Genomic DNA, 48,706 nt, shown 5'->3' on the forward strand with positions numbered 1-48,706 from the left:
TTGCTGTTGCGCTTACAGAATATAGCGCGACAGGTCCTCATCCTGGGCCAGCTCGCCCAGGTGGCCGTTGACGTAGGCGGCGTCGATCACGATCGGCTTGTCGCTGTGCTCGCTGGCGAGGTCCGCGGCGTCGAAGGAGACTTCCTCCAGCAGGCGTTCGAGCAGCGTGTGCAGGCGGCGGGCGCCGATGTTCTCGGTCTTCTCGTTGACCTGCCAGGCGATCTCCGCCAGGCGCTGGATGCCGTCGTCGGCGAAGGCGATGTCCAGGCCCTCGGTCTTCAGCAGCGCGGTGTACTGTTCGGTGAGCGAGGCGTGCGGTTCCTTGAGGATGCGCTGGAAGTCGCCCGGGGTCAGGGCCTTGAGCTCGACGCGGATCGGCAGGCGGCCCTGCAGTTCCGGCACCAGGTCGCTGGGCTTGGACAGGTGGAAGGCGCCCGAGGCGATGAACAGGATGTGGTCGGTCTTGACCATGCCCAGCTTGGTGTTGACGGTGCAGCCCTCGATCAGCGGCAGCAGGTCGCGCTGCACACCCTCGCGGGAGACGTCGGCGCCGCCGACGTTACCGCGCTTGGCGATCTTGTCGATCTCGTCGATGAAGACGATGCCGTTCTGCTCCACGGCTTCCAGGGCGCGGGCCTTGAGGTCTTCCTCGTTGACCAGGCGCTGGGCCTCTTCGTCGCGGATCAGCTTCATGGCCTCGGCGACCTTCAGCTTGCGGCTCTTGCGCTTGCCCTTGCCCATGTTGGAGAACAGGTTCTGCAACTGGCTGGTCATCTCCTCCATGCCGGGCGGCGCCATGATTTCCACGCCGGCCGGGACGTCGGCCACTTCGATGTCGATTTCCTTGTCGTCCAGCTGGCCTTCGCGCAGGCGCTTGCGGAACAGCTGGCGGGTGTTGGAGTCCTCGCGCGCTGGCTCGTCGCCGAAGCCCGCGGTGCGCGCCGGCGGCAGCAGGGCGTCGAGGATGCGTTCCTCGGCGGCGTCTTCGGCGCGGTATTTGACCTTCTGCACTTCCTGCTCGCGGAGCATCTTGATCGCGGCGTCGGCCAGGTCGCGGATGATCGACTCGACATCGCGGCCGACGTAGCCGACCTCGGTGAACTTGGTCGCTTCCACCTTGAGGAACGGGGCGTTGGCCAGCTTCGCCAGGCGCCGGGCGATCTCGGTCTTGCCGACGCCGGTCGGACCGATCATCAGGATGTTCTTCGGCGTCACCTCGGCGCGCAGCTCGGCCGGCAACTGCATGCGCCGCCAGCGGTTGCGCAGGGCGATGGCGACGGCGCGCTTGGCGTCGTCCTGGCCGATGATGTGGCGGTTGAGTTCGTGGACGATCTCGCGGGGAGTCATGGACATTTGTTCGGCTACTCCGGAGCGACAGGGCCTCAGACGGCGCTGTCGAGCTCCTCGATGGTGAGGTTCTGGTTGGTGAACACGCAGATGGAACCGGCGATGTTCAGCGCCGTTTCGGCGATCTCGCGGGCGGACATGCCGTCATCGGCCTTCTGCAGCAGGGCCATGGCCGCGGCCTGGGCGAAGCCGCCGCCGGAGCCCATGGCGATCAGGCCGTGCTCGGGTTCGACCACGTCGCCGTTGCCGGTGATGATCAGCGAGGCGTCCTTGTTGGCCACCGCCAGCATGGCTTCCAGGCGGCTCAGGGAACGGTCGGTGCGCCAGTCCTTGGCCAGCTCGACGGCGGCGCGGACCAGGTGCCCCTGGTGCTTCTCGAGCTGCTGCTCGAAGCGTTCGAAGAGGGTGAAGGCGTCGGCGGTGGCGCCGGCGAAGCCGGCCAGCACCTGGCCGTGGTAGAGGCGGCGGACCTTCTTCGCGTTGCCTTTCATGACGGTGTTGCCAAGGGAAACCTGGCCGTCGCCGCCCATGACGACTTTGCCGTTGCGGCGGACAGAAACGATAGTGGTCAAGGGGGAGTTCTCCACACAGCGGGGCGTTGATGCCCGAATGCGGAGTCATATGGGGATGAAGGATGCGGCCTTCAAGCCGGGGCGACGGACGCGCCTGCGCCGGGTTGCCCGGAGGCGATTGCGCGGGCCCGCGCCTGGCGGGCCCGCGCGGGGTTTCAGCGGGTCTGGCGCTGCTGTAACAGCAGGTTGCTGAAGCCGTTGGCCGACAGTTGTTTCTGCGCCGCCGAGACCTGGGCGCGGTCGCTGTAGGGGCCGACCATCACCCGGTACCAGGTTTCGTCGCGCACCGCGCCGGATTCCACCCGCGCGCTCTGCCCGAGCAGGATCACCTGGGCGCGCACGCGGTCGGCGTCGGACTGCTTGCGGAACGAGCCGGCCTGCAGGAAGAACTGCGTGGCGGCCACCGCCGGCGGGGCGATCGGCTTGGCGGCCGGCGCGGGCGCGGTGGTCGGCGTCGCCGCCTTGGCCGCGGCGGCCGGTGGCTGCGCCTGGGTCGCTGGCGGCGTGGCCGGCTTGACCACCGCCGGCGGTGGCGGGGTCTGGCCATTGAGCGCCGCCTGGGCGCGGGCGGTGTCGATCTTCGCCGCTTCCTCCGGGGTGCTGACCACGGTTGGCGTCTGCGGCTTCTCCGGCACGGCCTCCGGCGGCACCACCACTTCCGAGCCCGGCAGCAGGGTGTAGAAGTCGTACTTGGGCTTCACCGCCACCGCCGAGGGCTGTTGCGCCGGCGTGGCCGGCTTGGCGCCCTGGGCGATGCCCGGTTTCTGCTGTTCCGGCTTCTCCCGGCGCACTTCGTTGCGGCCCGGTTCCAGCTTCATCAGGAACATGATGAAGCCGCCGATGGCCAGGCCGGCGACCAGCCAGGCCCAGCCGGGGACCGAGGTCTTCTTGGCCGGGGCCTGGTAGCGGCTGGCGCCGCGCTTGGGAGCGGGTTTCTTCTTCGCCATGGAGGGTTACATGCGTTCCAGGGTTTCCAGGCCCAGCAGTTCCAGGCCCTGCTTGAGGGTACGGCCGGTGAGGGCGGCCAGTTTCAGACGGCTTTCCTGTTGCTCCGGGGTCTGCGCGGCGAGGATCGGGCAGTGCTCGTAGAAGCTGGAGAACAGCCCGGCCAGTTCGTACAGGTAGGCGCAGAGGATATGCGGCACGCCCTTGAGCCCGACATTGTTGAGCAGGTCGCCGAACTGCGCCAGCTGCGCGGCCAGGGCCTGCTCCTGCGGGGCTTCCAGGACGATCTTGCCGCCGACCTCGTCATAGCCCTTGCCCAGCTTGCGGAACACGCTGGCCACGCGGGTGTAGGCGTACAGCAGGTAGGGCGCGGTGTTGCCCTCGAAGCTGAGCATCTGCTCGAAGTTGAAGCTGTAGTCGCTGGTGCGGTGCTTCGACAGGTCGGCGTACTTCACCGCGCCGATGCCCACGGCGTGGGCGATCTGGCGCAGCTCGGCGTCGCCCAGTTCGGGGTTCTTGGCCTTCACCAGGGCGTAGGCGCGTTCCTCGGCTTCATCGAGCAGGTCGATGAGCTTCACGGTGCCGCCGTCGCGGGTCTTGAACGGCTTGCCGTCGGCGCCGTTCATGGTGCCGAAGCCCATGTGCTCCAGGTCCATGCTGGCCGGCACGAAGCCGGCGCGGCGGGCCACTTCGAACACCTGCTGGAAGTGCAGGGCCTGGCGCTGGTCGACGAAGTACAGCACGCGGTCGGCGTGCAGCTTGGCATGCCGGTAGCGCATCGCGGCGAGGTCGGTGGTGGCGTACAGGTAGCCGCCGCCGGCCTTCTGCACGATCACCGGCAGCGGGTTGCCCTCGGCGTTCTTGAACTCGTCGAGGAAGACGCACAGGGCGCCGTTGTCCTCGGTCAGCAGGCCCTTGGCCTTGAGCGCGTCGACCACGTTGGCGAGGTCGTCGTTGTAGGCGCTCTCGCCCATGACGTCGGCCATGGTCAGCTTCACGCCGAGCTGGTCGTAGACCTTCTGGCAGTGCGACAGGGAGATTTCGTTGAAGCGGGTCCACAGGCGCAGGCACTCGGGGTCGCCGGCCTGCAGCTTGACCACCAGCTCGCGGGCGCGGTCGGCGAACTCGGCGGACTCGTCGAAGCGCTTCTTCGCCGCGCGGTAGAAGACTTCCAGGTCGTGCAGTTCGGCCTGGGCGTCGACCGGTTGTTCTTCCAGGTAGGCCAGCAGCATGCCGAACTGGGTGCCCCAGTCGCCGACGTGGTTCTGCCGGATCACGGTGTCGCCGAGGAACTCCAGGACGCGGGCCACGGCGTCGCCGATGATGGTCGAGCGCAGGTGGCCGACGTGCATTTCCTTGGCCAGGTTCGGCGACGACAGGTCGATCACCACGCGCTGTGCGGCGCCGGCCTTGTGCACGCCCAGGTGGGCGTCGGCCAGCGCGGCTTCCAGGCTGGAGGCGAGCCAGGCCTGGTCCTGGAAGAAGTTGAGGAAGCCGGGGCCGGCGATGTCGACCTTGGCCACCTGCGGGTTGGCCGGCAGCGCGGCGACCAGCTTGGTCGCCAGGTCGCGCGGCTTCATGCCGGCGGGCTTGGCCAGCATCATCGCGATGTTGCTGGCGTAGTCGCCGTGGCTGCGATCCTTGGTGGTCTCGACCTGGATGTCCGGGGTCAGCCCGGCAGGCAGGGTGCCGTCCTCGACGAGGCTGGCGAGGGCGTGCTGGATCAGCTGGCGGATGGTGTCTTTCATGGCTTTTCTCCGTGCTCGCGCGCGACTCGGGGCGGCGACCGCATATCTGGCTCAGAACCGCGCATTATCAGGGTCTGAAGGAAAAGCTACAAGCAAGCCGCCGCAGCCGCCTTGACTTCGACCAAGGCTGGCGTCGATTGAGGCGTTCAGAACAGGTCGATTGGGTCGACGTCCAGCGACCAGCGCACCTGGCGCCCGCTAGGCATCGTTTCGAGGATCGGCAGCCAGCACGATAGCAGGCGGTGCAGCGGCACCCGCGCGCTGCTCATCAGCAGCAGCTGGGCGCGGAAGCGGCCGGCGCGGCGTTCCATCGGCGCCGGCACCGGGCCGAGCAGCTCGACGTCGCTGCCCAGCTGCGCCTGCAGGCGCTCGGCCTCGGCGCAGGCTTCGTCGAGGAAGCCTTCGGCCTGGCCCGGCTTGTGCGCCTCGGCGCGCAGCAGGGCCAGGTGGCAGAACGGCGGCAGGCCGGCGGCGCGGCGTTCCGAGAGGGCCTGCTCGGCGAAGGCGAAGTAACCCTGCTCGGTCAGCTGCACCAGCAGCGGGTGCTCGGCCAGGTGGGTCTGGATCAGCACCTTGCCCGGCTCCTCGGCGCGCCCGGCGCGGCCGGCGACCTGGACGATCTGCTGGGCCATGCGCTCGCTGGCGCGGAAGTCGGCGGAGAACAGCCCGCCGTCGGCGTCGAGGATCGCCACCAGGGTCACCCGTGGGAAGTGGTGGCCCTTGGCGAGCATCTGGGTGCCGACCAGGATGCACGGCTCACCCTTGTTGATGGTGGCGAACAGGTCGCGCATGGCGTGCTTGCGCGAGGTGCTGTCGCGGTCGATGCGCAGCACCGGGTAGTCGGGGAAGAGGATGCGCAGGCGCTCCTCGGCGCGCTCGGTGCCGGCGCCGACCGGGCGCAGGTCCAGCTGGTTGCACTTGGGGCACTGGCGCGGCGGGCGCTCGCGGTGGTCGCAATGGTGGCAGCGCAGCTCGCCGGAGCCCTGGTGCAGGGTCATGCGCGCGTCGCAGCGCGGGCACTGGCTGATCCAGCCGCAGTCGTGGCACAGCAGGGTCGGGGCGAAGCCGCGGCGGTTCAGGTACACCAGCACCTGCTGGCCGGCGCCGAGGGTCTCGCCGATGGCGCGTTGCAGCGGCATCGACAGGCCGGCGTCCAGCGGCAGGCTCTTCACGTCCAGGCGCTGGAACTTCGGGGCCTGGGCGCCGCCGGCGCGCTGGGTCAGGCGCAGCAGGCCGTAGCGGCCGCTGGCGGCGTTGTGCAGGCTTTCCAGCGAGGGCGTGGCCGAGCCGAGCAGGATCGGCACCTTCTCCATGCGCGCCCGCACCAGGGCCAGGTCGCGGGCGTGGTAGCGCAGGCCCTCCTGCTGCTTATAGGAAGCGTCGTGCTCCTCGTCGATGATGATCAGCCCCGGGTTCTTCAGCGGGGTGAACAGCGCCGAGCGGGTGCCGATGACGATGTCCGCCTCGCCGTCGCGGGCCGCCAGCCAGGCGTCCAGGCGTTCGCGGTCGGTCAGCGCCGAGTGCAGCAGGGCGATGCGCGCGTTGAAGCGGCGCTCGAAGCGGCTCAGGGTCTGCGGGCCGAGGTTGATCTCGGGGATCAGCACCAGAGCCTGCTTGCCGGCTTCCAGGGCCTCGCGGATCAGCTGCAGGTAGACCTCGGTCTTGCCGCTGCCGGTGACCCCGGCCAGCAGGTAGCTGTGGAAGCCGCCGAAGCCGGCGCGCACCGCTTCGCAGGCGGCGCGTTGTTCGGGGTTGAGCGGCAGCTCGGCCTGCGCCAGCCAGCCGCCGTGGTGTTCCAGCGGCGCGTGGCGGCGGTTTTCCTGGCGCGCCAGGCCCTTTTCCACCAGCAGGTCGAGGCTGTCCTTGTTGATGTCCAGCTGGCCGAGCAGTTCGTGGAGCACGCCGTGCGGGTGCTGTTGCAGCGTCTGCAGGGCCTGGCGCTGGCGCGGCGCGCGGGCCAGGCGCGGGTCGTCGAGGCGCGCGTCGGCGGCGGCGAGCCAGAAGCGCTGCACCCGCGTCTCGGCCGGTTCGCCCTGGCGCAGCAGGTTGGGCAGCGCCCAGGACAGCGTGTCGCCGAGGCTGTGCTGGTAGTACTGCGCGGTCCAGCGGCACAGCTCCAGCAGGTGCGCCGGCATCGGCGGCTGGCGGTCGAGCACCTCCAGCGCCGGGCGCAGCTTGTCCTCGGGCACTTCCGAGGTGTCCGCCAGTTCCACCAGCATGCCGACGATCTCGCGGCGCCCGAAGGGTACGCGCAGGCGCACGCCGGGCTGCAGCTGCCGGGGGTCGACCCCGCGTGGCGGCAGGTAGTCGAACAGGCGGCGCAGCGGCGAGGGCAGGGCGAGGCGCAGGATGCTGGCTTGGGACACGCTGGGGGCTTTCCGGGGCGTCGGGGAGCGGCGATCTTAGCATGCGCCGAGCGACGGTCGGTCGTGGCGCCGACTTGCGTTGATTCGCGTCTCTGGTATGATCCACGCCCTTAATTTGCGTGCGGTGCCCGGTAAATAGATCCCGCCTGCGGTCCTCGATGACCGTGGCTCGGCTTCTGACAGAGACTGGGTGGCGGCACACCAACCAGAGGAAGACATCATGAAACCGGAAATCCATCCCGCGTACGAAGAAATCGAAGCCACCTGCAGCTGCGGCAACGTGATCAAGACTCGTTCGACCCTGTGCAAAGGCATCCACCTGGACGTCTGCTCCGAGTGCCACCCGTTCTACACCGGCAAGCAGAAAGTTCTGGACACCGGCGGCCGTATCGATCGCTTCAACCAGCGCTTCGCCATGTTCGGTGGCAAGAAGTAAGAGCGATTTCCGGAAAAGCCCCGATGGCCTTTCCCGATTTGCTGAAAAAGGCGCCCCTGTGGGGCGCCTTTTTTGTGCTCGCGATTTGCCTGGGCGGGCCGGCCCGGGCCGCGTCCTGCCCGGCGCCCGACGACGCGGCCAGGGTGCGCGTGGCGCGGGTGGTGGATGGCGACACGCTGAAGCTGAGCGACGGGCGCAGCGTCCGCCTGATCGGGGTCAACGCGCCGGAGCTGGCGCACAACGGGCGCAGCACCGAAGCCTTCGCCGAAGCCGCGCGGCAGCGCCTGCAGGCCCTGGTGGCGGCCAACGACGGTGAATTAGGGTTGCAGCTCGGACGCCAGGCCAAGGACCATTACGGTCGTACCCTGGCGCACCTGTACGACCGCCAGGGGCGCAATATAGAGGCGCAACTGCTCGCCGATGGCCTGGGCTACCTGGTGGCGGTGGCGCCGAACACCGAGCTGACCGCCTGCCAGCAGGCCGCCGAGCGCGAGGCCCGCGCGGCCAGCCGTGGCCTGTGGAAGCGCTCGCCGGTGCAGGACGCGCAGTCCCTGCGCGAAAGCGGTTTCGCGGTGATTCGCGGGCGGGTCGCCGAGGTGCAGCGCAATCGCGGCGGCCTGTGGCTGGAGATGGACGGTTCGCTGGTGCTGCGAATCGAGCCTAGGCTTTTGAAAGCGTTCGATAAGCGCACGTTGGATGAGCTGCCCGGACGCACCCTGGAGGCGCGCGGCTGGGTCATCGATCGCGCCGCGCGCGGCGCCGTGAAACCGGGGCAGGCGCGCTGGCTGCTGCCCCTCACCGACCCGGCCATGCTGGAGCTGTTGCCATGACCACGACAAGGACGCTGTTGCTCACCTGCCTGTTCGCCCTGAGCGGCGCGCTGGGCGGCTGCGCGGTCAATCCCGCCACCGGCGAGACCGACTTCGTCACCATGAGCGAGCAGGATGAGCTCGCCCTCGGCCGTCAGGCCAGCCAGGCCGCCGCCAAGCAGTACCCGCGCTACGCCGACGAGAAGCTCCAGGCCTACGTGCAACAGGTTGGCGAGCGGGTCGCCCGCGCCGGCGACCGGCCCACCCTGCAGTACCACTTCACGGTGGTCGACACCGGCGATATCAACGCCTTCGCCTTGCCCGGCGGCTACATCTACATCCACCGCGGGCTGATGGCCTACCTCAATTCCGAGGCTGAGCTGGCCGCCGTGCTCGGCCACGAAGTCGGCCACGTCACCGCTCGCCACAGCGTGCGCCAGCAGAGCCAGGCCAGCGCCTGGAACGTGCTCGGCGCGGCGGTGGCGCTGGGCACCGGGGTCAGCGCCGCCGGCGACCTGACCAACGTCCTCGGCACCGCCGTGGTGCGCGGCTACGGCCGCGACATGGAGCTGCAGGCCGACGGCCTTGGGGCCAAGTACCTGGCTCGCGCCGGCTACGACCCGAAGGCGATGATCCAGGTCGTGCGGGTGCTGAAGAACCAGGAGGACTACGCCCGCCAGGTCGCACAGGCCAAGGGCGAGGCGGTGCAGCCGGTGGGCTACCACGGGCTGTTCGACACCCACCCGGACAACGACCGGCGCCTGCAGGAGGTGCTCGGCCCGGCCCAGGCGCTGGCCACCGGGCAGCAGGAGGTTGGCCGCGAGCGCTACCTCAAGGCCATCGACGGCCTGCCCTTCGGCGACTCCGCCGAGGCCGGCATCCGTCGCGGACAGAGCTTCTACCACGCCGAGCTGGGCTTCACCCTCAGCTACCCGCCGGGCTGGAGCCTGCTCAACCAGCCCAGCGCGCTGGTCGGCTACCCCCAGGACCAGCAAGCCCTGCTGGGCATGAAACTGGTGCCGCGCGATGCCCAGCTGACCCCGCTGGAGTACCTGCGCAAGGGCGCCGGCGGACGCCTGGCCGAGGAGCAGGAACTGAACCAGGCCGGGCTGCAGGGCGCCACCGGTGTGGTGCCGGGCACGCCCGCGCGGCGTGTGGCGGTGATCTACAAGGACCAGGGCGCCTACCTGTTCGTGGGTGCGGTCAAGGGTCGCGCTTCCCTGGAAAGCCGCGACGCCGATTTCCTCGGCGTGATCCGCAGCTTCCGCCCGCTGCGCGCCGACGAACGGAAGCTGGCCGAACCCCGGCGTCTGCAGTTGGTCCAGGTGAAGGCCGGGCAGAGTGTGGAACAGCTGGCAAAGGGTGGAAACGAGCCGGAATCTGACGCGATTTCTCGTATACGATTACTCAATGATTTGTATCCAACTGGTCAGCCAAAACCCGGCGACTTGTTGAAAATCGTGCGTTAGCAGCATTGACAGCGGGGCCCTGGGGCTATCTTGGCAGGCGCATTCTTCCCGCGTATGCTCGGTCGCCCGTCTGTCCAACAAGCAATAAAGCGGAAGTGCCAAAAATGTCTGATCTCAAGACCGCTGCCCTCGAATATCACGCGCAACCCCGCCCCGGGAAACTCAGCGTCGAGCTGACCAAGCCGACCGTCACCGCCCGCGACCTGTCGCTGGCCTACAGCCCGGGCGTGGCTGAGCCGGTCCGTGAGATCGCGCGTGACGCCGAACTGGCCTACAAGTACACCGGCAAGGGCAACCTGGTCGCGGTGATTTCCGACGGCACCGCCATTCTCGGCCTGGGCAACCTCGGCCCGCTGGCCTCCAAGCCGGTCATGGAAGGCAAGGGCGTGCTGTTCAAGCGCTTCGCCGGTGTCGACGTGTTCGACATCGAAGTCGACGCCGAGAGCCCGCAGGCCTTCATCGACACCGTCAAGCGCATTTCCATCACCTTCGGCGGCATCAACCTTGAAGACATCAAGGCGCCGGAGTGCTTCGAGATCGAGCGCGCGCTGATCGAACAGTGCGACATCCCGGTGTTCCACGATGACCAGCACGGCACTGCCATCGTCACCGCCGCCGGCATGCTCAACGCCCTGGAAATCGCTGGCAAGCAGCTCGAGACGGCGAAGATCGTCTGCCTGGGCGCCGGCGCCGCCGCCATCTCCTGCATGAAGCTGCTGGTGAGCATGGGCGCCAAGGTCGAGAACATCTACATGATCGACCGCCAGGGCGTGATCCACGCCGGCCGCAGCGACCTGAACCAGTACAAGGCGGTGTTCGCCACCGAGACCGACAAGCGCACCCTGGCCGACGCCCTGGAAGGCGCCGACGTGTTCGTCGGCCTGTCCGGCGCGAACCTGCTGAGCGCCGACGACCTCAAGCGCATGGCGCCGAACCCGATCGTCTTCGCCTGCTCCAACCCGGACCCGGAAATCAAGCCGGAGCTGGCCCACGCCACCCGCAACGACGTGATCATGGCCACCGGCCGTTCGGACTACCCGAACCAGGTGAACAACGTGCTCGGCTTCCCCTTCATCTTCCGCGGTGCCCTGGACGTTCGCGCCACCCGCATCAACGAAGAGATGAAGATCGCCGCCGCCCTGGCCCTGCGCGACCTGGCCAAGGAGCCGGTGCCCAAGGACGTGTGCGACGCCTACGGCGTGTCCTCCCTGGAATTCGGCCGTGAGTACATCATCCCGAAACCCATGGACAAGCGCCTGATCACCGTGGTCTCCGACGCCGTGGCGAAAGCCGCCATCGAGACCGGCGTGGCCACCCTGCCGTACCCGAAACACTATCCGCTGCAATCGGTGGAAGACGTGTTCAAGGGCTGATCCCGGCCGCTCGTTTCGGCCCCGGGCCGAAGCCAGGAAACGCCGTTTCTCCGTGAGGGGAAACGGCGTTTTTCATTGTCGGCTCGTCGATACGTGGCCCCAGGGAAGCACGGATGTAGGAGCGGCGCAGGAGCGGACTCCGCCCGCGATCGGCTTCGCGGGCCAGGGGCTATGCTGTAAAAAGGCGCCGTTCCTCCATTCGCCGCGACGCCGCTCGGCCACGGGCCGGGGAGGCGTGCCATGGTCACGCTGCTTCGCCGTTGCGCTCTGTTCCTGCTGCTGGTCGCGGCCGGGGCCACGGCGGGCCCGCCGGCGGTGGTGCTGAGCGTGGACGGGGCCATCGGCCCGGCGACTTCCGACTATGTTCTGCGCGGCCTGCAGCGCGCGGCGGACGAGGGCGCGCCCTTGCTGGTGCTGCGCCTGGACACGCCGGGCGGCCTGGACAGCGCCATGCGCGACATCGTCAAGGCGATCCTGCAAAGCCCGATCCCGGTGATCGGCTACGTCGCCCCCGGCGGCGCCCGCGCGGCCAGCGCCGGCACCTACATCCTCTATGCCTGCCATGTCGCGGTCATGGCGCCGGGCACCAACCTGGGCGCGGCCACGCCGGTGCAACTCGGTGGCGCGCCGCAGCCCGCCGCCGACAAGGGCAAGGCGAAGGGCGGCGAAGACGACACTCTCAAGCGCAAGCAGGTCAACGACGCGGCGGCCTACATCCGCGGCCTGGCGCAGCTGCGCGGGCGCAACGCCGAATGGGCCGAGCGGGCGGTGCGCGAGGCGGTCAGCCTGTCCGCCGAAGAAGCCGTGAAGCAGAAGGTGGTCGACCTCCAGGCCGGCGACCTTGACCAACTGCTGCGCGCCATCGACGGGCGCCGGGTGCAGGTGGCCGGGCAGCCGTCGCAGCTGCACAGCGCCGGGCTGGCCTGGGTCGAGCGTGGCGCCGACTGGCGCACCCGCCTGCTGGCGGTGATCACCGACCCTAGCGTGGCGCTGATATTGCTGATGATCGGTGTCTACGGGCTGATCTTCGAGTTCGCCAACCCCGGGCTGGCGCTGCCCGGCGTGCTCGGCGGTATCTGCCTGCTGCTCGGGCTCTACGCGCTGCAACTGCTGCCGGTGAACTTCGCCGGGGTGGCGCTGATCGTCCTCGGCCTGGCCTTCATGGCCGCCGAGGCCTTCGTGCCGGCCTACGGCAGCCTGGGCATCGGCGGCATCGCCGCCTTCGTGATCGGCGGGCTGATCCTGATGGATACCGACGCGCCGGGCTTCGGCATCCCCCTCGGGCTGATTCTCGGCGTGGCCACCCTGAGCGCGGCATTCATCGTGCTGGTGCTGGGCGTTGCGCTGAAGAGCCGGCGGCGCCAGGTGGTCAGCGGCGCCGCCGGCCTGGTGGGCAGCCGCGCCCTGGTCGAGCGGGTGGCCGGCGAGGATGCGCACGCCGGCTGGGTACAACTGCAGGGCGAACGCTGGCAAGTGCGCTCGCCCGGAATCCTGCGCGCCGGCCAGCGGGTGAAGGTGCTGGCGCGCGACGGCCTGCGCCTGGAGGTGGCGGCCGACGACGAACCGGGAGGTGACTGATGGGCATTCCCTTCGGACTGCTGGTGGCGCTGGTACTGCTGCTGGTACTGGTGCTCGGCGCCTTGCGCATCCTGCGCGAATACGAGCGCGGCGTGGTGTTCCAGCTCGGCCGCTTCTGGAAGGTCAAGGGGCCGGGGCTGGTGCTGGTGATCCCGGTGGTGCAGCAGATGGTCCGCGTCGACCTGCGCACCGTGGTGCTCGACGTGCCGCCGCAGGACGTGATCTCCCGCGACAACGTGTCGGTGAAGGTCAACGCGGTGGTGTACTTCCGCGTGCTCGAGCCGCAGAAGGCGATCATCCAGGTGGAGAACTTCCTCGCCGCCACCAGCCAGCTGGCCCAGACCACCCTGCGCGCGGTGCTCGGCAAGCACGAGCTGGACGAGATGCTGGCCGAGCGCGAGCGGCTGAACCTGGACATCCAGAAGGTGCTCGACGCGCAGACCGACGCCTGGGGCATCAAGGTGGCCAACGTCGAGATCAAGCACGTCGACCTCAACGAGTCGATGGTCCGCGCCATCGCCCGCCAGGCCGAAGCCGAGCGCGAGCGGCGGGCCAAGGTGATCCACGCCGAGGGCGAGCTGCAGGCCTCGGAGAAGCTGATGCAGGCCGCCGAGATGCTCGCCCGCCAGCCCGGCGCCATGCAACTGCGCTACATGCAGACATTGGGCAGCATCGCCGGCGACAAGAACTCCACCATCGTTTTTCCGATGCCCATCGACCTGCTCAAGGGACTGCTGGAAACCAACGGACAGCGTAAGAATTGACTGAAGGCAGGGTGTGTGGCGGCGAGGCGTCTACCCTGTAGGTTTCTCAAGCTTTGGTTACCGTCCGGTTGCGGACGGGCTGGGGGAAACCATGAACTATCACGCCCTGGTCGTGGCGACGCTGCTGTCGTCCGCCTTTTTCGCCGGCTGCGCTGGCGCTCCGCAGATGAGTTGGTCGCGGGTGGGCGATTCTGCCCAACGCGCGGTGGTCGACCCCGGCACCTGGGCGCCAGTGGCCGGCGCCGCGGTGATCGCCGCCGGCAACTGGGACCACAAGTGGCAGAAGTCCGCGGCGAACCACGAGTGGTTCTTCGGCGGCGACGCCAACCAGGCCGCCGACCGCATGCTCAACATCAGCACCGCGGTGAGCGTGGCCACCGCGCTGGTGGCGTCGCCCAAGGGCCTGGACAATGAGGAGACGTGGAGCTGGCGCGGGCGCAACCTGGCGCTGCTGACGGTCGACCGCTATGCGGTGACCGGCCTGGTGGAGGAGTGGAAGGAAATCTCCGGGCGCGATCGTCCGGACGGCATTCCCGACGATTCCTTCCCGTCCAAGCACACCGCGGTGACCGCTACCCACAACCAGTTCACCCGGCGCAACCTGGACTACATCGACATGGACCCGACCCTGCGCTTCACCGCCAAGGCCGGGCTCTATACAGTGGACGGGCTGACCGCGCTGTCGCGCGTCGAGGGCTCCAAGCACTACCCGACCGATACGCTGGTGGGTATGGCGGTGGGTAACTTCGTCGCCAACTTCACCTACAATCTGTTCCTTGAGGGATCGCCTGAGAGCGCCTACACCTTCGGCGTGATGCCGGAAGACGGTGGGATGAGCCTGCGCGTGGCGATGCTGTTCTGACCGTTCCCGCCCGCCGTGGCGAAACGGCGTCGGCTGTCCTGCGAGTATCGGCACAAGGAGATTCATGCTGCTGCGCGCCCTGTTGTTGATGCTGCTCCTGCCGTTCGCCGCCCGGGCCGAGGAGCCGCTGAACCTGGTGGCCGACCGCTGGCCGCCCTACGCCGACGCGCAGATGCCCGGCCGTGGTCTGGCGGTGCATTTCGTCAGCACCGCGCTGACACGCGCCGGTTACGCCATCCACTACGCCGAGGTGCCTTGGCCGCGCGCCCTGCACGGGGTGCAGAATGGCGAGTACGACGTGCTGGTGGATTCCTGGTTCAGCCCCGAGCGCGAGGAATTCGGCCACTACTCCGAACCCTACCTGGTCAACCGCCTGCGCTTCCTCAAGCGCAAGGGCTCGCCCATCGCCTTCAACCGCCTGAGTGACCTCTATCCGTACCAGATCGCCGTGGTCCGCGGTTACAGCTACACCCCCGAGTTCAACGAGGACCGCCGCCTGCACCGGGTGCCGGTGCTGTCCTTCCCCAACGCCGCGATGATGGTGGTGGCCGGCCGCGTGGAGCTGACCCTGGAAGACGAGTGGACCGCCCGCTACATCCTCGACCACGACCTCAGGAACGACCGCGACAAGCTGGAGTTCCTGCCCCAGCCGCTGGCCGAGAACCCGCTGCACATCCTGGTCAGCCGGGCCAATCCGCATCACGACCAGATCATCGAGGACTTCAACCGCGAGCTGCGGCTGATGCGCGAGGACGGCAGCTACGACGCCTTCATGAACCTGCGCCGGCCCTGAGCCTCAGGCCAGCTCTTCCTGCTCGGCGCCGATCTCCTTCTTCAGCAGGTGCGCGGCCAGGCTGCGCAGCGGCGCCAGTTCGCGGCAGATCAGCGCCAGCTGGGTCTGCACCAGGCGCTGCGGGTCTTCCAGTTCCTCCGGCACCTGCTCCAGGCGCTTGGCCAGGTCTTCCTCGGCGTCGCTGTGGACGGCCACCGCGCGGCGTTCGGCGAGGTGCGCGGCGATCTCGTCGAGGCTGGCGGTGAGGCCTTCGGCGGCTTCGCCGATGAGCGCGTTGGCCGGCGACTCCGGCAGCCGGTCGCGGTGCGCGCCGAGGGCCGACAGGTAGCTGAGCAGGGTGTGCGAGAGCACCAGGAAGCGGAACCCCAGCTCGGCGTCCTTGCGGAAGTGGCCGGGCTCCAGAAGCATGTTCGACAGGGTGGTGGAGAGGGTCGCGTCGGCGTTGTGCGCGTTGCGCCGCGCGGTGCGGTAGGCCAGGTCGTCGCGCTTGCCGCTGGCGTACTGCTGCATGATTTCGCGCAGGTAGCGGGCGTTGCAGGCCAGGGTGCTGCCGACCAGGCTGTGCAGCCTGCGGCCCTGCCAGTCGGGCAGCACCAGGAACACCGCGAGGCCGGCGATGAAGGCGCCGAGCAGGGTGTCGAACAGGCGTGGCAGGATCAGCCCGTAGCCGTTGCCGACCTGGTTGAAGCACAGCAGCACCAGCAGGGTGATGGCGGCGGTGGCCAGGGTGTAGCGGGTGCTGCGGGTGGCGAAGAACACCACCCCGGCGACCACCGCCAGCAGCGACTGCAGCAGCGGGCTGGGGAACAGGTCGATCAGCGCCCAGCCGGCCACCAGGCCGACCAGGGTGCCGAGGATGCGCTGCACCAGGCGGATGCGCGTGGCGCCGTAGTTGGGTTGGCAGACGAACACCGTGGTCAGCAGGATCCAGTAGCCCTGGGTCGGGTGGATCAGGTGCAGCACGCCGTAGCCGGCCACCAGGGTCAGGCCCAGGCGCAGCGCGTGGCGGAACAGCAGCGAGGTCGGCGTGAGCTGCAGGCGGATGCGCTCGAAGGCGTCGCGCAGCGAACGTGGCGAGCGGTCGAGCAGGGCGCTGTCCTGTTCCTCGGCGAGGGCGTCGGGGTTGCTCGCGCCGCTGAGCTTGAGGTCGAGGCTGGCGAGGTTGGCGGCGAGGGCGCCGAGCGAGCGCAGCAGCGAGCGCCAGGCCGGGTTGCCTTGCTGGCGCAGGTGTTCCAGCGAGGCCTGGAGGTCGGCCAGGGCCAGTTCGCTGTCGTTGTAGTCGAACGGCTGGCGCAGGCGGATGGCCCGCGCCAGGGCCTGGCAGGCCTTGCCCTGCTGGTTGAGCAGGCGCTGGCAGCGGAACAGCACGTCGCTGTGGAAGAAGGCCTCGGCCAGGCGGTTGTACGGGTAGTGCGAGGAACTGGCGCGCTCGTGGACGTCCTGGGCGATGAAGTACAGCTTCAGGTAGCGGCTCAGCTTGGGTCCCGGGCGGCCGTGGCTGAGGCGGCTGAGAATGGTTTCCTTGGCCTGGTTCAGGGTCACCACCAGCTTGCCGTTCTGCCGCGCCAGGGCCAGGCGCCGGCCCTCGACGTCGAGCTGGCGCAGCGGTTCGAACAGGGTCGACTTGATCTTCAGGTACTCGCCCAGCTCGAAGTAGGCGCGGGCCAGCACCTGCTGCACCGGCTGGTTGGCGAAGAGCGCGTTCCACAGCACCGAGAGCAGGCCGTACCAGGCGGCGCCGGCGACCAGCAGCAGCGGTTCCTGCCACAGGTTGCCGGGCGCGCCGCCGCGCTGGTCGACGCCGATCATGGTGTAGATGGAGAGGATCAGGGTGGCCGAGGCGATGGCCGCGTAGCGCTCGCCCAGCGCCCCCAGCAGGGTCATGCCGAAGGCCGAGAGGCCGAGGCCGGCGACGAACAGCCAGGGGTAGGGGAACAGCAGCTCCACTGCCAGCGCGGCGATCAGGAAGCACACCAGGGTCACCAGCAGCGCCTGCAGGCGGCCCAGCCAGTGGTCGTCGGTCTCGGCCAGGGCGCTGGCGATGATGCCCAGGAACAGCGGGATCACCAGCTCGGCGCGGCCCAGCAGCAGGCAGGTCAGCATGGCCCCGGCGAGGGCGATCGACACCCGCAGGCTGTAGGCGAACTTGTCCAGCGCCCAGAGGCGCCGCAGGGTCTCGAACAAGGGGGAGGAAAGCATGCGCGTCGGGGACTTCCGTGTGTCTCTGCGCTGAGACTAGCGGATCGCCTGGCGCGCGGCTATCGGAAGCGGGGGCGGCTGGGTAGGCGTAGGGCGGATAACGTTCGACGTTATCCGCCGTTTGAGCTAGAGGATGCGCACCTTGAACGAGCGCCCCTTGATCTTGCCTTCCTGCAGGCGCTTGAGCGCCGCCTTGGCCTGGTCGCGCTGCACCGCCACGTAGGCCTGGAAGTCGAAGATGGCGATCTTGCCCACCGTGCTGCCGGGCAGGCCGGACTCGCCGGTGAGGGCGCCGAGGATATCGCCCGGGCGCAGCTTGTCCTTGCGCCCGCCGGCGATGTTCAGGGTGGTCATCGGCGGCAGCAGCGGCGCCGGGTTGGCGCGCAGGAAGTCGATGCGTTCCCAGTTCAGCGGCGCGCCCTGCAGGTCTTCGATGGCCTGCGCGCGGGCGGCTTCCGACGGCGCCACCAGGGACAGCGCCAGGCCCTTCTCGCCGGCGCGGCCGCTACGGCCGATGCGGTGCACGTGGACCTGCGCGTCGCGGCTCAGCTCGATGTTGATCACCGCCTCCAGGCCTTCGATGTCCAGGCCGCGCGCCGCCACGTCGGTCGCCACCAGCACGCTGCAACTGCGGTTGGCGAACATCGCCAGCACCTGGTCGCGCTCGCGCTGCTCCAGGTCGCCGTGCAGGGCCAGGGCGGAGATCTTCTCCGCGTCCAGGCGCTGGGCCAGCTCCACGCACTGCTGGCGGGTGTGGCAGAAGGCGACCGCCGACTGCGGGCGGAAGTGCTGCAGCAGGCGCACGGCGGCGTCCATGCGCTGGCGCGGGTCGATCTCGTAGAAGTGCTGCTCGATCTGGCTGTCGTCGTGCAGCGCCTCGACCTCGACGCGCTCGGGCTGGCGCAGGAACTTCGCCGCCAGTTGCTCGATGCCGGCCGGGTAGGTGGCCGAGAACAGCAGGCTCTGCCGGCGCGCCGGGAGCTGGCCGATGATGTCGGCGATGCTGTCGTGGAAGCCCATGTCGAGCATGCGATCGGCTTCGTCGAGCACCAGGGTGTTGAGGCCGTCGAGCACCAGGCTGCCGCGCCGCAGGTGTTCCTGTACCCGGCCGGGGGTGCCGACCACCACGTGGGCGCCGTGCTCCAGCGAGCCGATCTGCGGGCCGAAGGGCACGCCGCCGCAGAGGGTCAGCACCTTGATGTTGTCGGCGGCGCGGGCCAGGCGGCGGATTTCCTTGGCCACCTGGTCGGCCAGCTCGCGGGTCGGGCACAGCACCAGCGCCTGGCAGCCGTAGTAGCGTGGGTTCAGCGGGCTGAGCAGGCCGATACCGAAGGCGGCGGTCTTGCCGCTGCCGGTCTTGGCCTGGGCGATCAGGTCGCGGCCCTTGAGGATGATCGGCAGGCTGGCGGCCTGGATCGGCGTCATCTCCCGATAGCCCAGGGCATCGAGGTTGGCGAGCAGGTCGGCCGAGAGCGGCAGGCTGGAAAAGGCGGTGGAAGTCACGAAGGAAAAACCCGACAGGCGTGTGGCCGCGCAGTGTAGCAGGATGGCCTCGGCAGGGCCCCCGAGAAGCGGTGAAAACCCGCGAATTCACTGGCTTTGACGGCCATTCGTCCGAAACCGCCGAGAACCCTTATAGTGGTTTTTTATACAGATTCGCTTTCCGAAGATTTTTATCGTAGAGTGCCCCCACTGTGTTTGCATGGGTCGCCGTCGATCGTGACCTGATGCGGTCGGTTATTCCACCCCGTCCTGCTCGACTCCTTGTAACTCCTTGCAACTCAGTTCCTGCCACTTCGCGTGGCTATTTTTACATCTACGTTCCAAGGAGATCTCCATGTCGAATCGTCAGAACGGCACCGTCAAATGGTTCAACGAAACCAAAGGCTACGGCTTCATCACCCCTGAGAGCGGCCCGGACGTATTCGTTCACTTCCGCGCCATCGAAGGCCACGGCTTCAAGACCCTGGCCGAAGGCCAGAAAGTCAGCTTCGAAGTCGTGCAAGGCCAGAAAGGCATGCAGGCCGAGCGCGTTCAGGTAGTCAACTAAGACTCCCTGGCGTCGCCGAAAACCCCGGATGGAAACATCCGGGGTTTTTTGTTGCCTGAATCCCGTAAGCGATCTGTACTGCCACTGCCCCCCGCAACTGGAGCCACCCCGATGAACCTGCGCCCCGCCGGCCTGCTGCTGGCCTTCTGCTGTCCCTCGCTGTTCGCCGCCCCGCCGGCCACCTGGGGCTGGGTCGAGCAGGCCAAGTTGATGCCGGAGAATGTGCTGCTCAAGGCGCGCCTGGACACCGGTGTGCTGACCTCGGTGATGGACGCGCGCAACCTGGTGAAGATCAAGAAGAACGAGCAGCGCTGGGTGCAGTACGACATCCTGATCACCGACCCGGCCAGCGGCCAGGTGCAGCGCTACCCCTTCGAGCGGCCGGTCGAACGCACGCTCAAGGTGCACGGCGCCAACGGCATCGAGCACCGCCCGGTGGTGAGCATGGATATCTGCCTGGGCGACAAGGTCTACCGCGAGCAGTTCGCCCTGAGCGACCGCGAGGGCGCCGACTACCCGCTGCTGCTGGGGCGCCGAAGCCTGGAGCACCTGGGCGCGGTGGACGTGTCGAAGACCCTCACCACCCCGCCCACCTGCAAGCCCTGAGCGTCCGCCCCGGCGCGGCTCAGTGCCCGTCGTCCGGCTCGAGCCGGCGCGGCGACTCGGACGAGCGCCCGTCGTCGCTGGCCAGCTGGAAGAAGATCGCCGCGGCCAGCATCGACATCAGCCCCACCGCCAGGTAGGTGGCGTGGAAGGCGCCCAGCACGTCGCCGGCGTTGGCCTCCACGTCGCTCTTGAAGCCGCCCAGCAGCGCCGCCGCGCAGGCCACGCCGAGGCCGATGGAAAGCTGCATCACCACCGACAGCAGGCTGTTGCCGGCGCTGGCGTTGTCGTCGCGCAGGTCGATCAGGGTCAGGGTGTTCATCGCCGTGAACTGCAGTGAGTTGACCGCCCCCAGCAGGCCCAGGTGGATCAGCAGCCAGAGGTAGGGCGTGTCCTGGTCGATCAGCGCGAAGCCGGCGATCAGCGCGCCCAGCAGCAGGGTGTTGCCGACCAGCAGGCGGCGGTAGCCGAACAGGTCGAGAATGCCCTTGGCCAATGGCTTGATGACCATCGCCATGGCCGCCAGCGGGATCATCGTCATGCCCGCCTTGGCCGGCGCGAAGCCCAGGCCGACCTGCAGCAGCAGCGGGGTGAGGAAGGGCAGGGCGCCGCTGCCCAGGCGCGCGAACAGGTTGCCCAGCACGCCGACGGCGAAGGTGCGGGTGCGGAACAGGCTCGGCGGGAACAGCGGCTTCTCGATGCGCAGCGCGCGTAGCCAGTAGGCGGCCAGCAGCACCAGGCCGCCGATCAGCAGCAGGACCACCCGCACATGCGGCATGTGCAGTTCGCCGAGGCCTTCCAGGGCGATGGTGATCAGCACCATGGAACCGCCGAAGAGCAGGAAGCCGGTGCCGTCGAAGCGGCTGCGCTCGGCGCCGCGCAGGTCCGGCATCAGGCGGATGGCGAAGGCGATGCCGAGCAGCCCCACCGGGATGTTGATGAGGAAGATCCAGTGCCAGCTGGCGTACTCCACCAGCCAGCCGCCGAGGGTCGGGCCGGTCAGCGGGCCGAGCAGGCCGGGGATGGTGACGAAGCTGAGCACCCGCACCAGGTCGCTGCGCGGGTACACCCGGAGGATCACCAGGCGCCCCACCGGCATCATCAGCGCACCGCCCAGCCCCTGCACCACGCGGGCCAGGATCAGCGCGCCGAGGCTCGGCGACAGGGCGCAGAACAGCGAGCCGAGGCTGAACAGGGCGATGGCGAAGAGAAACACCCGGCGCGTGCCGAAGCGGTCGGCGATCCAGCCCGAGGCGGGAATCAGCAGGGCCACCGTGAGCAGGTAGGCGATCACCACGCCCTGCATGCGCAGCGGGTCTTCGTTCAGCGAACGGGCCATGCTCGGCAGCGCGGTGTTGAGGATGGTGCCGTCCAGGGCCTGCATGAAGAAGGCCACGGCGACCAGCCAGGGGAGGATGCGGGCGATGCGCGGGGTGAGGATGTAGGGCTCGCTCATGATGGGTCCTTGTTCGGCTCCCGCAAGCTTAGGGAAAGATCGCCGGCATGGGTAACTTGACGAAGGTCGTTCGCGGGGGAGGGCGCTTTCCGAAGGGCGTCCTAAAATGATCGGCGCTGGCGGAACGATGGCACCGTGCGTCAGTCGAAATTCGATCCGGGCAACGTCCTGCGCCGGGTCTCACTGCATCAGGAGATGTCGATGATCGTCCGCTTCCGCACCGTCCGTTTCCGTAGCGCCTGCGCCGTCGCCGCGCTGCTCGCCGCGTCGTCCGCCTTCGCCTTCAACCTGGGTGACGCCGCCAAGGCGGTGTCCGGCGCCGCCGAGGGCGGTAACCCGGCCCAGGTCGCCTCCACCCCGCAGACCAGCGGCCTGCTCGGCGCCCTCACCGGGCAGCTGGGGGTCAGCGACGAACAGGCCATCGGCGGCACCGGCGCGCTGCTCGGCCTGGCCAAGAACCAGCTCAGCAACACCGACTACAGCCAGTTGGCCAAGAGCGTGCCGGGTCTCGACAAGCTCAGCGGCGCCAACGCCCTGGGCGGTCTCGGCGGCGCCCTGGGCAACCTCGGCGGCACCGGCGCCAAGGGCCTGCTGGGCAACGTCAACAGCATGGGCGACGTGAACAGCGCCTTCAGCACCCTGGGCATGGACCAGAGCATGACCGGCAAATTCGCCGGCGTGCTGCTGGATTACTTCGGCAAGCAGGGCGTGAGCAGCAACCTGCTCGGCAGCCTGGGCAGCCTCTGGGGCGTGGGCGGCTGACGCCGGCCGAGCGCTTTCCGGGAGCGTAGGGCGGATAACCGTTCGCGGTTATCCGCCGCAGGCCGGGGCATCGCTACCCGTGAATGGCGGCGGATAACGCCGTGGGCGTTATGCGCCCTACGCGATTGCTGGGAAATCCTACGGATTTAGCTGACGGACTGTTCGGAACGAAGGCCGTGGCCGCCAGTCGAAGCCAGTGACCGCCCATCCCGAGGCGGGTGCTGCCTTCTGCGGAGCCCTTCGATGTTCACCCGATCCCTGCTCGCCCTCGCCGCCTGCGCCTGGCTGGTGGCCCTTCCGGCCGCCGCCGAGACCTTCGAGGAAATCCCCAGCGCCGAATCCGGCGCCGCCGCAACGACGGCCAACGGCCTGGTGGAAACCCTCGGCCAGCGCCTGAACATCAGTGACGAGCAGGCCATCGGCGGCGCCGGCGCCCTGCTCGGGCTGGCGATGAATCGCCTCGACGACGGCCAGGGCGCGCAACTGCAGCACAGCCTGCCGGGGCTCGACCAGCTGTCCTCGGGCAACCTGGGTGGCGGTATCGGCGCGCTGCTGGGCGGCGCCGGGCAGATTCTCGGCGGCATCCAGAGCCTGCAGGACGTCGACCAGGTGTTCAACGTGCTGGGGATGAACGAAGGCATGGTCGACCAGTTCGCCGGGGTGATGCTCGACTACCTGGTGAAGCAGGGCCTGAACAGTCAGTTGCTGGGCAGCCTCGGCAAGCTCTGGAACGGCACGCCGACGCCGCTCGCGCCGAGCGCGGCGGTGGCCGGCAAACCGGTCTGACTCAGGCCTCGGCGCGCAGCGCCTCGATGCGCGCGTCCTTCTCTTCCCACAGGCGTGACACCCAGGCCTGCACGTACTGGCGGAATTGCGCGTCGCCTTCGTAGTCGCCCTGCCATAGCGCGGGGTCGATGCCGTGGGTCTGGATGTCCACCACCACGCGCGGCACCTTGCCGCAGAGCAGGTCCCAGAAGCCCGGCTTGGGCCCGTCGGGGTAGACCACGGTGACGTCGAGCATGGCGTCCAGCTGCCCGCCCAGGGCGGCGAGGACGAAGGCCACGCCGCCGGCCTTGGGCTTGAGCAGGTTGCGGTAGGGCGATTGCTGCTGGGCCTGCTTGGCCGGGGTGAAGCGGGTGCCTTCCAGGTAGTTCACCACGGTCACCGGCATGCCCTTGAACTTCTCGCAGGCGGCCCTGGTGATCTCCAGGTCCTTGCCCTTGAGCTCCGGGTGCTTGTCGAGGAAGGCCTTGCTGTAGCGCTTCATGAACGGGTAGTCCAGCGCCCAGAAGGCCAGGCCGAGGAAGGGCACCCAGATCAGTTCCTTCTTCAGGAAGAACTTGAAGTAGGGCGTCTTGCGGTTGAAGGCCTGCACCAGGGCCGGGATGTCGACCCAGGACTGGTGGTTGCTCACCACCAGGTAGGAGGTGTCGCCGCGCAGCCGTTCGCCGCCGCGGATGTCCCAGACGGTGGGGGTCATCAGGGCGAAGATGGCCTTGTCGATCTCCGCCCAGGTTTCGGCGATCCACATCACTCCGTTGGAGCAGGCGTCCTTCAGCGCCTTGCCCGGAAGCACCAGCTTGAGCAGGGCGATCAGCAGCATCGGGCCGATCAGGATCAGGGTGTTGAGCAGCAGCAGGAGGCTGGTGACTATGCCGGTCAGCGTGGCCCACATGGCGGTGCATTCCTCGTTCCGGGTGGCGCGGCCATGATACGCAGGCCGCGTGGCGATCCCAAGCCACCCCTTCCCGCCGTGGCCGCCGGCGCACTATGCTGAGGCGAGCTGTCCGCCGATGCCCTGCCATGCCCGAATCTTTCTACCTGCGCCTGCCGGTCGAGGCCGTGACCCTGGGAATGTACGTTCACGAGCTGTGCGGGTCCTGGATGGACCACCCGTTCTGGCGCAAGCGTTTCCTCCTGGAAGACCCCGAAGACCTTCGGCGCCTGCGCGAAAGCGGCGTGCGCGAAGTGCTGATCGACCCCGCGCGCGGCCTGTCGCCGAAGCCCGCGCTGGCGCCGGAAACGCCGCCGCCGGTAACCACGGCCGAGCCGCCGGCGCCGCTGGTGGAGCCGCGCCGCGCGCTGGAGGACGAACTGCGCGCCGCCCAGCGCCTGTGCGCGCGCTCCAAGCGCGTGGTGCTGGAGATGTTCCAGGATGCGCGGATGGGGCAGATGGTCGACGCCGACCAGGCCCGCGAGCTGGTGGAAGAGATCAGCGCCTCGGTGCAGCGCCACCCCAACGCGCTGATCAGCCTGGCGCGGCTCAAGCACGCCGACGAATACACCTACATGCACTCGGTGGCGGTGTGCGCGCTGATGATCGCCCTGGCGCGCCAGCTCGGCCTCGACGAGCCGCTGGTGCGCGAGGCGGGGTTGGCCGGGCTGCTCCATGACATCGGCAAGATGCAGGTGCCGATGGAGCTGCTGAACAAGCCGGGGCGCCTGGACGAGCAGGAGTTCGCCCGGGTTCGCGAACACCCGCGGCGCGGCCTGGACATCCTCATGCTCGGTCGCCAGGTCGGCGCGCTGGTGCTCGACGTCTGCCTGCACCACCACGAGAAGCTCGACGGCACGGGCTATCCGCACCGCCTGGCTGGCGAGCAGATCAGCCTGTTCGCGCGCATGGGCGCGGTCTGCGACATCTACGACGCGATCACCTCCGACCGTCCGTACAAGGCCGGCTGGGACCCCGCCGAGTCGATCCGGCGCATGGGCCAGTGGTGTGGGTCGCACCTGGACGAGGCGGTGTTCCGCGCCCTGGTCAAATGCCTGGGCATCTACCCGGTCGGCTCCCTGGTGCGCCTGGAGAGCGAGCGCCTGGCGGTGGTGGTCGAGCAGGACAGCGCGTCGCTGCTGACCCCACAGGTGAAGGTGTTCTATTCGATCCGCACGCGCGCGGCGATCCCCCAGGAAGTCCTCGACCTGGCGCGGCTCAAGGGTCGCGAGCGGATCGTCGGGCGCGAGTCGCCGGAGCAGTGGGGCTTCCGCAACCTGGAGAGCCTGTGGAGCGGGCTCGATCGCCGGCGCGGCCCGCTGTTCGACAGCTGACAGTGGCCGCTGGCGAACCCCGGGCCGCCGTGGTAGTCCTATGCGCGGCAACCCCGCCGTCCTGGAGATTTCCCGTGAAACCCGTTCTCGCCATGCTTTCGCTGCTCGTCCTGCCCGGCCTGGCCCTCGCCGCCGAGCCCAAGCTCTATGGGCGCTACGAGTGGGTCGGCCTGCCCGAGCTCGACCAGACCCTGCAGGCCAAGATGGACACCGGCGCCTACACCTCGTCGCTGTCGGCCAAGGACATCCAGCTGTTCCAGCGCGACGGCGAGCAGTGGGTGCGCTTCCGCCTGGCCACCAAGGACGGCGGCGACTCGCAATACGAGCACAAGCTGGCGCGCATCTCGAAGATCAAGAACCGCGCCGACGAAACCGGCGAGGACGAAGAGGAAGAGCGTGGCAGCAGCCTCAGCGAGCGCCCGGTGATCCTGTTGCCGGTGTGCCTGGGCGGCGACCAGCAGGAGATCGAGGTGAACCTCACCGACCGCAGCCGCTTCAACTACCCGTTCCTGATGGGCACCAAGGGCCTGCGCAAGTTCCACGCCGCGGTGGACCCGGCCGAGCGCTTCGCCGCCGGCAAGCCCACCTGCTCCGGCGGCCGCTCCGACGATTGACGGCGCGCGGGCCTTGCGGCTTGATGAAGGCCCCGCCCGCCAGGCACGGAAGCCATGCCGCACATCCTGATCGTCGAAGACGAAGCCGCCATCGCCGACACCCTGCTCTACGCCCTGCAGGCCGAAGGCTTCGCCGCCACCTGGCTGAGCCTGGCCGGCGAGGCCCTGCAACGCCTGCGCGAGGAGGCCTTCGACCTGGTCATCCTCGACGTCGGCCTGCCCGACATCAGCGGCTTCGAGGCCTGCCGGCAGTTGCGCCGCTTCTCCGAGGTGCCGGTGATCTTCCTCACCGCCCGCGACGCCGAGATCGACCGCGTGGTGGGCCTGGAAATCGGCGCCGACGACTACGTGGTCAAGCCGTTCAGCCCGCGCGAGGTGGCGGCGCGGGTCAAGGCCATCCTCCGTCGCGGCGCGCCCCGCGCCCTCGCCGAAAGCCCGGCGAGCGGGCCCTTCCAGGTGGACGAGGAACGCTTCCTGATCCACTACCGTGGCCAGGCGCTGAACCTCACCCTGCATGAATTCCGCCTGCTCCAGGCGCTGCTGGCGCGACCGGGGCGGGTGTTCAGCCGCGAGCTGCTGTTGCAGGCGCTGGGCGTGGCGGCCCAGGCCGGCTACGAGCGCAACATCGACAGCCACATCAAGAGCCTGCGCGCCAAGCTGCGCCAGGTGGCCCCGGCCGCCGAGCCGATCCAGACCCACCGCGGCCTGGGCTACAGCTACGCGGCGGAGAAGGCCTGATGCCGTTGGGCGTGCGGATCTTCCTGGCGTACTTCCTGTTCGTCGGGCTGACCGCCTACTTCGTGCTCAGCACGGTGATGGAGGAAATCCGCCCCGGGGTGCGCCAGTCCACCGAGGAAACCCTGGTGGACACCGCCAACCTGCTCGCCGAGATTCTGCGCGACGACCTGAAGCACGGCACCCTCGGCCGCAGCGACCTACCGGAACTGTTCAAGGCCTACGGCTCGCGCAGCCCGCAGGCGGACATCTGGGGCGTGCGCAAGAACGCGGTGAATCACCGCATCTACGTCACCGACGCGCGCGGGGTGGTGCTGCTCGACTCGGCCGGCGAAGCGGTGGGCCAGGACTACTCGCGCTGGAACGACGTCTACCTGACCCTGCAGGGCAAGTATGGTGCGCGCTCCAGCCGCGAGTCGGCGGACGACCCGGACTCCTCGGTGATGTACGTGGCGGCGCCGATCCGCGATGGCGAGAAGATCATCGGCGTGGTCTCGGTGTCCAAGCCCAACCGCACCCTGCAACCCTACATCGAGCGCTCGCAGCGGCGCCTGGCCTGGCTCGGCGGCGGGCTCATCGTCCTCGGCCTGCTGGTCGGCGGCCTGCTCTCCTGGTGGTTGAGCGGCGCGCTGCGCCGGCTCACCCGCTACGCCCGGGCGGTCAGCGAAGGCCGCCGCGCGGAGCTGCCGCGCTACCGCGGCGGCGAGATGGCGCAACTGGCCGAGGCCGTGGAGCGCATGCGCGTGCAGCTGGAAGGCAAGGCCTACGTCGAGCGCTACGTGCACACCCTGACCCACGAGCTGAAAAGCCCGCTGGCGGCCATTCGCGGCGCCGCCGAGCTGCTTGAGGGCGAGATGCCGGCGCCGCAGCGCGCGCGCTTCGTCGGCAACATTGCCGGCGAGAGCCAGCGCCTGCAGCAACTGGTGGAGCGCCTGCTGAATCTGGCCCAGGTGGAGCAGCGCCAGGGCCTGGAGGACAGCGAGCCGGTGCAGCTGCAGGAACTGGTGGCGGAGCTGCTGCAGGCGAACCTGGCGCGTCTGGAAGGCCTGCGGGTGGAGAACGCGGTGCCGGTGGAGGCGCTGGTGACGGGCGAGGCGTTCCTGTTGCGCCAGGCGCTGGGCAACCTGCTGGAGAACGCCCTGGACTTCACCGCGCCTGGCGGCCTGATCCGCTTCGACGCGCTGCGCGAAGGCGAGCGCTGGCGCCTGGGCGTGTTCAACCAGGGCCCGGCGATTCCCGACTACGCGCTGGAGCGGCTGACCGAGCGCTTCTACTCGCTGCCGCGTCCGGGGACCGGGCGCAAGAGCACCGGGCTGGGGCTGAACTTCGTCGCCGAAGTGGCGGCGTTGCACGGCGGGCGCCTGGGTGTGGGGAATGTCGAGGGCGGTGTGGAGGCTTGGCTGGAGTTGCCGGCTAACTAGGGAGCGAAGCGCGCCGCACACAATCCCCACAATCTCCCCATCTCCCTTCCACAACCGCTCCACTGCCGCCCAGCACACTCTCCGCCATTCACCCCCGCCCGGAGAGGCCCCATGAATCGTCCCCTGTTGTTCAAGCTCGGCGCCATCGCCGTGCTCATGCTCCTGCTGCTCGTCCCCCTGCTGATGATCGGCGGCCTGGTCGGCGAGCGGCAGGCCTACCGCGACGGCGTGCTGCAGGACATCGCCCGCAGTTCCGCCTACGCCCAGCGCCTGCGCGGCCCGCTGCTGGTGGTGCCCTATGTGCGCCAGGTGATCGCCTGGGAGCGCGACGAGGCCAGGGGCGCCCGCGTGCCGGTGCAGCGGGAGAAGCGTGGGCGCCTGTACTTCCTGCCCGAGACCTTCCTGGTCGACGGCCAGATGAGCACCGAACTGCGCCATCGCGGCATCTACGAAGCGCGCCTGTACCATCTGGACAGCCGCGTCAGCGGGCGCTTCGTGGTGCCGGCCAACTTCGGCGTGCGCGACGACCTGGGCAGCTACCGCTTCGAGCAGCCGTTCCTGGCGGTGGGCATCAGCGATGTGCGCGGCATCCAGAACGCGCTCAAGCTGAATCTCGGCGAGCGCCAGCTGGACTTCGCCCCCGGCAGCCGCTCGCGGCGCCTGGGCGAGGGCGTACATGCGCGGCTGCCGCTGGACGCCAGCGCCAGCGAGCAACGCTTCGACTACGCCTTCGACCTGGCCCTGCTGGGCAGCTCGCGGCTGGACGTGACCCCGGTCGGCCGCGACAGCCAGGTCAACCTGCGCGCCGACTGGCCGCACCCGAGCTTCGGTGGCGAGTTCCTGCCGGTCGAGCGCAGCGTCGGCGCCGACGGCTTCAACGCGCACTGGCGCACCAGCTTCTTCGCCAGCAACCTGGAGGAAGCCACCCAGGCCTGCTTCACCGGCAAGGACTGCGCCGGCTTCGAGTCGCGCAGCTTCGGTGTCAGCCTGGTGGACCCGGTGGACCAGTATCTCAAGGCCGACCGCGCGCTGAAGTACGCGCTGCTGTTCATCGGCCTGACCTTCGCCGGCTTCTTCCTATTCGAAGTGCTCAAGGGCCTGGCGCTGCACCCGGTGCAGTACGCCCTGGTCGGCCTGGCCCTGGCGTTGTTCTACCTGTTGCTGCTGTCGCTGGCCGAGCACCTGGGCTTCGAGCTGGCCTACCTGGTGTCCGCCGGCGCCTGCGTCGCGCTGATCGGCTTCTACCTGTGCACGGTGTTGCGCAGCGCGCTGCGTGGCTGCGCTTTCGCGCTCGGCCTGGCGGCGCTCTACGCCATGCTCTACGGCCTGCTGCGGGCCGAGGACTACGCCTTGCTGATGGGCTCGCTGCTGCTGTTCACGGTGCTCGCCGGGGTGATGGCGCTGACCCGTGGGCTGGACTGGTATGGCGTCGGCCGCGCCAAGGGCGAGCCAGCGTTCACCCCCGACGCAGCGCGCCAAGCTTGATGGAGGCCGCCATGCAGGTAGTCACTCGCTTCACCCTGAGTTTCTTCGTCGGCCTGCTGCTGAGCGTGATGGCGCTGCCGTTGCTGATGTTCGTCGGCCACTTCGAACTGATCGCCTGGCTCGCCGCCAGCGGCAAGCCGCTGGCCTGGCTGGCGCTGAACCTGCCGCCGGCGAGCTTCTGGGATGGCCTGACCGGCGCTCACGACGCGGCCCACAACCCGCACGTGCGGTCGTTCCTGGAACTGTGCGTGGGCTTCACCCAGCTGGGCCTGCTGCTGGCGCTGCCGCTGTACTACTGGGGCAGCCGCAAATGAGCGCCTGGCACGGGTTGCGTGAGGAGCGTCGGGAGGGGCGGCGGTTGGCGCGGCGGATCGCCGGGCTGGTTCTGCGAGCGCGTGGAAGTGGGTTCGCGAGCAAGCTCGCTCCTACGAAGAGAGGGCCCAACCTGTAGGAGCGAGCTTGCTCGCGAACGGCGGAAGGCCCATCAACCGCCGGCGCCTGGCCATGGGGCTCAGGCCGGTTGCGTGGCCTGCAGGGACGGACGCCGGGCAACCTCGGCGTACCAGCCGGCGAGTTTCGGATAGCGCTCGCGCCAGGCCCAGTCGGGGCGGCGGAAGTCGAGGTAGCCCAGGGCGCAGGCCAGGCCGATGGCGACCAGGTCGAAGCGCTCGGCAAGCGCGGCGAAGGCCTCGCCCTCGAAATGTTCCAGGGCGCGTTCGATCTTCTGCTGCTGGCCCTGCAGCCAGCCGTCCCAGCGCTTCTCCTCGGGGCGCACGAAGCTCTCGTAGCGGCTGATCACTGCGGCATCCATGACCGCGTCGGCCAGCGCCGCCAGGGTCAGGCGCTGCCAGCGCGCCGGGCCTTCGCGGGGCATCAGCGGCTCGCCGGCGTGCTGCTGGTCGAGGTATTCGACGATCACCCGGCTGTCGTACAGGGCCTGGCCGTCGGCCAGGCGCAGGCAGGGAATCTTCCCCGCCGGGTTGCAGGCGTTGACGCCGCTGTCGGGGCTCACCGGGCTGAGGCTGGCGGCCTGCAGGCGAACCTTGTCGAGCTGGCCGGTCTCGTGCAGCAGCACCATGACCTTGCGTACGAAGGGCGAAGCGGGGGCGTGGAACAGGGTGAGGGTGGCGCTCATGGGGGCTCCTGGTTACTCGCGGATGACCAGCAGGCGGTCGCCGCTGGCGTCGGCGCCCCAGACCTCGCCGGGGCGGCCGTCGAGGCGGCGCACCTGGGCGGCGGTCGAGTCGCCGGGGTAGAGGGTGAATTTCTCGCTCTGCACGTCGAAGCGCAGGATCGCGTTGCCGGCCAGGTCGCTGAGCCAGACGCGGTCCATGGCGTCGACGTAGAGCGCGCAGGGCTGCGGGTTGTCGCCGGGCAGGCGCCAGCTCTTCCACTTGCCGTCGCTGGGGTCGAAGCGGCCGAGGCTGCCGCTGCCCGGCTCGCTGACCCAGAGCCGGCCGATGGAGTCGGCGCCCAGTTGCAGCGGCTGGCTGCCGGCGGTGGGCAGCGGGATGCGGGTGACGGCTTCGCCCAGCGGGTCGATGCGGTTGATGCTGTTGTCGTCGCTGGAGGCGTACCAGACCTGCCCGTCCGGCGTCACCGCCAGGCCGTGCGGGCCCTTGCCGCCGGGCGCCGGCCAGACGTCGAGCTTGCGGCTGTCGGGGTCGAGGCGGCCGTAGAAACCGTTGGCGCCGGTGAACCAGATGTCGTGGTCGTCATCGAAGACCAGGCTGTCCAGGCCGGCGTCGGCGGCCTCCTTGGGCAGCGGCAGGGTTTCGCTGCCCAGGCGTTCCGGGTCGACCCGGACCAGGGCGTTGAGGCCGCTGTCGGCGACCCAGGCTTCGCCGTCCAGCCCGGCGATCACCGCGCGCGGCGCCGAGCCCTTGCCCAGGCTGACCGACTCGTTCTGCCCGCTCTGCGGGTCGAAGCGCACCAGCGCACCGTCGCCCTCGGCGCCGTACCAGAGCTTGCCGTCGTCGAGCAGGGCCAGGGCCGAAGGCGCGGCGCCCTTGGTCAGCGGGTAGTACTGCAGGTCGGCGGCGTGGGCGGAGGCGCTCAGCAGGACGCCGAGCAGGGCGGGCAGGAAACGCGGGCGTAGCGGCATGGGGAAAGCTCCCGGGCGTGGCCGTTGGAACGCGCACTGTAGCGCGCCACGCGCCGGGAGGGGAACGGCGCGCCAGAGACGCGCCGAGGGGGAGGGACGGGGCGGGTGGTCAGAACTTGTAGTCGAGGCTGGCGACCACGTTGCGACGGTCGCCGTAGTAGCAGTAGAAGCCGTCGCAGGTGGAGATGTATTCCTTGTCGAAGACGTTGTTCGCGTTCACCGCCACGCTCAGCCCTTTCAGGCTGTTGTCGATGCGGCCGAGGTCGTAGCGCACCGCGGCGTCGTACAGGGTGTAGGAGCCGGTGTGGCCGTCCGACTTGTCGCGCACGAAGCCCATGCTGCCGATGGCGATGTTGTTGGTCTCGCCCACGTAGCGGCTGCCGAAGCCGACGCCGAAGCCGTCGAGCAGGCCCTGGTGCCAGGTGTAGTCGGCCCACAGCGAGGCCTGGTTCTCCGGGGTCAGCGGTAGCGGGCGGTTCTTGTCCAGCGGGTTGGCGACCTTGGTCATCTTGCTGTTGGAGTAGGTGTAGGCGGCGGTGATCTTGAGGTTCTCGGTCACGTCGCCGACGGCCTCCAGCTCGAACCCGCGCACCTGCGCCTCGCCCACCGGGCTGCTGCGGCCCAGGGAGTCGGACAGCACGATGTTCTGCCGGGTCAGGTCGTAGAGGGCGGCGCTGAGCAGCAGGTTGCTGCCGGTCGGCTGGTACTTCACGCCCACTTCGTACTGCTTGCCGGTGCTCGGCTCGAAGGCCGCGCCGTTGTTGCCGCCGGCTTCGGTCTGGAACGATTCGGCGTAGGAGGCGTAGGGCGCCAGGCCGTTCTCGAACAGGTAGCTGAGCGCCGCGTTGCCGCTGAAGTGGCTGTCGCGGCGGGTGTCGGTGGCGCCACCGGCGTTGTAGAACTTCGAACCGGTGTGGGCCCAGTCCTGGCGGCCGCCGAGGGTCAGGCGCCAGTTGTCCAGGGACATCTGGTCCTGGGTGTAGAGGCCGGTGTCGCGCATCTTCTGGTCATAGTCGTTGAACGCGGTGTAGCTGACGTTGCTGAAGTCCTGACCGTAGATCGGGTGCTTGATGTTGCTGGTCGGCGCGGCGCCGTACAGCCACTGGTAGTTGGTGTTGGCGCGCTGGTGGTCGAGGCCCAGCAGCAGGGTGTGCTTGACCGGGCCGGTGGCGAAGTCGGCCTGGAAGTTGTTGTCGATGGCGAACTGGCTGATGTCCTCGTTGACCACGTTGGCGCCGCGCGCCACGGTGCCGTCGTCGCTCACCGCGGTGGCCCAGCCGCCGGCGGTGATGCCCTGGAAGGACAGGTCGCTCTTGGTGTAGCGCAGGTTCTGGCGGAACTGCCAGACGTCGTTGAAGCGGTGCTCGAAGGCGTAACCCAGGGCGTAGTAGGTCTTGTCGTAGAACTCCCAGTCCGGGTCGCCCAGGTTCTCGTGGTACTTCACGGTGCCGGCCGGGGTCGACAGCTTGGTGCCCTGCAGCGGCAGGAACTGGCTGGTGATGCCGGTATCGTCGCGGTTGAACTGCGAGAGGAAGGTCAGGCGGGTGTCTTCGTCGAAGTTCCAGGTCACGCTCGGGGCGATGTTGTAGCGCTTGCTGTCGACGTGCTCGACCTGGGTGTTGCTGTCGCGCACCACGCCGCTGACGCGGTAGAGCATCTTGCCCTGGTCGTCGATCTTGCCGGTGCTGTCGAAGGAAATCTGCTTGTGCTCGTAGCTGCCGACCTGCAGCTGCACTTCATTGCTGCTCTGCTCCTGCGGGCGCCGGCTGACCATGTCCAGCAGGCCGCCGGGCGGGGTCTGGCCGTACAGCGAGGAGGCCGGGCCGCGCAGCAGGGCGACGCGTTCCAGGTCCCAGGTTTCCAGCTTGGGCATGGTGTAGGAACCCTTGGGTAGCGGCAGGCCGTCGAGGAACTGGGTCGGTTCGAAGCCGCGCACTTTCAGCCATTCGGCGCGGGTGTCGCTGCCGTAGCTGCTGGCGATCACGCCGGGCATGTAGCGCACCGCGTCGTCGAGGTTCTGCACGTTGCGGTCCTGCATCTGCTCGCGGGTGGCCACGGAGATCGACTTGGGCGTCTCCAGCAGCGAGCTGTCGGTCTTGGTGCCGGCGCGGGTGCGCGTGGCCAGGTAGCCGATCGCCGGGCCGTCCGGGTCTTCCTGGGCGGCGCTGATGGTGGTCGCGGCCATGGCCAGGGTGTCCTTGGGCTGCGGGCGCAGGCTGAAGCTGCCGGAGCCGTTCTGCTCCAGCTCCAGGCCGGTGCCTTCCAGGGCCTGACGCAGCGCGCCGACGCCGTCGTAGCGGCCCTGCACCGCGTGGGCGTTGCGCCCGGCGGCCAGGCTCGGGTCGATGCTCAGGCTGATGCCGGCTTCCGCGGCGATGCGGTTGAGGGTGCTGGCCAGCGGCGCGGCGGGCAGCTGGTAGTCGCGCACGGTATCCGCGGCGAGGGCGGCCAGCGGGCTGGCGAGAAGGATGGCGGCGGCCAGCAGGTGCGGGCGGAAGGCCGTGGCGGCGGATGGCATTGGGACTCACTCCTGGGTGTGAATGTTTCTCGTTCGCCTCCTTGCCGGTCGAGATTTCAAAAGTGATAGGGCTGCGCGAAAAAAATTTCGCAGGGCCTGTTTCCGGGCTATCCGCCCGCCAATACCGGGGCTAAGAGATGCCAACGCAGGATGGGTTTCGCGAGCTCAACCCGTCCTGCGAAAGGCGCTCCTACAGGGAGTGGAGGGCGGGGCTCAGCCGCGCGGTACGACCTTCGCCCACCAGCCGCCATGGCGCTCGATGCGCACTGGCAGGCTCGGCGGTAGCGAGTCCAGGGCCAGGTCGGTGTCGCGCAGGGAGAAGCTGCCGCTGATGCGCAGGTCGGCCAGCGCCGGGTCCACGCCCAGGTAGCCGCTGCGGTAGCGGCCCAGTTGGTCGAGCAGGTCGCCCAGGCGCAGGTTGTCGGCCACCAGCATGCCGTGGGTCCAGGCGTCGGCGGTGGCGCTGTTGGCGACCTGCTGGCCGAGGCCGTCGGCGCGCAGCAGCACGTGGCGGCCCTGGGGCACCACGGTTTCGTCGTGGCCCTGTTGCGGCTTCGCCGCCACCGCCGACTGCAGCACGCTGAGCAGGGTGCCGTCGTCCTGGCGCTCGACCAGGAAGCGCGTGCCGAGGGCGCGCAGGCGACCGTCGCGGGTCTCGACGATGAACGGGCGGCTGTCGCCGTGGGCAGTCTGCACCATGATCTCGCCGCTGAGCAGGACGATACGCCGCTCGCTGGCGTCGAAACGGATGTCCAGGGCGGTGCGGCTATCGAGCTGCACCAGGGTGTCGTCGGGCAGGCGCAGCTCGCGCAGTTCGCCGGTGCCGGTGACCACGTCGGCCAGGGCGTAGCGCAGCGGCACGTAGCGGTTGCCGACGCCGAGGGCCAGCACGCCGGCCAGCAGCAGCGACAGGCCGGTGCCGGCCAGACGGCGCAGCTTGCGCCGCGATTCGCCCGGCGCGCGCAGCAGGGCGGCGCGTGCGCCGGGGCTGCCGGCCGCGCCCAGGCTGCGGTCGAGCATGCCCAGCTGGTGCCAGGCGCGGGCGTGTTCGCTGTGCGCGGCGTGCCAGTGGGCGAAGGCGGTTTCGTCTTCGGCGCGGGCCTCGCCCGAACCCAGGCGCAGCTGCCAGGCGATGGCTTCGTCGAGGACGCGCAGGGCTACCGGGCCGTTCATGTCGGCTCCCCATAGAGGGCGATGTAGCACTGGCGCAGGCCCTGGGCGATGTACTGGCGCACGCGCGGCACCGACACGCCCAGGCGTTCGGCGATCTCGGCGTGGCCCAGGCCGTCCAGGCGGTTGAGCAGGAAGGCGCTGCGCGCGCGGCTGGACAGCTTGCCCAGCAGGCGGTCGATTTCGCGCAGGTCGGCAAGGATCAGGAACTGCTCTTCCACCGAAGGCTGCTCGGCCTCGGGCACCAGCAGCAGCTCGTCGAGGTAGGCCTGCTCCAGCGCCTGGCGGCGCCAGTGGTCGACCAGCAGGCCCTTGGCCACGGTCACCAGGAACGCGCGCGGTTCGCGCAGGCTGGGCAGCTCGCGGCGGCCGAGGATGCGCACGAAGGTGTCCTGGCCGAGGTCCTCGGCGCGCTGCGGGCAGCCGACGCTACGGTTCAGCCAGGCGAGCAGCCAGTCGCGATGGTCGCGGTACAGCGTGCCTACGAATTCGCCATTGCCCGTCTGGATTGCCGACACCCTTTGCTCCCCCATCCCGAAACGGGATGAACAACAAAACGATAACTATTCGCAAATGATCGCAAAGTGCAACCAAGCGGGCAATTGGCATCCGTCGGTTTTCGGGAAAGTCTCGGCCCAGAACGTGAAAAACCGCCCCGGAGGGCGGCTTTTCAGTCACGCAGAAGGCAAGCCTTACAGGCCATTCTTCCTTTTGAACTCGCGACGACGGCGATGCAGCACCGGCTCGGTGTAGCCGTTGGGCTGCTTGGTGCCCTCGACGACCAGTTCCAGCGCGGCCTGGAAGGCCACGTTGTCGTCGAAGTTCGGCGCCATCGGGCGGTACAGCGGGTCGCTGGCGTTCTGCCGGTCGACCACCGCGGCCATGCGCTTGAGGCTCTCGACCACCTGCTCCTCGGTGATCACACCGTGGCGCAGCCAGTTGGCCAGCAGCTGGCTGGAGATACGCAGGGTGGCGCGGTCTTCCATCAGGCCGACATCGTTGATGTCCGGCACCTTGGAGCAGCCGACGCCCTGGTCGATCCAGCGCACCACGTAGCCGAGGATGCCCTGGGCGTTGTTGTCGATCTCGTTCTTGATCTCCTCGGCGCTCCAGTTGGTGTTCGGCGCCAGCGGGATGCTCAGGATGTCGTCGACCGAGGCCGGTGCGCGCTTGGCCAGTTCGGCCTGGCGGGCGAACACGTCGACCTTGTGGTAGTGCAGCGCGTGCAGGGTCGCCGCGGTGGGCGAGGGCACCCAGGCGGTGTTGGCGCCGGCCAGCGGGTGGCCGATCTTCTGCTCGAGCATGGCGGCCATCAGGTCAGGCATGGCCCACATGCCCTTGCCGATCTGCGCCTTGCCTTGCAGGCCGGTGGCCAGGCCGACGTCGACGTTGTTGTTCTCGTAGGCGCCGATCCACTTCTCGCTCTTCATGGCGCCCTTGCGCACGACGGCGCCGGCTTCCATGGAGGTGTGGATTTCGTCACCGGTGCGGTCGAGGAAGCCGGTGTTGATGAACACCACGCGCTCGCTGGCGGCCTTGATGCACGCCTTGAGGTTGATGGTGGTGCGGCGCTCCTCGTCCATGATGCCGACCTTCAGCGTGTTGCGCGGCAGGCCGAGGACGTCCTCGACGCGGCCGAACAGCTCGTTGGTGAAGGCGGCCTCTTCCGGGCCGTGCATCTTCGGCTTGACGATGTACACGGAGCCGGTGCGGGTGTTCTTGCGGCTGGTGTTGCCGTTGAGGTTGTGCACCGCGATCAGGCTGGTGAACAGGCCGTCCTGGATGCCCTCGGGGACTTCGTTGCCGGCCTTGTCGAGGATCGCGTCGTTGGTCATCAGGTGACCGACGTTGCGCACGAACAGCAGCGAGCGGCCGTGCAGGGTCAGCGCGGAGCCGTCGGCCTTGGTGTAGACGCGGTCTGGGTTCATGGTGCGGGTGAAGGTGCTGCCGCCCTTGCTGACTTCCTCGGCGAGGTCGCCCTTCATCAGGCCCAGCCAGTTGCGGTAGATCACCACCTTGTCGTCGGCGTCGACGGCGGCGACCGAGTCTTCGCAGTCCATGATGGTGGTCAGCGCGGACTCCATCAGCACGTCTTTCACGCCGGCGGCGTCGGTCTGGCCGATCGGGCTGGACGGGTCGATCTGGATCTCGAAGTGCAGGCCGTTGTGCTTGAGCAGCACGGCTTGCGGCTTGGCCGCTTCACCCTGGAAGGCGATGAACTGGGCGGCGTTCTTCAGGCCGGTTTCGCTGCCGTTCTTCAGGGTGACGGCGACGGCGCCGTTCTTCACCACATAGGCGGTGGCGTCGACGTGGCTGCCGGATTCCAGCGGGGCGGCTTCGTCGAGGAAGGCGCGGGCGAAGGCGATGACCTTGTCGCCACGGACCTTGTTGTAGCCCTTGCCCTTCTCGGCGCCGTTCTCTTCGCTGATGGCGTCGGTGCCGTAGAGCGCGTCGTACAGCGAGCCCCAGCGGGCGTTCGAGGCGTTCAGGGCGAAGCGCGCGTTCATCACCGGCACCACCAGCTGCGGGCCGGCCATGCGGGCGATTTCCTCGTCCACGTTCTGGGTGCTGGCCTGGAAATCGGCCGCTTCGGGCAGCAGGTAGCCGATCTCCTGCAGGAAGGCCTTGTAGGCCACGGCATCGTGGGCCTGGCCGGCGCGAGCCTGGTGCCAGCCATCGATCTTGGCCTGCAGCTCGTCGCGCTTGGCGAGCAGGGCCTTGTTCTTCGGAGCCAGGTCATTGACCACGGCTTCCACACCTGCCCAGAACTTGCCGGCGTCGACGCCGGTACCGGGAATGGCTTCGTTGTTGACGAAGTCGAACAGGACTTTGGCGACCTGCAGGCCACCGACTTGAACGCGTTCAGTCATTGCTTGCCTCACTCTGCTCAGGACCAGCTCGGGACCCAGGCAAGACGCCTTGTAGTCCGAGCCGCGGAATACTACATGATGCCGTGGGAAAAATCAGTGGGCTTGCGTCGCGGTTAGACCAAAGTACGCAGTTCAGTCACGTAGCAGCAATAATGTTCGCAAAATTTATATGGATTGTTCCAGATAAATCTTGAAACTGTACACCAGTAACCCGAATGGGGGGCTGTGGCGCCCCGTCGCAGCCGGCTACCCTGGGCCTGCCTATACTTCTGTTTCGTCCTGGAGAATCCCCATGTCCGTATCGCTCGCCACGCTTGCCGACCTTGACGACCTGGTACCGCTGTTCGCCGGTTACCTCGACTTCTACGAAGTGCCCCGGCCGCAGGCGGAAATCCGCGACTTCCTCGGCCAGCGCCTGGAGCGCGGCCAGTCGGTGATCTACCTGGCGCGCAGCAGCGATGGCGTGGGCCTGGGCTTCGTCCAGCTCTACCCGTTGTTCGCTTCGCTGGAACTGCAGGCGTCCTGGCTGCTCAGCGACCTCTACGTGATCCCGGCAGCGCGCCGCGACGGCCACGGCGAGGCGCTGATGAACGCCGCCCGCGACCACGGCCTGGCCAGCGGCGCCTGCGGCCTGCAGCTGGAAACCGCGAAGACCAACCACAGCGCCCAGGCGCTCTACGAGCGGCTAGGCTATCAGCGCGACGAGCGCTACTACACGTACTGGCTGGACCTGGCGGGCAAGCCCCGCAGCTGATCGTAGACAGGTTCTCAGGAGGCTTCATGGATCATCTCGTGCTCACGGTCATCGCCCCGGACCAGCCGGGGCTGGTGGAACGCATCGCCCAGTGCATCGCCGCCCACGGCGGCAACTGGTTGGAAAGCCGCATGTCGCGCATGGCCGGGCAGTTCGCCGGGATCCTGCGGGTGGCGGTGCCGGCCGAGGGCTACGACGAACTGGTGGAAGGCCTGCAGGAGCTGAACGCCCACGGCATCCGCGTGTTGCTGGCGGACAGCGGCATCGACCCGGTGTGCAACTGGAAGCCGATCCACCTCGACCTGGTGGGCAACGACCGCCCCGGCATTGTCCGCGACATCACCCGCCTGCTGGCGGAACACGGGGTCAACCTCGAGCGCCTGAGCACCGAGGTGCAGCCGGCGCCGATGAGCGGCGAGCCGCTGTTCCATGCCGACGCCGTGCTGGCGGTGCCGCTGACCCTGCCGCTGGAGCAGTTGCAGCAGCGCCTGGAGGCGCTGGCCGACGACCTCATGGTCGACCTGAATTTCCACAACGGGGACTAGTTCGGGTCGCGACAGGGTCCTTGCTGTGCACAAACCTGTTGATGGCTTGTGTGTAGATGCCTGAAGGCCACGTTTGACGTGGCCGCTCTTTATCCTTTGGTTGTGCATGGCAGTCTTGGCGCTTGCCCACAGCAACCGTGGGCGGAGCTGTTGGCGAGCTGTGGATAGGTGGCTGGATGGCTCGCCACTCGTGGCCTGCGCGGGATTGATCGATAAATGAGCGGGGCGCGCGCCCGGCAAGCTTATCCATGGCTTTGCACAAAATCCGTGGATCGCCCTGTGGGCAACTTCTGCATGAATGGCTGAAAGCCCCGCCAACCCTGGCTTGTAGGCGAGTGCTCAGTATTTGCCCAGCCGCCGCCGGAGCATGCACAGAAAACGCGGACAGGCCTGTGGAAAACCCCTGGACATAGCGCTGGGCGCCACACAATGCGGGGGCTCCAGGGGTTTGTTCGTTTCTTGATCAGGCTGCCGCGGGGTGTACGCGCCGCGCAGTTATCCCCGGCGGCGCTGGACGAAGCTGTGGAAAAGCTCCGGGTGGATTGCGCCAGGCCCCGGCTGGCGGGGCTTGGCGCGGGTCGCTCGAAAAATGTTCAGGCGCGCCGCAGGCGATACCAGATGTCGATGCTGTACACCACCAGGGCCGCCCAGATGCAGCCGAAGGCCACCAGCCGCGCCGGGCTCAGGTGCTCGCCGAACAGCAGCACGGCCTGCAGCAGCACCAGGGTCGGCGCGATGTACTGCAGGAAGCCCAGGGTGGCGTAGGGCAGGTGGCGCGCGGCGGCGTTGAAGCACACCAGCGGCACCAGGGTGATGGGGCCGGCGGCGGCCAGCCAGAGCGCCTGCGGGGTCGTCCAGAAGTCCAGGTGGGCGCTCGGGCCGTCGGCGAACAGCAGCAGCCAGCCGAGGGCCAGCGGCAGCAGCATCCAGGTTTCCACGACAAGGCCGGGCAGCGCGTCCACCGGCGCCTGCTTGCGGATCAGCCCGTAGAAACCGAAGGTCAGCGCCAGCACCAGCGAGACCCAGGGCAGGCTGCCCAGCTGCCAGACCTGCTGCGCCACGCCGAGCGCGGCCAGGCCCACGGCTACCCACTGCAGCGGGCGCAGGCGCTCGCGCAGCACGATCAGGCCGAGCAGCACGTTGATCAGCGGGTTGATGTAGTAGCCCAGACTGGCTTCGAGCATGTGCCCGTTGTTCACCGCCCACACGTAGACCAGCCAGTTGCTGGCGATCAGCACCCCGCTGGCGCCGAGCACGGCGATGCGCCGCGGGTTCTCGCGCAGCTCGCGCCACCAGCCGGGGTGCTTCCACACCAGCAGCAGGGCGGCGCCGAACAGCGCCGACCAGATGGCGCGGTGGGTGATGATTTCCAGGGCGGGAATGCGTTCGAGCAGCTTGAAGTAGATCGGGAAGAGTCCCCAGATGACATAGGCGGTCAGGCCCAGGGCGTAGCCCCGTTGGGGATTGGCGGTAGCCATTGGAGGTCCTTGCGGCAGAAGAAGAGAGTGGCCGGGTCATTCTAGGGCTGGCGGCCGATGTTGTCTGTTCGTTCAGCTTCCGCTGCCGTGCGCCACGGCCGACTCTTCCGTAGGAGCGAGCCATGCCCGCGAATCGCGCGCGTGGCGCGCTCCTACAGGGGCTCGGGGATAGGCTCAGAACAGCCGCAGCGGCTCCTCGTCCAGCGCCGCCAGCTGCTCGCGCAGCACCAGCACCTGCTCGCCCCAGTAACGTTCGCTGCCGAACCAGGGGAAGCTCGGCGGGAACGCCGGGTCGTCCCAGCGCCGTGCCAGCCAGGCGCTGTAGTGCATCAGGCGCAGCGCGCGCAGGCCCTCGATCAGCGGCAGCTCGCGCGGGTCGAAGTCGTGGAACTCCTGGTAGCCGTCGACCAGTTCGGACAGCTGGCCAAGGCGCTCCTGGCGCTCGCCGGCCAGCATCATCCACAGGTCCTGCACCGCCGGGCCCATGCGGCAGTCGTCGAGGTCGACCATGTGGTAGACCTCGTCGCGGCACAGCAGGTTGCCCGGGTGCAGGTCGCCGTGCAGGCGGATCGGGCTATAGCGGTTCTCGGCGAACAGCGCGTCGACGCGCTTGAGCAGGTCGCGGGCCACCGACTCGTAGGCCGGCAGCAGGCTCTTGGGCACGAAGTTGCCTTCCAGCAGCGTGGCCAGGGACTCGTGGCCGAAGTTATCCACAGTGAGTCGTTCGCGATGCTCGAACGGGCGGATGGAACCTACCGCGTGCAGGCGCCCGAGCAACTGGCCGAGGCGGTACAGCTCGTCGAGGTTGCCCGGCTCCGGGGCGCGGCCACCGCGGCGGGGGAAGAGGGCGAAGCGGAAGCCGGCGAATTCGAACAGGGTCTCGCCGTCGCGTTGCAGCGGCGCCACCACCGGCACTTCGTGCTCGGCCAGTTCGGCGGTGAAGCTGTGTTCCTCGCGGATGGCCGCGTCGGTCCAGCGGCCGGGGCGGTAGAACTTGGCGATCAGCGGCTGCTCGTCCTCGATGCCTACCTGGTAGACGCGGTTCTCATAGCTGTTGAGCGCGAGGACGCGGGCATCGCTGAGGTACCCGAGGCTCTCCACCGCGTCGAGGACCAGGTCGGGCGTTAGGGCGGAGAAGGGATGGGACATGGCGGCGATCCGGGGGCAGTTAACAGGCCCCTAGTCTACGCACACCGCCGGGGGATTGCTGGCGCCTCGCGCCACCGGGCCTGGATGCTCTTCGCAGGATGGGTATCGCTTCGCTCAACGCCATCCTACGACGTGCCGAATTGACTCAATGGTCGCAGCGCTCGAAATGGAAACCGGCCTTGGCCAGCGCTTCGGGTTGCGTCTTCAGGTAGTCGAAGAAGCGTTCCGCCAGCTCGCGCCGGGGCCCCTCCACCAGCACCTGGACGTACTGCGCCTGCGGGGCGCAGGCGTACGCCAGCGGCGCTTCGCCCCGGCCCTTGGCGTGCAGCGCCTGGACGCTGGCGGCGCCGTCGTCGGCGAAGAACAGGTCGAAGGGCATGCCGTCGCCGATGTCGCCGGCCAGCTCACGGCTGTCGCCCTCGATCAGCAGCACCTTGTTGCCGGTCTGCAGCTGGTACTGGTCGGCCAGGGCCTCCAGGGCCGCCATTGGCTGGTGGCCGCTGGCTACGCGGAGGACGTCGGGGGTGGCCTGAACGAGGGACGGCAGCAGCGCGCTGCATGACAGCAGCAGGGGAATCAGGACGCGGCGCATGGCGGGAAGCTCCGGAACGAGTGGGATCCTCCTATTGGAACCCCGCGCCCGGCGCCGGCCGTTGATACAAGGCAGGCTTTGCTCAGAGCGGCGTGCCGAGGATCACCTGGGCCGGGGAGAACTGCGCGCGCACGCTGCTGCCGGCTTGCAGGCGGAGGATTTCGACGCGTTCGCGGTCGACCAGCGCGCACAGGGTCTGCCCGCTGGGCAGCAGGATGCGTACTTCGCTGGGGCCGTCGCCAGCCTCGCGGATATCCTCGATGCGCCCTTCCAGGGCGTTGAGCCCGGCCGGGCACTCGATCTGCGGCAGGTCGACGTACAGCCAGCCGGCCTTCATCAGCGCGATCACCGGCTGGCCTTCGCGCAGTTCCAGCTTCTCGGTGCTCTCGCGGGTGATGCGCGCCTGGATGCGCGCGCCGCCGGGCAGGTCGATGCCGACCAGGTCGTTCAGGCCCTGCGCCTGCAACGTGCTGACCCGGCCATGCAACTGATTGCGCGCGCTGGTGCGCATCATCAGGCGGCCGATCAGCTCCAGGTCCTCTTCTTCGCCAAGCGATTCGAGCATGCGCTCGCGCAGCTCTTCCAGGCGCTGGTACAGCGCCAGCAGGCGTTCGCCGGCCGCGGTCAGGCGCGCGCCGCCACCGCCCTTGCCGCCGACGCTGCGTTCCACCAGGGGGCGCTCGGCGAGGTTGTTGAGTTCGTCCACCGCATCCCAGGCGGTCTTGTAGCTCATCCCGGCGGCCTTGGCGGCCTGGGTGATGGAGCCGAGCTGGGCGATCTGCGCGAGCAGGGCGATGCGCTGCGGGCGGCGGGTGACGTGCTGGGTGAGGAGGCTGAGGGTGGTCATCGGCGTAATTGTTGTAGTCGTTGGAATAGCGCGAGGCTGGTGGCTGCGGGGGCAAAACGCAAGCGCAATCCGGCGGATGCACGGGCCTCAGCCGGGTTTGCCGGTGCGCGCCAGGCAGTACACGTCGACCCTGGCCGCGCCGGCCTGGCGCAGCAGCCTGGCCAGGGCGGCGGCGGTGGCGCCGGTGGTCAGCACGTCGTCCACCAGCGCCAGGTGCAGGCCGCGCAGCGCGGTGCCCTGGTCCAGGCTGAAGGCCTGGCGCAGGTTGCGCTTGCGGGTGGCGGCGTCCAGGCCCTGCTGCGGCGGCGTCTCGCGTACCCGGCGCAGCGGCGTGCGGCAGTCCAGGCCGAGGTCGCCGGCCAGCCGCCGGGCCAGCAGCTCGGCCTGGTTGAAGCCGCGCTGGCGCTGGCGCTTCACGGCCAGGGGCACCGGCAGCAGCAGGTCGGGCGGTTGCAGCCCGGCGTCGAAGGCTTCCTCCAGATGGCGCGCCAGCAACTGTGCGCAGAGACGCCCGAGGGGGCGGTCGCCCTGGTGCTTGAAACGGGTGATCACGCCGTCCAGCGGAAAGGCGTAGCGCCAGGGCGCCAGCACCCGCTCGAAGGGCGGCAGGTGGCGCAGGCATTCACCGCAGCTCAGACCGTTGGTCGGCAACGGCAGCGCGCAGGTGGGGCAATGCCCGGCCTGCCACGGCAGGTCGGCTTCGCAGCCGCCGCACAGCGGCAGTCGCCCGGTGTCGACGCGGCCGCCACAGAGCAGGCAGGAGGGGCGGGGGAGGAGGGCGAGCAGCCTGTCGAGCGGTAGCAGGGTGGCGCCCTCCGGATGGCCGGGCGGACGCTCAGTGGATCAGCCAGCTCATCACGATCAGGCCGAGCACGGTGAGGACGATACCGCCGAAGAAGGAGCGCCGGACGAAGGCGCGGATGCCACTGTAGAGCAGCAGCAGGCCGAGGAAGAGTAGGACGAAGCTGAAGATCGATACGTCCATTCCGATGGCGCGGGCCAGGCCGTGGAGGAACTGGTCCATGGCCGCCCAGAGGGCGCCGAGCAGGCCGGAGAGAAGCTCGACGACGAAACGTATCGCCTTGCCGATTGCCTGGCCGAGCCAGTCGAAGGTGCCTTCTGTTCCCATGGGGGCGGGATTCCTTGAGGGGTTTGCGCTATTGGAGTGGCCCGGTGCCTGCAGGTTCAGCCCGGGTAACAGGGTTGGTTGAAATATAGTCAGTTGTCGACTTGTGACTCTTGCTTGGTTGACAGCGACCAAGGCTTACATATCATGCCTCGAAAGCCTGAACCGTCGCGCCATGCCCGCGACGTCCGAGAACAACGAGGCGTCAGCCCGCGTCCGAAGGAATCCCCCATGAGTGCAACCGCAACCGTCGCCACCCGCCATGACTGGTCCCTCGCCGAGGTGACGGCGCTGTTCGAGCAGCCGTTCAACGACCTCCTGTTCCAGGCGCAGACGACGCACCGCGCGCACTTCGACCCGAACCGCGTGCAGGTCTCGACCCTGCTGTCGATCAAGACCGGCGCCTGCCCGGAAGACTGCAAGTACTGCCCGCAGTCCGGCCACTACAACACCGGCCTGGACAAGGAAAAGCTGATGGAGGTGCAGAAGGTCCTGGAGGCCGCCGCCGAGGCCAAGGCCATCGGCTCGACCCGCTTCTGCATGGGCGCGGCCTGGAAGCACCCCTCCGCCAAGGACATGCCCTACGTGCTGGAAATGGTCAAGGGCGTGAAGAAGCTCGGCCTGGAAACCTGCATGACCCTCGGCCGCCTGACCCAGGAACAGACCCAGTCCCTGGCCGAGGCCGGCCTGGACTACTACAACCACAACCTCGACACCTCGCCGGAGTTCTACGGCAACATCATCACCACCCGTACCTACGGCGAGCGCCTGCAGACCCTGGCCTACGTTCGCGAGGCGGGGATGAAGATCTGCTCCGGCGGCATCCTCGGCATGGGCGAGTCGGTGGCCGACCGCGCCGGCCTGCTGATCCAGCTGGCCAACCTGCCGGAGCACCCGGAATCGGTGCCGATCAACATGCTGGTGAAGGTCAAGGGCACCCCGCTGGCCGAGGAGAAGGACGTCGACCCGTTCGACTTCATCCGCACCCTGGCCGTGGCCCGGATCATGATGCCGAAGTCCCACGTGCGCCTGTCCGCCGGCCGCGAGCAGATGAACGAGCAGATGCAGGCCCTGGCCTTCATGGCCGGCGCCAACTCGATCTTCTACGGCGAGAAGCTGCTGACCACCACCAACCCGCAGGCCGAGAAGGACATGCAACTGTTCGCCCGCCTGGGCATCAAGCCCGAGGAGCGCGAAGAGCACGCCGACGAAGTGCACCAGGCCGCCATCGAGCAGGCGCTGGTCGAGCAGCGCGATTCGCAGCTGTTCTACAACGCCGCTTCGGCCTGATCTGCTTTCCTTTGTAGGAGCGGCTCGGCTCGTGAACCCCGGCAAGAGCGGTTCGCGAGCAAGCTCGCTCCTACAGGCTGGGCCTCGGCAGAGAGGTCCGCAGCAGAGCTAAGGGGTTCTTATGTCCTTCGATCTCGCCGCCCGCCTCGCCCAGCGCCAGGCGGACGACCTCTACCGCCACCGGCCGCTGCTGGAGTCGCCCCAGGGCCCGCTGGTGCGCGTCGACGGCCGGCCGATGCTGGCCTTCTGTTCCAACGACTACCTGGGCCTGGCCAATCACCCCGAGGTGATCGCCGCGCTGCGTAGCGGCGCCGAACGCTGGGGCGTGGGCGGTGGCGCTTCGCACCTGGTCAACGGCCACTGCGGGGCGCACCACGAGCTGGAGCTGGCGCTCGCCGAATTCACCGGGCGGCCGCGCGCGCTGCTGTTCTCCACCGGCTACATGGCCAACCTGGGCGCCGTCACCGCGCTGCTGGGCAAGGGCGACAGCGTGTTCGAGGACCGCCTCAACCACGCCTCGCTGCTGGACGCCGGCCTGCTCAGCGGCGCGCGCTTCTCGCGCTACCTGCACAACGACGCCGCCAGCCTGGCCACGCGCCTGGGCAAGGCCGAGGGCAACGCCCTGGTGGTCACCGACGGCGTGTTCAGCATGGACGGCGATATCGCCGACTTGCCCAGCCTGTGCGCCGAGGCGAAGCGTGCCGGCGCCTGGATGATGGTCGACGACGCCCACGGCTTCGGCCCGCTGGGCGCCAGCGGCGGCGGCATCGTCGAGCACTTCGGCCTGGGCCTGGACGAGGTGCCGGTGCTGGTCGGCACCCTGGGCAAGGCCTTCGGCACCGCCGGCGCCTTCGTCGCCGGCAGCGAGGAACTGGTGGAAACGCTGATCCAGTTCGCCCGCCCGTACATCTACACCACCAGCCAGCCGCCGGCGGTGGCCTGCGCCACGCTGAAGAGCCTGGAGCTGCTGCGCGCCGAAAGCTGGCGTCGCGAGCACCTGGCCACCCTGATCGCGCGTTTCCGCCGGGGCGCCGAGGCCATCGGTCTGGAGCTGATGGACAGTTTCACGCCGATCCAGCCGATCCTCATCGGTGGCAGCCGCCAGGCCATGGCGCTGTCCGCCGCGCTGCGCGACCACGGCATCCTGGTCGGGGCGATCCGCCCGCCGACCGTGCCGGCCGGCAGCGCGCGGCTGCGCGTGACCTTCAGCGCCAGCCACAGCGAGGAGCAGGTCGACCGCCTGCTCGAAGCCCTGGAGCAGAGCTGGCGGCAGGTCTCAAGCAGCCTGCTGGCGGAGCTCGACGCCGAGGAGGGCGAAGATGCGTGACCAACTGATCCTGCTGCCCGGCTGGGGCCTGGGCAGCGCGCCGCTGGAGCCGCTGCGCGACGCCTTGCTGGAGCAGGCGCCGCACCTGCACGTGGCCATCGAGCCGCTGCCGCGCGAAGCCGACCCGAGCGACTGGCTCGATGAACTCGACGAGCAACTGCCCGAAGGCAGCTGGCTGGGTGGCTGGTCGCTGGGCGGCATGCTCGCCGCCGAGCTGGCCGCGCGGCGCGGCGATGCCTGTCGCGGCCTGCTGACCCTGGCCGCCAACGCCAGCTTCCGCCAGCTCGACGACTGGCCCCAGGCCATGCCCAACAGTGTCTTCGAGGACTTCTTCGAAGCCTTCCTGCTGGAACCGGAACTGACCCGCAAGCGCTTCACCCTGCTGGTCAGCCAGGGCGCCCGCGACGCCCGCACCCTGGCCCGCCAGCTGCAAGTGGCGCTGCCAGCGCTGGAGCCGGCGGCGCTGAGCGCCGGCCTGCAACTGCTGGGGCGCCTGGACACCCGCGCCGCGCTGCAACGCTACGACGGCCCGCAACTGCACCTGTTCGCCGGCAGCGACGCGCTGGTTCCGGCCCCCGCCGCCGAGGCGCTGCTGGCCTGGCTGCCGGACGTCGAGACGCAGGTATTCGCCGGCGCCAGCCACGGCCTGCCGCTGGAGCGCCCGGACGAAGTGGCCGCGGCGATCCTGGCATTCATCCATGAGGGCGACGATGTTTGATCCCCAGGGCGGCGCGCTGCCGGACAAGCGCCAGGTCGCCGCCTCCTTCTCCCGCGCGGCGGCTACCTATGACGCCGTGGCGGAACTGCAGCGTGGCGTCGGCGAGAGCCTGCTGCAACGCCTGCCGGCTGGCCTTGCGGCGCGGCGCTGGCTCGACCTGGGCTGCGGCACCGGCTACTTCAGCCGCGCCCTGGCGCGCCGCTTCCCGGACGCCGAGGCATTGGCCGTGGACATCGCCGAAGGCATGCTGCGCCATGCCCGCGAGCACGGCGGCGCGCGGCACCTGATCGGTGGCGACGCCGAGCGTCTGCCGATACGCGGCGAGTGCTGCGACCTGCTGTTCTCCAGCCTGGCCATCCAGTGGTGCGCCGACCTGCCGGCGGTGCTCGGCGAGGCGCGCCGGGTGCTGCGCGAGGGCGGCGTGTTCGCCTTCAGCAGCCTCTGCGTGGGTACCCTCGGCGAGCTGCGCGCCAGCTGGCAGGCGGTGGACGGCTTCGTCCACGTCAACCGCTTCCGCGCCTTCGACGACTACCAGCGACACTGCGCGGCCAGCGGGCTGGAAGTGCTGGAACTGGTCACCGAGGACCGCGTGCTGCACTTCCCCGACCTGCGCAGCCTGACCCACGAACTCAAGGCACTGGGCGCGCACAACCTCAACCCGGGGCGCCCCGACGGCCTGACCGGGCGGGCGCGGGTGCGTGCGCTGATCGAGGCCTACGAACACTTTCGTCAGCCCGAAGGGCTGCCGGCGACCTACAGGGTGGTTCACGCCGTCCTGCGTAA

45 protein-coding genes are annotated in these 48,706 nt (G+C 68.8%); 24 read left to right on the forward strand and 21 right to left on the reverse strand.

Translation table 11 applies throughout. The features are described 5' to 3' along the window. Window positions 1-12: 12 nt before the first annotated feature. The 5 genes from hslU to P3W75_RS31295 form a co-directional block, all read right to left on the reverse strand. Window positions 13-1,353, reverse strand: a complete 1,341-nt coding sequence (gene hslU, locus P3W75_RS31275; RefSeq protein WP_276231209.1) for an ATP-dependent protease ATPase subunit HslU — start codon at window positions 1,351-1,353, stop codon at window positions 13-15. Window positions 1,354-1,382: 29 nt separating this feature from the next. Continuing rightward, the gene (hslV, locus tag P3W75_RS31280; protein ID WP_276231210.1) at window positions 1,383-1,919 is read right to left on the reverse strand and encodes an ATP-dependent protease subunit HslV; all 537 of its coding nucleotides are present in this window, start codon (window positions 1,917-1,919) and stop codon (window positions 1,383-1,385) included. Between the two features lie 155 nt (window positions 1,920-2,074). After that, the gene (locus P3W75_RS31285; RefSeq protein WP_276231211.1) at window positions 2,075-2,866 is read right to left on the reverse strand and encodes an SPOR domain-containing protein; all 792 of its coding nucleotides are present in this window, start codon (window positions 2,864-2,866) and stop codon (window positions 2,075-2,077) included. A gap of 6 nt (window positions 2,867-2,872) precedes the next feature. Continuing rightward, window positions 2,873-4,612: an arginine--tRNA ligase gene (gene argS / locus P3W75_RS31290; RefSeq protein WP_276231212.1), complete on the reverse strand. Its 1,740-nt coding sequence runs from the start codon at window positions 4,610-4,612 to the stop codon at window positions 2,873-2,875. 146 nt (window positions 4,613-4,758) lie between these two features. Next, window positions 4,759-6,978 (reverse strand): primosomal protein N', encoded by a 2,220-nt coding sequence (locus P3W75_RS31295; protein WP_276231213.1) that lies wholly within the window; start codon window positions 6,976-6,978, stop codon window positions 4,759-4,761. A gap of 220 nt (window positions 6,979-7,198) precedes the next feature. On the opposite strand from P3W75_RS31295, the gene rpmE reads away from it, so the two are divergent. The 8 genes from rpmE to P3W75_RS31335 all read left to right on the forward strand — a co-directional run bounded on the left by rpmE (window position 7,199) and on the right by P3W75_RS31335 (window position 15,062). Next, window positions 7,199-7,414, forward strand: a complete 216-nt coding sequence (rpmE, locus tag P3W75_RS31300; protein ID WP_276231214.1) for a 50S ribosomal protein L31 — start codon at window positions 7,199-7,201, stop codon at window positions 7,412-7,414. Between the two features lie 23 nt (window positions 7,415-7,437). Continuing rightward, a complete protein-coding gene (locus tag P3W75_RS31305) occupies window positions 7,438-8,244 on the forward strand; it encodes a thermonuclease family protein (protein ID WP_276231215.1) in 807 nt (268 codons plus the stop codon). After that, entirely contained in the window at window positions 8,241-9,692 is a 1,452-nt protein-coding gene (locus P3W75_RS31310) for a M48 family metalloprotease (protein ID WP_276231216.1), read from the forward strand. Before P3W75_RS31305 ends, P3W75_RS31310 begins: the two co-directional genes overlap by 4 nt. Before the next feature lie 104 nt (window positions 9,693-9,796). Beyond that, window positions 9,797-11,065 carry a malic enzyme-like NAD(P)-binding protein gene (locus P3W75_RS31315; RefSeq protein WP_276231217.1) on the forward strand — a complete coding sequence of 423 codons (1,269 nt, stop codon included), beginning with the start codon at window positions 9,797-9,799 and terminating at the stop codon, window positions 11,063-11,065. A 249-nt stretch (window positions 11,066-11,314) separates the two neighbouring features. Next, window positions 11,315-12,643 (forward strand): NfeD family protein, encoded by a 1,329-nt coding sequence (locus P3W75_RS31320; protein WP_430765431.1) that lies wholly within the window; start codon window positions 11,315-11,317, stop codon window positions 12,641-12,643. Beyond that, window positions 12,640-13,407, forward strand: a complete 768-nt coding sequence (locus P3W75_RS31325; RefSeq protein WP_276231251.1) for a slipin family protein — start codon at window positions 12,640-12,642, stop codon at window positions 13,405-13,407. The genes P3W75_RS31320 and P3W75_RS31325 overlap by 4 nt, the downstream gene beginning before the upstream one ends. Before the next feature lie 91 nt (window positions 13,408-13,498). After that, window positions 13,499-14,269 (forward strand): phosphatase PAP2 family protein, encoded by a 771-nt coding sequence (locus tag P3W75_RS31330; RefSeq protein WP_276231219.1) that lies wholly within the window; start codon window positions 13,499-13,501, stop codon window positions 14,267-14,269. 64 nt (window positions 14,270-14,333) lie between these two features. Then, window positions 14,334-15,062 carry a substrate-binding periplasmic protein gene (locus P3W75_RS31335; protein ID WP_276231220.1) on the forward strand — a complete coding sequence of 243 codons (729 nt, stop codon included), beginning with the start codon at window positions 14,334-14,336 and terminating at the stop codon, window positions 15,060-15,062. 3 nt (window positions 15,063-15,065) lie between these two features. Here the strand turns inward: P3W75_RS31335 and yccS are convergent, their stop codons facing one another. Continuing rightward, window positions 15,066-17,261: a YccS family putative transporter gene (yccS, locus tag P3W75_RS31340; RefSeq protein WP_276231221.1), complete on the reverse strand. Its 2,196-nt coding sequence runs from the start codon at window positions 17,259-17,261 to the stop codon at window positions 15,066-15,068. 126 nt (window positions 17,262-17,387) lie between these two features. Then, window positions 17,388-18,764 carry an ATP-dependent RNA helicase DbpA gene (dbpA, locus tag P3W75_RS31345; protein ID WP_276231222.1) on the reverse strand — a complete coding sequence of 459 codons (1,377 nt, stop codon included), beginning with the start codon at window positions 18,762-18,764 and terminating at the stop codon, window positions 17,388-17,390. A gap of 334 nt (window positions 18,765-19,098) precedes the next feature. On the opposite strand from dbpA, the gene P3W75_RS31350 reads away from it, so the two are divergent. Continuing rightward, window positions 19,099-19,311, forward strand: a complete 213-nt coding sequence (locus tag P3W75_RS31350; RefSeq protein ID WP_276231223.1) for a cold-shock protein — start codon at window positions 19,099-19,101, stop codon at window positions 19,309-19,311. A gap of 111 nt (window positions 19,312-19,422) precedes the next feature. Further along, a complete protein-coding gene (locus tag P3W75_RS31355) occupies window positions 19,423-19,917 on the forward strand; it encodes an ATP-dependent zinc protease family protein (RefSeq protein ID WP_276231224.1) in 495 nt (164 codons plus the stop codon). Between the two features lie 19 nt (window positions 19,918-19,936). Here P3W75_RS31355 and mdtD read toward each other — a convergent pair whose 3' ends face one another. Beyond that, on the reverse strand, window positions 19,937-21,370 hold the full coding sequence (mdtD, locus tag P3W75_RS31360) for a multidrug transporter subunit MdtD (RefSeq protein WP_276231225.1): 1,434 nt from the start codon (window positions 21,368-21,370) through the stop codon (window positions 19,937-19,939). Window positions 21,371-21,571: 201 nt separating this feature from the next. On the opposite strand from mdtD, the gene P3W75_RS31365 reads away from it, so the two are divergent. Together P3W75_RS31365 and P3W75_RS31370 are read left to right on the forward strand one after the other, a co-directional pair. Further along, window positions 21,572-22,132, forward strand: a complete 561-nt coding sequence (locus tag P3W75_RS31365; protein ID WP_276231252.1) for a DUF2780 domain-containing protein — start codon at window positions 21,572-21,574, stop codon at window positions 22,130-22,132. A gap of 243 nt (window positions 22,133-22,375) precedes the next feature. Then, complete coding sequence (locus tag P3W75_RS31370; protein ID WP_276231226.1) at window positions 22,376-22,918, forward strand: DUF2780 domain-containing protein; 543 nt, start codon at window positions 22,376-22,378, stop codon at window positions 22,916-22,918. A 1-nt stretch (window position 22,919) separates the two neighbouring features. On the opposite strand, the gene P3W75_RS31375 is transcribed toward P3W75_RS31370, so the two are convergent. After that, the gene (locus P3W75_RS31375; protein ID WP_276231227.1) at window positions 22,920-23,807 is read right to left on the reverse strand and encodes an acyltransferase; all 888 of its coding nucleotides are present in this window, start codon (window positions 23,805-23,807) and stop codon (window positions 22,920-22,922) included. 128 nt (window positions 23,808-23,935) lie between these two features. On the opposite strand from P3W75_RS31375, the gene P3W75_RS31380 reads away from it, so the two are divergent. From P3W75_RS31380 to P3W75_RS31405, 6 genes are all read left to right on the forward strand, one after another. Beyond that, window positions 23,936-25,180 carry an HD-GYP domain-containing protein gene (locus P3W75_RS31380; RefSeq protein ID WP_276231228.1) on the forward strand — a complete coding sequence of 415 codons (1,245 nt, stop codon included), beginning with the start codon at window positions 23,936-23,938 and terminating at the stop codon, window positions 25,178-25,180. A 74-nt stretch (window positions 25,181-25,254) separates the two neighbouring features. Continuing rightward, complete coding sequence (locus P3W75_RS31385) at window positions 25,255-25,794, forward strand: ATP-dependent zinc protease family protein (RefSeq protein ID WP_276231229.1); 540 nt, start codon at window positions 25,255-25,257, stop codon at window positions 25,792-25,794. A 54-nt stretch (window positions 25,795-25,848) separates the two neighbouring features. After that, complete coding sequence (gene creB / locus P3W75_RS31390; protein WP_276231230.1) at window positions 25,849-26,532, forward strand: two-component system response regulator CreB; 684 nt, start codon at window positions 25,849-25,851, stop codon at window positions 26,530-26,532. Next, window positions 26,532-27,950, forward strand: coding sequence for a two-component system sensor histidine kinase CreC (gene creC / locus P3W75_RS31395; protein WP_276231231.1), 1,419 nt, complete (start codon window positions 26,532-26,534; stop codon window positions 27,948-27,950). The genes creB and creC overlap by 1 nt, the downstream gene beginning before the upstream one ends. 111 nt (window positions 27,951-28,061) lie before the next feature. Continuing rightward, window positions 28,062-29,435: a cell envelope integrity protein CreD gene (gene creD, locus P3W75_RS31400; protein ID WP_276231232.1), complete on the forward strand. Its 1,374-nt coding sequence runs from the start codon at window positions 28,062-28,064 to the stop codon at window positions 29,433-29,435. A gap of 11 nt (window positions 29,436-29,446) precedes the next feature. Further along, window positions 29,447-29,749, forward strand: coding sequence for a hypothetical protein (locus P3W75_RS31405; protein WP_276231233.1), 303 nt, complete (start codon window positions 29,447-29,449; stop codon window positions 29,747-29,749). Window positions 29,750-29,946: 197 nt separating this feature from the next. Here the strand turns inward: P3W75_RS31405 and P3W75_RS31410 are convergent, their stop codons facing one another. From P3W75_RS31410 to P3W75_RS31435, 6 genes are all read right to left on the reverse strand, one after another. Continuing rightward, complete coding sequence (locus P3W75_RS31410) at window positions 29,947-30,570, reverse strand: glutathione S-transferase N-terminal domain-containing protein (protein ID WP_276231234.1); 624 nt, start codon at window positions 30,568-30,570, stop codon at window positions 29,947-29,949. Window positions 30,571-30,582: 12 nt separating this feature from the next. Further along, a complete protein-coding gene (locus P3W75_RS31415) occupies window positions 30,583-31,539 on the reverse strand; it encodes a Vgb family protein (RefSeq protein ID WP_276231235.1) in 957 nt (318 codons plus the stop codon). Between the two features lie 109 nt (window positions 31,540-31,648). Next, a complete protein-coding gene (locus P3W75_RS31420) occupies window positions 31,649-34,057 on the reverse strand; it encodes a TonB-dependent siderophore receptor (RefSeq protein WP_276231236.1) in 2,409 nt (802 codons plus the stop codon). Window positions 34,058-34,270: 213 nt separating this feature from the next. After that, the gene (locus P3W75_RS31425; RefSeq protein ID WP_276231237.1) at window positions 34,271-35,230 is read right to left on the reverse strand and encodes a FecR domain-containing protein; all 960 of its coding nucleotides are present in this window, start codon (window positions 35,228-35,230) and stop codon (window positions 34,271-34,273) included. Beyond that, a complete protein-coding gene (locus P3W75_RS31430; protein ID WP_276231238.1) occupies window positions 35,227-35,745 on the reverse strand; it encodes an RNA polymerase sigma factor in 519 nt (172 codons plus the stop codon). The genes P3W75_RS31425 and P3W75_RS31430 overlap by 4 nt, the downstream gene beginning before the upstream one ends. A 174-nt stretch (window positions 35,746-35,919) precedes the next feature. Further along, window positions 35,920-38,097, reverse strand: a complete 2,178-nt coding sequence (locus P3W75_RS31435) for a malate synthase G (RefSeq protein ID WP_276231239.1) — start codon at window positions 38,095-38,097, stop codon at window positions 35,920-35,922. 292 nt (window positions 38,098-38,389) lie between these two features. On the opposite strand from P3W75_RS31435, the gene P3W75_RS31440 reads away from it, so the two are divergent. Further along, window positions 38,390-38,851: a GNAT family N-acetyltransferase gene (locus P3W75_RS31440; RefSeq protein ID WP_276231240.1), complete on the forward strand. Its 462-nt coding sequence runs from the start codon at window positions 38,390-38,392 to the stop codon at window positions 38,849-38,851. Window positions 38,852-38,877: 26 nt separating this feature from the next. After that, a complete protein-coding gene (locus tag P3W75_RS31445; protein WP_276231241.1) occupies window positions 38,878-39,396 on the forward strand; it encodes a glycine cleavage system protein R in 519 nt (172 codons plus the stop codon). 593 nt (window positions 39,397-39,989) lie between these two features. Here the strand turns inward: P3W75_RS31445 and rarD are convergent. From rarD to P3W75_RS31475, 6 genes are all read right to left on the reverse strand, one after another. Beyond that, the gene (gene rarD, locus P3W75_RS31450) at window positions 39,990-40,874 is read right to left on the reverse strand and encodes an EamA family transporter RarD (RefSeq protein WP_276231242.1); all 885 of its coding nucleotides are present in this window, start codon (window positions 40,872-40,874) and stop codon (window positions 39,990-39,992) included. 174 nt (window positions 40,875-41,048) lie between these two features. Next, complete coding sequence (locus P3W75_RS31455; protein ID WP_276231243.1) at window positions 41,049-42,023, reverse strand: serine/threonine protein kinase; 975 nt, start codon at window positions 42,021-42,023, stop codon at window positions 41,049-41,051. A 145-nt stretch (window positions 42,024-42,168) separates the two neighbouring features. Further along, the gene (locus P3W75_RS31460; protein WP_276231244.1) at window positions 42,169-42,615 is read right to left on the reverse strand and encodes a substrate-binding domain-containing protein; all 447 of its coding nucleotides are present in this window, start codon (window positions 42,613-42,615) and stop codon (window positions 42,169-42,171) included. Between the two features lie 82 nt (window positions 42,616-42,697). Beyond that, window positions 42,698-43,462 carry a TOBE domain-containing protein gene (locus P3W75_RS31465; RefSeq protein ID WP_276231245.1) on the reverse strand — a complete coding sequence of 255 codons (765 nt, stop codon included), beginning with the start codon at window positions 43,460-43,462 and terminating at the stop codon, window positions 42,698-42,700. 87 nt (window positions 43,463-43,549) lie between these two features. Further along, window positions 43,550-44,266 (reverse strand): ComF family protein, encoded by a 717-nt coding sequence (locus P3W75_RS31470; protein ID WP_276231253.1) that lies wholly within the window; start codon window positions 44,264-44,266, stop codon window positions 43,550-43,552. A gap of 31 nt (window positions 44,267-44,297) precedes the next feature. After that, on the reverse strand, window positions 44,298-44,591 hold the full coding sequence (locus tag P3W75_RS31475; RefSeq protein WP_276231246.1) for a hypothetical protein: 294 nt from the start codon (window positions 44,589-44,591) through the stop codon (window positions 44,298-44,300). Between the two features lie 228 nt (window positions 44,592-44,819). On the opposite strand from P3W75_RS31475, the gene bioB reads away from it, so the two are divergent. From bioB to bioC, 4 genes are all read left to right on the forward strand, one after another. After that, the gene (gene bioB, locus P3W75_RS31480) at window positions 44,820-45,878 is read left to right on the forward strand and encodes a biotin synthase BioB (RefSeq protein WP_276231247.1); all 1,059 of its coding nucleotides are present in this window, start codon (window positions 44,820-44,822) and stop codon (window positions 45,876-45,878) included. Window positions 45,879-45,999: 121 nt separating this feature from the next. After that, window positions 46,000-47,205, forward strand: a complete 1,206-nt coding sequence (gene bioF / locus P3W75_RS31485; protein WP_276231248.1) for an 8-amino-7-oxononanoate synthase — start codon at window positions 46,000-46,002, stop codon at window positions 47,203-47,205. After that, window positions 47,198-47,923 (forward strand): alpha/beta fold hydrolase, encoded by a 726-nt coding sequence (locus P3W75_RS31490; protein WP_276231249.1) that lies wholly within the window; start codon window positions 47,198-47,200, stop codon window positions 47,921-47,923. Before bioF ends, P3W75_RS31490 begins: the two co-directional genes overlap by 8 nt. Next, a partial coding sequence (gene bioC, locus P3W75_RS31495) for a malonyl-ACP O-methyltransferase BioC (RefSeq protein WP_276231250.1) occupies window positions 47,916-48,706 on the forward strand: 791 nt, incomplete at its 3' end. The genes P3W75_RS31490 and bioC, both read left to right, overlap by 8 nt.

It is taken from the genome of Pseudomonas citronellolis (assembly GCF_029335315.1).
In the GTDB taxonomy this organism is placed as follows: domain Bacteria; phylum Pseudomonadota; class Gammaproteobacteria; order Pseudomonadales; family Pseudomonadaceae; genus Pseudomonas; species Pseudomonas citronellolis_A.

Coding starts and splice junctions, on each gene's coding strand:
- P3W75_RS31365 (WP_276231252.1), top strand. CDS start 21,572: ATGATCGTCCGCTTCCGCACCGTCCGTTTCCGTAGCGCCTGCGCCGTC.
- P3W75_RS31440 (WP_276231240.1), top strand. CDS start 38,390: ATGTCCGTATCGCTCGCCACGCTTGCCGACCTTGACGACCTGGTACCG.
- P3W75_RS31305 (WP_276231215.1), top strand. CDS start 7,438: ATGGCCTTTCCCGATTTGCTGAAAAAGGCGCCCCTGTGGGGCGCCTTT.
- yccS (WP_276231221.1), bottom strand. CDS start 17,261: ATGCTTTCCTCCCCCTTGTTCGAGACCCTGCGGCGCCTCTGGGCGCTG.
- creC (WP_276231231.1), top strand. CDS start 26,532: ATGCCGTTGGGCGTGCGGATCTTCCTGGCGTACTTCCTGTTCGTCGGG.
- P3W75_RS31335 (WP_276231220.1), top strand. CDS start 14,334: ATGCTGCTGCGCGCCCTGTTGTTGATGCTGCTCCTGCCGTTCGCCGCC.
- P3W75_RS31420 (WP_276231236.1), bottom strand. CDS start 34,057: ATGCCATCCGCCGCCACGGCCTTCCGCCCGCACCTGCTGGCCGCCGCC.
- P3W75_RS31350 (WP_276231223.1), top strand. CDS start 19,099: ATGTCGAATCGTCAGAACGGCACCGTCAAATGGTTCAACGAAACCAAA.
- P3W75_RS31455 (WP_276231243.1), bottom strand. CDS start 42,023: ATGTCCCATCCCTTCTCCGCCCTAACGCCCGACCTGGTCCTCGACGCG.
- hslU (WP_276231209.1), bottom strand. CDS start 1,353: ATGTCCATGACTCCCCGCGAGATCGTCCACGAACTCAACCGCCACATC.
- P3W75_RS31355 (WP_276231224.1), top strand. CDS start 19,423: ATGAACCTGCGCCCCGCCGGCCTGCTGCTGGCCTTCTGCTGTCCCTCG.
- P3W75_RS31405 (WP_276231233.1), top strand. CDS start 29,447: ATGCAGGTAGTCACTCGCTTCACCCTGAGTTTCTTCGTCGGCCTGCTG.
- argS (WP_276231212.1), bottom strand. CDS start 4,612: ATGAAAGACACCATCCGCCAGCTGATCCAGCACGCCCTCGCCAGCCTC.
- P3W75_RS31435 (WP_276231239.1), bottom strand. CDS start 38,097: ATGACTGAACGCGTTCAAGTCGGTGGCCTGCAGGTCGCCAAAGTCCTG.
- P3W75_RS31330 (WP_276231219.1), top strand. CDS start 13,499: ATGAACTATCACGCCCTGGTCGTGGCGACGCTGCTGTCGTCCGCCTTT.
- mdtD (WP_276231225.1), bottom strand. CDS start 21,370: ATGAGCGAGCCCTACATCCTCACCCCGCGCATCGCCCGCATCCTCCCC.
- P3W75_RS31310 (WP_276231216.1), top strand. CDS start 8,241: ATGACCACGACAAGGACGCTGTTGCTCACCTGCCTGTTCGCCCTGAGC.
- P3W75_RS31415 (WP_276231235.1), bottom strand. CDS start 31,539: ATGCCGCTACGCCCGCGTTTCCTGCCCGCCCTGCTCGGCGTCCTGCTG.
- bioB (WP_276231247.1), top strand. CDS start 44,820: ATGAGTGCAACCGCAACCGTCGCCACCCGCCATGACTGGTCCCTCGCC.
- bioF (WP_276231248.1), top strand. CDS start 46,000: ATGTCCTTCGATCTCGCCGCCCGCCTCGCCCAGCGCCAGGCGGACGAC.
- rarD (WP_276231242.1), bottom strand. CDS start 40,874: ATGGCTACCGCCAATCCCCAACGGGGCTACGCCCTGGGCCTGACCGCC.
- P3W75_RS31465 (WP_276231245.1), bottom strand. CDS start 43,462: ATGACCACCCTCAGCCTCCTCACCCAGCACGTCACCCGCCGCCCGCAG.
- creB (WP_276231230.1), top strand. CDS start 25,849: ATGCCGCACATCCTGATCGTCGAAGACGAAGCCGCCATCGCCGACACC.
- P3W75_RS31425 (WP_276231237.1), bottom strand. CDS start 35,230: ATGAACGGCCCGGTAGCCCTGCGCGTCCTCGACGAAGCCATCGCCTGG.
- P3W75_RS31285 (WP_276231211.1), bottom strand. CDS start 2,866: ATGGCGAAGAAGAAACCCGCTCCCAAGCGCGGCGCCAGCCGCTACCAG.
- P3W75_RS31375 (WP_276231227.1), bottom strand. CDS start 23,807: ATGTGGGCCACGCTGACCGGCATAGTCACCAGCCTCCTGCTGCTGCTC.
- creD (WP_276231232.1), top strand. CDS start 28,062: ATGAATCGTCCCCTGTTGTTCAAGCTCGGCGCCATCGCCGTGCTCATG.
- P3W75_RS31475 (WP_276231246.1), bottom strand. CDS start 44,591: ATGGGAACAGAAGGCACCTTCGACTGGCTCGGCCAGGCAATCGGCAAG.
- P3W75_RS31460 (WP_276231244.1), bottom strand. CDS start 42,615: ATGCGCCGCGTCCTGATTCCCCTGCTGCTGTCATGCAGCGCGCTGCTG.
- rpmE (WP_276231214.1), top strand. CDS start 7,199: ATGAAACCGGAAATCCATCCCGCGTACGAAGAAATCGAAGCCACCTGC.
- P3W75_RS31490 (WP_276231249.1), top strand. CDS start 47,198: ATGCGTGACCAACTGATCCTGCTGCCCGGCTGGGGCCTGGGCAGCGCG.
- P3W75_RS31370 (WP_276231226.1), top strand. CDS start 22,376: ATGTTCACCCGATCCCTGCTCGCCCTCGCCGCCTGCGCCTGGCTGGTG.
- P3W75_RS31410 (WP_276231234.1), bottom strand. CDS start 30,570: ATGAGCGCCACCCTCACCCTGTTCCACGCCCCCGCTTCGCCCTTCGTA.
- P3W75_RS31315 (WP_276231217.1), top strand. CDS start 9,797: ATGTCTGATCTCAAGACCGCTGCCCTCGAATATCACGCGCAACCCCGC.
- P3W75_RS31380 (WP_276231228.1), top strand. CDS start 23,936: ATGCCCGAATCTTTCTACCTGCGCCTGCCGGTCGAGGCCGTGACCCTG.
- P3W75_RS31445 (WP_276231241.1), top strand. CDS start 38,878: ATGGATCATCTCGTGCTCACGGTCATCGCCCCGGACCAGCCGGGGCTG.